This window comes from Pseudomonas sp. GM102 (assembly GCF_000282555.1).
In the GTDB taxonomy this organism is placed as follows: Bacteria; Pseudomonadota; Gammaproteobacteria; order Pseudomonadales; family Pseudomonadaceae; genus Aquipseudomonas.
Window position 1 is genome coordinate 1 of record NZ_AKJB01000051.1, and the last position, 57,671, is coordinate 57,671.

Annotated in this window: 51 protein-coding genes and 1 pseudogene; 29 read left to right on the plus strand and 23 right to left on the minus strand. The window is 59.7% G+C overall.

Annotated elements, in window-relative coordinates; translation table 11 throughout:
- Positions 1–72 precede the first annotated feature (72 nt).
- From PMI18_RS18155 to PMI18_RS18130, 6 genes are read left to right on the plus strand one after another with little or no spacing between them, the layout of a single operon-like run.
- Complete coding sequence (locus PMI18_RS18155; protein ID WP_033036290.1) at positions 73–555, plus strand: DUF3261 domain-containing protein; 483 nt, start codon at positions 73–75, stop codon at positions 553–555.
- Positions 552–1,748, plus strand: coding sequence for a beta-ketoacyl-[acyl-carrier-protein] synthase family protein (locus PMI18_RS18150; protein WP_007899156.1), 1,197 nt, complete (start codon positions 552–554; stop codon positions 1,746–1,748). The genes PMI18_RS18155 and PMI18_RS18150 overlap by 4 nt, the downstream gene beginning before the upstream one ends.
- Positions 1,745–2,203 (plus strand): hotdog family protein, encoded by a 459-nt coding sequence (locus PMI18_RS18145; RefSeq protein ID WP_007899158.1) that lies wholly within the window; start codon positions 1,745–1,747, stop codon positions 2,201–2,203. The genes PMI18_RS18150 and PMI18_RS18145 overlap by 4 nt, the downstream gene beginning before the upstream one ends.
- Positions 2,203–2,931: a 3-oxoacyl-ACP reductase FabG gene (gene fabG / locus PMI18_RS18140; protein ID WP_007899160.1), complete on the plus strand. Its 729-nt coding sequence runs from the start codon at positions 2,203–2,205 to the stop codon at positions 2,929–2,931. Before PMI18_RS18145 ends, fabG begins: the two co-directional genes overlap by 1 nt.
- On the plus strand, positions 2,931–4,157 hold the full coding sequence (locus PMI18_RS18135) for a beta-ketoacyl-ACP synthase (protein WP_007899172.1): 1,227 nt from the start codon (positions 2,931–2,933) through the stop codon (positions 4,155–4,157). Before fabG ends, PMI18_RS18135 begins: the two co-directional genes overlap by 1 nt.
- Before the next feature lie 29 nt (positions 4,158–4,186).
- Positions 4,187–4,633, plus strand: coding sequence for a hypothetical protein (locus PMI18_RS18130; RefSeq protein ID WP_007899174.1), 447 nt, complete (start codon positions 4,187–4,189; stop codon positions 4,631–4,633).
- 499 nt (positions 4,634–5,132) lie between these two features.
- On the opposite strand, the gene darG is transcribed toward PMI18_RS18130, so the two are convergent.
- From darG to PMI18_RS18115, 3 genes are all read right to left on the minus strand, one after another.
- Entirely contained in the window at positions 5,133–6,209 is a 1,077-nt protein-coding gene (gene darG, locus PMI18_RS18125) for a type II toxin-antitoxin system antitoxin DNA ADP-ribosyl glycohydrolase DarG (RefSeq protein ID WP_033036280.1), read from the minus strand.
- A gap of 1 nt (position 6,210) precedes the next feature.
- On the minus strand, positions 6,211–6,831 hold the full coding sequence (gene darT, locus PMI18_RS18120; RefSeq protein ID WP_007899178.1) for a type II toxin-antitoxin system toxin DNA ADP-ribosyl transferase DarT: 621 nt from the start codon (positions 6,829–6,831) through the stop codon (positions 6,211–6,213).
- Positions 6,832–7,287: 456 nt separating this feature from the next.
- Positions 7,288–8,190 (minus strand): LysR family transcriptional regulator, encoded by a 903-nt coding sequence (locus PMI18_RS18115; RefSeq protein WP_007899180.1) that lies wholly within the window; start codon positions 8,188–8,190, stop codon positions 7,288–7,290.
- Positions 8,191–8,342: 152 nt separating this feature from the next.
- Between PMI18_RS18115 and PMI18_RS18110 the strand changes: the two genes are divergently transcribed.
- The gene (locus PMI18_RS18110; protein WP_443200866.1) at positions 8,343–9,584 is read left to right on the plus strand and encodes an MFS transporter; all 1,242 of its coding nucleotides are present in this window, start codon (positions 8,343–8,345) and stop codon (positions 9,582–9,584) included.
- Between the two features lie 172 nt (positions 9,585–9,756).
- Here the strand turns inward: PMI18_RS18110 and hemE are convergent, their stop codons facing one another.
- The 11 genes from hemE to PMI18_RS18055 all read right to left on the minus strand — a co-directional run bounded on the left by hemE (position 9,757) and on the right by PMI18_RS18055 (position 25,659).
- Complete coding sequence (hemE, locus tag PMI18_RS18105) at positions 9,757–10,824, minus strand: uroporphyrinogen decarboxylase (protein ID WP_007899197.1); 1,068 nt, start codon at positions 10,822–10,824, stop codon at positions 9,757–9,759.
- Between the two features lie 243 nt (positions 10,825–11,067).
- On the minus strand, positions 11,068–12,486 hold the full coding sequence (locus PMI18_RS18100; protein ID WP_007899200.1) for an FAD-dependent oxidoreductase: 1,419 nt from the start codon (positions 12,484–12,486) through the stop codon (positions 11,068–11,070).
- 124 nt (positions 12,487–12,610) lie between these two features.
- Entirely contained in the window at positions 12,611–17,056 is a 4,446-nt protein-coding gene (gene gltB, locus PMI18_RS18095; protein ID WP_007899202.1) for a glutamate synthase large subunit, read from the minus strand.
- A 350-nt stretch (positions 17,057–17,406) separates the two neighbouring features.
- Positions 17,407–19,011: an AAA family ATPase gene (locus tag PMI18_RS18090; RefSeq protein WP_007899206.1), complete on the minus strand. Its 1,605-nt coding sequence runs from the start codon at positions 19,009–19,011 to the stop codon at positions 17,407–17,409.
- A 10-nt stretch (positions 19,012–19,021) separates the two neighbouring features.
- Positions 19,022–20,122, minus strand: a complete 1,101-nt coding sequence (gene aroB / locus PMI18_RS18085) for a 3-dehydroquinate synthase (protein ID WP_007899208.1) — start codon at positions 20,120–20,122, stop codon at positions 19,022–19,024.
- A gap of 150 nt (positions 20,123–20,272) precedes the next feature.
- On the minus strand, positions 20,273–20,791 hold the full coding sequence (gene aroK / locus PMI18_RS18080) for a shikimate kinase AroK (protein WP_033036282.1): 519 nt from the start codon (positions 20,789–20,791) through the stop codon (positions 20,273–20,275).
- Positions 20,792–20,795: 4 nt separating this feature from the next.
- Positions 20,796–22,871: a type IV pilus secretin PilQ gene (gene pilQ, locus PMI18_RS18075; protein WP_007899213.1), complete on the minus strand. Its 2,076-nt coding sequence runs from the start codon at positions 22,869–22,871 to the stop codon at positions 20,796–20,798.
- A gap of 13 nt (positions 22,872–22,884) precedes the next feature.
- Positions 22,885–23,412 (minus strand): pilus assembly protein PilP, encoded by a 528-nt coding sequence (locus PMI18_RS18070; RefSeq protein WP_007899215.1) that lies wholly within the window; start codon positions 23,410–23,412, stop codon positions 22,885–22,887.
- Complete coding sequence (gene pilO, locus PMI18_RS18065) at positions 23,409–24,032, minus strand: type 4a pilus biogenesis protein PilO (RefSeq protein ID WP_007899217.1); 624 nt, start codon at positions 24,030–24,032, stop codon at positions 23,409–23,411. The genes PMI18_RS18070 and pilO overlap by 4 nt, the downstream gene beginning before the upstream one ends.
- Positions 24,029–24,595 carry a PilN domain-containing protein gene (locus PMI18_RS18060; protein WP_007899219.1) on the minus strand — a complete coding sequence of 189 codons (567 nt, stop codon included), beginning with the start codon at positions 24,593–24,595 and terminating at the stop codon, positions 24,029–24,031. The genes pilO and PMI18_RS18060 overlap by 4 nt, the downstream gene beginning before the upstream one ends.
- Positions 24,595–25,659, minus strand: coding sequence for a pilus assembly protein PilM (locus PMI18_RS18055; RefSeq protein WP_007899221.1), 1,065 nt, complete (start codon positions 25,657–25,659; stop codon positions 24,595–24,597). The genes PMI18_RS18060 and PMI18_RS18055 overlap by 1 nt, the downstream gene beginning before the upstream one ends.
- Positions 25,660–25,877: 218 nt before the next feature.
- Between PMI18_RS18055 and PMI18_RS18050 the strand changes: the two genes are divergently transcribed.
- On the plus strand, positions 25,878–28,316 hold the full coding sequence (locus PMI18_RS18050) for a penicillin-binding protein 1A (RefSeq protein WP_443200867.1): 2,439 nt from the start codon (positions 25,878–25,880) through the stop codon (positions 28,314–28,316).
- Between the two features lie 257 nt (positions 28,317–28,573).
- Here the strand turns inward: PMI18_RS18050 and PMI18_RS18045 are convergent, their stop codons facing one another.
- The 3 genes from PMI18_RS18045 to rpmE all read right to left on the minus strand — a co-directional run bounded on the left by PMI18_RS18045 (position 28,574) and on the right by rpmE (position 31,071).
- Positions 28,574–29,842 (minus strand): malic enzyme-like NAD(P)-binding protein, encoded by a 1,269-nt coding sequence (locus PMI18_RS18045; RefSeq protein ID WP_007899225.1) that lies wholly within the window; start codon positions 29,840–29,842, stop codon positions 28,574–28,576.
- 183 nt (positions 29,843–30,025) lie between these two features.
- Positions 30,026–30,826, minus strand: a complete 801-nt coding sequence (locus PMI18_RS18040; RefSeq protein WP_007899228.1) for a thermonuclease family protein — start codon at positions 30,824–30,826, stop codon at positions 30,026–30,028.
- Positions 30,827–30,840: 14 nt separating this feature from the next.
- A complete protein-coding gene (rpmE, locus tag PMI18_RS18035) occupies positions 30,841–31,071 on the minus strand; it encodes a 50S ribosomal protein L31 (protein WP_007899231.1) in 231 nt (76 codons plus the stop codon).
- A gap of 287 nt (positions 31,072–31,358) precedes the next feature.
- Here rpmE and PMI18_RS18030 point away from each other — a divergent pair, with 287 nt between their 5' ends.
- The 10 genes from PMI18_RS18030 (at position 31,359) to PMI18_RS17985 (ending at position 44,462) form a co-directional block, all read left to right on the plus strand.
- Entirely contained in the window at positions 31,359–33,578 is a 2,220-nt protein-coding gene (locus PMI18_RS18030; RefSeq protein ID WP_007899233.1) for a primosomal protein N', read from the plus strand.
- Between the two features lie 219 nt (positions 33,579–33,797).
- Positions 33,798–35,534: an arginine--tRNA ligase gene (argS, locus tag PMI18_RS18025; protein WP_033036285.1), complete on the plus strand. Its 1,737-nt coding sequence runs from the start codon at positions 33,798–33,800 to the stop codon at positions 35,532–35,534.
- A gap of 1 nt (position 35,535) precedes the next feature.
- A complete protein-coding gene (locus PMI18_RS18020) occupies positions 35,536–36,243 on the plus strand; it encodes an SPOR domain-containing protein (RefSeq protein WP_007899239.1) in 708 nt (235 codons plus the stop codon).
- A 289-nt stretch (positions 36,244–36,532) separates the two neighbouring features.
- Positions 36,533–37,063: an ATP-dependent protease subunit HslV gene (hslV, locus tag PMI18_RS18015; RefSeq protein WP_007899242.1), complete on the plus strand. Its 531-nt coding sequence runs from the start codon at positions 36,533–36,535 to the stop codon at positions 37,061–37,063.
- A 54-nt stretch (positions 37,064–37,117) separates the two neighbouring features.
- Positions 37,118–38,458 (plus strand): ATP-dependent protease ATPase subunit HslU, encoded by a 1,341-nt coding sequence (hslU, locus tag PMI18_RS18010; RefSeq protein ID WP_007899245.1) that lies wholly within the window; start codon positions 37,118–37,120, stop codon positions 38,456–38,458.
- Positions 38,459–38,664: 206 nt separating this feature from the next.
- Positions 38,665–39,045, plus strand: a complete 381-nt coding sequence (locus PMI18_RS18005) for a gamma-butyrobetaine hydroxylase-like domain-containing protein (RefSeq protein ID WP_007899253.1) — start codon at positions 38,665–38,667, stop codon at positions 39,043–39,045.
- Between the two features lie 256 nt (positions 39,046–39,301).
- Positions 39,302–40,981 (plus strand): class II poly(R)-hydroxyalkanoic acid synthase, encoded by a 1,680-nt coding sequence (gene phaC, locus PMI18_RS18000; protein ID WP_007899254.1) that lies wholly within the window; start codon positions 39,302–39,304, stop codon positions 40,979–40,981.
- Positions 40,982–41,115: 134 nt separating this feature from the next.
- Complete coding sequence (phaZ, locus tag PMI18_RS17995) at positions 41,116–41,970, plus strand: poly(3-hydroxyalkanoate) depolymerase (RefSeq protein WP_007899255.1); 855 nt, start codon at positions 41,116–41,118, stop codon at positions 41,968–41,970.
- Positions 41,971–42,099: 129 nt separating this feature from the next.
- Positions 42,100–43,782, plus strand: coding sequence for a class II poly(R)-hydroxyalkanoic acid synthase (gene phaC / locus PMI18_RS17990; protein WP_007899256.1), 1,683 nt, complete (start codon positions 42,100–42,102; stop codon positions 43,780–43,782).
- 59 nt (positions 43,783–43,841) lie between these two features.
- Positions 43,842–44,462 carry a TetR/AcrR family transcriptional regulator gene (locus tag PMI18_RS17985; protein ID WP_007899257.1) on the plus strand — a complete coding sequence of 207 codons (621 nt, stop codon included), beginning with the start codon at positions 43,842–43,844 and terminating at the stop codon, positions 44,460–44,462.
- Positions 44,463–44,680: 218 nt separating this feature from the next.
- Here the strand turns inward: PMI18_RS17985 and PMI18_RS17980 are convergent, their stop codons facing one another.
- From PMI18_RS17980 to PMI18_RS17970, 3 genes are all read right to left on the minus strand, one after another.
- Positions 44,681–45,481, minus strand: coding sequence for a phasin family protein (locus tag PMI18_RS17980; RefSeq protein ID WP_007899258.1), 801 nt, complete (start codon positions 45,479–45,481; stop codon positions 44,681–44,683).
- A gap of 10 nt (positions 45,482–45,491) precedes the next feature.
- Positions 45,492–45,914, minus strand: coding sequence for a phasin family protein (locus PMI18_RS17975; protein ID WP_007899266.1), 423 nt, complete (start codon positions 45,912–45,914; stop codon positions 45,492–45,494).
- 223 nt (positions 45,915–46,137) lie between these two features.
- Entirely contained in the window at positions 46,138–46,413 is a 276-nt protein-coding gene (locus PMI18_RS17970) for a polyhydroxyalkanoic acid system family protein (RefSeq protein ID WP_007899268.1), read from the minus strand.
- A gap of 155 nt (positions 46,414–46,568) precedes the next feature.
- Here PMI18_RS17970 and ubiE point away from each other — a divergent pair, with 155 nt between their 5' ends.
- The 11 genes and pseudogenes from ubiE (at position 46,569) to PMI18_RS31880 (ending at position 54,807) form a co-directional block, all read left to right on the plus strand.
- Entirely contained in the window at positions 46,569–47,339 is a 771-nt protein-coding gene (gene ubiE, locus PMI18_RS17965; protein WP_007899271.1) for a bifunctional demethylmenaquinone methyltransferase/2-methoxy-6-polyprenyl-1,4-benzoquinol methylase UbiE, read from the plus strand.
- On the plus strand, positions 47,339–47,962 hold the full coding sequence (locus PMI18_RS17960) for a ubiquinone biosynthesis accessory factor UbiJ (protein ID WP_007899273.1): 624 nt from the start codon (positions 47,339–47,341) through the stop codon (positions 47,960–47,962). The genes ubiE and PMI18_RS17960 overlap by 1 nt, the downstream gene beginning before the upstream one ends.
- Entirely contained in the window at positions 47,959–49,563 is a 1,605-nt protein-coding gene (ubiB, locus tag PMI18_RS17955) for a ubiquinone biosynthesis regulatory protein kinase UbiB (RefSeq protein ID WP_007899275.1), read from the plus strand. The genes PMI18_RS17960 and ubiB overlap by 4 nt, the downstream gene beginning before the upstream one ends.
- Before the next feature lie 90 nt (positions 49,564–49,653).
- Positions 49,654–50,055: a phosphoribosyl-AMP cyclohydrolase gene (hisI, locus tag PMI18_RS17950; RefSeq protein ID WP_007899278.1), complete on the plus strand. Its 402-nt coding sequence runs from the start codon at positions 49,654–49,656 to the stop codon at positions 50,053–50,055.
- Positions 50,048–50,380, plus strand: coding sequence for a phosphoribosyl-ATP diphosphatase (locus PMI18_RS17945; RefSeq protein ID WP_007899279.1), 333 nt, complete (start codon positions 50,048–50,050; stop codon positions 50,378–50,380). Before hisI ends, PMI18_RS17945 begins: the two co-directional genes overlap by 8 nt.
- A 24-nt stretch (positions 50,381–50,404) precedes the next feature.
- Positions 50,405–50,683, plus strand: a complete 279-nt coding sequence (locus PMI18_RS17940; RefSeq protein WP_007899280.1) for a twin-arginine translocase TatA/TatE family subunit — start codon at positions 50,405–50,407, stop codon at positions 50,681–50,683.
- Positions 50,684–50,693: 10 nt separating this feature from the next.
- A complete protein-coding gene (tatB, locus tag PMI18_RS17935; RefSeq protein WP_007899281.1) occupies positions 50,694–51,134 on the plus strand; it encodes a Sec-independent protein translocase protein TatB in 441 nt (146 codons plus the stop codon).
- Positions 51,131–51,925, plus strand: coding sequence for a twin-arginine translocase subunit TatC (gene tatC, locus PMI18_RS17930; RefSeq protein ID WP_007899282.1), 795 nt, complete (start codon positions 51,131–51,133; stop codon positions 51,923–51,925). Before tatB ends, tatC begins: the two co-directional genes overlap by 4 nt.
- Entirely contained in the window at positions 51,922–52,629 is a 708-nt protein-coding gene (locus tag PMI18_RS17925) for a 16S rRNA (uracil(1498)-N(3))-methyltransferase (RefSeq protein ID WP_007899283.1), read from the plus strand. The genes tatC and PMI18_RS17925 overlap by 4 nt, the downstream gene beginning before the upstream one ends.
- 261 nt (positions 52,630–52,890) lie before the next feature.
- Positions 52,891–53,949: pseudogene (locus PMI18_RS31875) on the plus strand (methyl-accepting chemotaxis protein); the annotation flags it as partial.
- A gap of 144 nt (positions 53,950–54,093) precedes the next feature.
- Positions 54,094–54,807, plus strand: a complete 714-nt coding sequence (locus tag PMI18_RS31880; RefSeq protein WP_409999800.1) for a methyl-accepting chemotaxis protein — start codon at positions 54,094–54,096, stop codon at positions 54,805–54,807.
- Between the two features lie 156 nt (positions 54,808–54,963).
- Here PMI18_RS31880 and PMI18_RS17915 read toward each other — a convergent pair whose 3' ends face one another.
- From PMI18_RS17915 to PMI18_RS17905, 3 genes are all read right to left on the minus strand, one after another.
- Positions 54,964–55,698 (minus strand): amino acid ABC transporter ATP-binding protein, encoded by a 735-nt coding sequence (locus PMI18_RS17915; RefSeq protein ID WP_007899285.1) that lies wholly within the window; start codon positions 55,696–55,698, stop codon positions 54,964–54,966.
- Positions 55,691–56,650 carry an amino acid ABC transporter permease gene (locus tag PMI18_RS17910; protein ID WP_033036288.1) on the minus strand — a complete coding sequence of 320 codons (960 nt, stop codon included), beginning with the start codon at positions 56,648–56,650 and terminating at the stop codon, positions 55,691–55,693. The genes PMI18_RS17915 and PMI18_RS17910 overlap by 8 nt, the downstream gene beginning before the upstream one ends.
- 170 nt (positions 56,651–56,820) lie before the next feature.
- On the minus strand, positions 56,821–57,618 hold the full coding sequence (locus PMI18_RS17905) for a transporter substrate-binding domain-containing protein (protein WP_007899288.1): 798 nt from the start codon (positions 57,616–57,618) through the stop codon (positions 56,821–56,823).
- Positions 57,619–57,671: the final 53 nt, after the last annotated feature.

A 57,671-nucleotide genomic window follows, 5' to 3' on the forward strand; every position in this document is an offset into this window, starting at 1 on the left:
GCCGAACGGGGCGATGCGGCGTTCCGACAAACCCCCTCGCCACACAGGCTCGCTCCCACAGGGCCTGCGGTGCTGATCCGTTTTTTGCTGTTCAGTTGTGCCCTGTTGCTGAGCGCCTGCGCCAGCCAGGCACCGTTGCCCGAGCAAACCCCGAACCTGGCGTTGCCGCTGCAACTGCACATCGAACGACAGATGGCCGAGCAACGTCAGGACTGGCTGCTGGTAATCCAGCGTGAAGGCCCGGGCATTCGCTGGTCGATGATGGACCCTTTGGGGATTCCCGTGGCACGGCAGAAACTGATCGATGGCCAATGGCAGGCCGACGGCCTGCTGCCGCCCAATCCGGAAGCCCGGGAGTTGTTCGCTGCCTTATTGTTTGCGTTGACCCCTGCGGGCGAGTTGCATCGCAACTATCCCGCCGCCCGGCAGGATGGCGGGCAACGATCCTTGTCACCACGCTGGAACATCCGCTATTCACAACCACTGAGCTTTGAATTGAACGTGTCCCAAGGCCCGCATTATCGCGTCACTCCGTTAGGCGAGCACACGCCATGACGGCCTATCTGAATGCCCTCGGGGTAATCTGCGCCCTGGGCCGAGACAAGCAGGAAGTCGCCCGCAACCTGTTTGCCGGCGATTGCTCGGGCATGCGCAGCGAGGCCGGCTGGGTGGCGGAACGCTCGCTGCCGGTCGCGTCGGTGCGCGGCGAGCTGGCGCCGATTCCGCCTGAGCTGGCGCATCAAAGCAGTCGCAACAATCAATTGCTGCTGGAGGCTGCGCTGCAAATTCGCGAAGACATCGAGCAGGCGATCCAGACCTACGGCCGCGATCGTATCGGCGTCATCCTGGGCACCAGCACCTCGGGCATTCACGAGGCCAGCAACGGTCTGGCCCATTACATCCGAGAGCATGAGTTCCCTGCCGACTATGACTATCAGCAACAGGAACTCGGCGCACCAGCGACGTTTCTCGCCGACTGGCTGCAATTGAGCGGCCCGGCCTATGTGATTTCCACCGCCTGCACCTCCAGCGCCCGCGCGCTGATGAGCGCCCAACGACTGCTCGACCTGGGCATGTGCGACGCCGTTTTGTGCGGCGGTGTCGACAGTTTGTGCAAGCTGACCCTCAACGGTTTCTCGGCCCTGGAAGCGGTGTCCGAACAGCGCTGCAATCCGTTTTCAGCCAACCGCAACGGCATCAATATCGGCGAAGCGGCGGTGCTGTTTCTGATGAGCAAAAACGCCGGCAACGGCCAAGCGATTGCCCTGCTGGGCAGCGGTGCCAGCTCTGATGCACACCATATTTCCGCGCCGGAACCGACCGGCCGTGGCGCCCTGCAAGCGATGCGCAAAGCCTTGAGCCGCGCAGGGCTGCAACCGCAGCAGATCGGTTACCTGAACCTCCACGGCACCGCCACGCAACATAACGACGCCATGGAAAGCCTGGCCGTGACGACGCTATTCCCGCAAGGCGTGCCCTGCTCGTCGACCAAACCGATGACCGGCCATACCCTCGGCGCTGCCGGTGCCCTGGAAGCGGCGTTCTGCTGGTTGAGCCTGAGCGTGGACAACCGCGAGCACGCCCTGCCGCCCCACGTCTGGGATGGCCAGCCCGACCCCGAATTGCCGGCCCTGCACTGGGTGACCCCGACTGACCACCTGACGTCCATTGCACCTCGCTACCTGATGAGCAATTCCTTTGCCTTTGGTGGCAATAACGTCAGCCTGATTATCGGAGACGCTCCATGATTACCTGGCCGCTCGCCGAACTGCTGCCGCATGCCGGCGACATGATCCTCATCGAGCAAATCCTGTCGTTCGATGACGAACAGATTCATACCCGACTCACCGTCAAACCCGGCGGCCTGTTCAATCGCCCCGATGGCAGCCTGCCGGCCTGGGTCGGCATCGAGCTGATGGCCCAGAGCGTTGCCGCGTACGCCGGCTGCCATGCGCGCCAGAAAGGCAATGCGGTGGAGTTGGGTTTCCTGCTCGGCACCCGTAAATTCGAATGCAACGTGGAACACTTCCCCGCCGGTACCGAGTTGACCATCCATGGAATACGCTCGCTGGAAGACGACAACGGCATGGGTGTGTTCGAATGCCACCTCACTGCCCCCGGCATCCACGCCACCGCCCGGCTGAACGTGTTTCGCCCGCCTCAGGCCGCGCAATATCTTCATGAACCCCAAGGAGTCGAGTGATGACTGAATCCGTACTGGTCACCGGCTCCAGCCGTGGTATTGGCCGCGCTATCGCGTTGCGTCTGGCCCGGGCCGGGCATGACATCGTGCTGCACTGCCGCAGCGGTCTGGCGGACGCCGAAGCCGTCAAGGTCGAAGTCGAGACCCTGGGCCGCAACGCTCGCATCCTGCAATTTGACGTGTCCGACCGCGCCAGTTGCAAAGCTATTCTTGAAGCCGACGTCGAAGCCCGCGGCGCCTATTATGGCGTGGTGCTCAACGCCGGCCTGACCCGCGACGGTGCTTTCCCGGCCCTGAGCGAGGAGGATTGGGATCTGGTGATGCGCACCAATCTCGACGGTTTCTACAACGTGCTGCACCCGGTGATGATGCCGATGATCCGTCGTCGCGCCGCCGGACGGATTGTCTGCATCACTTCGGTTTCCGGGTTGATCGGCAATCGCGGGCAAGTCAATTACAGCGCGTCCAAGGCCGGTTTGATCGGCGCAGCCAAGGCGTTGGCGATCGAACTGGGCAAGCGCAAAATCACCGTCAACTGTGTTGCACCCGGCCTGATCGACACGGCGATGCTCGATGAAAACGTGCCGGTGGAAGAACTGATGAAAATGATCCCCGCACAACGCATGGGCACCCCGGAAGAGGTAGCCGGTGCAGTGAATTTCCTGATGTCGGCGGAAGCGTCGTACATCACCCGGCAGGTTCTGGCCGTCAATGGAGGCCTGTGCTGATGAAGCGCGTCGTCGTCACCGGCATGGCCGGCATCACCTCACTGGGCAGCGACTGGGACACCATCGCCGCCAACTTCGCGGCCAACCGCAGCGGCATCCGCCGCATGGACGAGTGGGATCGTTTCACTGAACTCAGCACACGCCTGGCCGGGCCGATCGATGACTTCAAAGTGCCGAGCCACTGGACCCGCAAGCAACTGCGCAGCATGGGCCGCGTCTCGCGGCTCGCTGTTGGTGCCGCTGAGCAAGCGTTGGCGGATGCCGGGCTGCTGGGTGACGAATCGATCAAGGACGGGCGCATGGGCGTTTCCTGCGGCTCGTCCACCGGCAGCACCGACGAGATCAAGGCGTTCGGCAATATGCTACTCAACTCGGTGGCCGAAGGCCTGAACGCCAACTCCTACGTGCGGATGATGCCGCACACCACAGCGGCTAATGTCAGCATCTTCTTCGGCCTCACCGGCAGGCTGATCCCGACCTCCAGCGCCTGCACCAGCGGCAGCCAAGGCATCGGTTATGCCTACGAATCGATCAAGTTCGGCCGCCTGCCGCTGATGCTCGCCGGCGGCGCCGAAGAGCTGTGCCCGACCGAAGCCATGGTGTTCGATGCGCTCTACGCCACCAGCCTGAAAAACGATGCCCCGCAAACCAGCCCTCGCCCTTACGACACCGGCCGCGATGGCCTGGTGATCGGTGAAGGCGGCGGCATGCTGGTGCTCGAAGAGCTCGAACACGCCCTGGCACGCGGTGCCCGCATCCACGCCGAGATCGTCGGTTTCGGCAGCAACGCCGACGGTCAGCACGCCACCCGTCCAGAGCAGCTCACCATGCGCCGAGCCATGGAACTCGCCCTGGAAGACGCCGGGCTGCAGCCATCGGCCATCGGCTATGTGAATGGCCATGGCACCGCTACAGAACAGGGCGACATTGCCGAAACACTGGCCACCAGCGCGTTGTTCGGCGAACACATGCCAATCAGTTCGCAGAAGAGTTTCCTCGGTCACACCCTGGGAGCCTGCGGCGCGCTGGAGTCCTGGTTCAGCATCGAAATGATGAACCGCGACCAGTACGTGCACACCTTCAACCTCGATGAGGTCGATCCGCAGTGCGGCACGCTCGATTACCTGCGCGGTGAATTCCGGCAGATGAGCAATGAGTACGTGATGAACAACAATTTCGCTTTTGGTGGGGTCAACACCTCGTTGATTTTCCGCCGCTGGTCGTAATCGAATAACTCAGGGTCAAGGAGACCTTCATGCACTTCAAGAAACTCGCTGCCGCCGCCACCCTGCTGATCTGCGCATTGCCGAGCATCAGCCAGGCCCGTGACACTGCGGTGTATCTGCCTTTTGACAAAGCCGTCGCCGAAGCAACCCGTGCCGGCAAAATCGATGGCAGCGTGAAGTTCTACCTGGCAGGCAATACACCGACTGGCAACGTCACCGTCCTCAGCGCCGGCGCTGTAACCAACAAGAAAACCAACGCCTTCAACAAGTCTGACGAAGTGGCCTGCGAATGGGTCGCGCAATCGGCAATCATCAGCCTGCACCAGGCCGCGAAGAACGCCGGCGCCAACGCCGTGACCAACATCGTCAGCTTCTACAAAAGCAATGAGCGCAAGGATGCCAAGAATTATGAGTGCCACGCAGGGGCGCTCATGGCGGGTGTCGCGTTGAAAGGGGATTTGGCGAAGGTTCAGTAAGACCTTGAGTTCAATAGGAGGACGAGCCGAACGCTCGTCCTGTGGCGAGCGAGCTTGCTCGCGCTGGGCTGCGCAGCAGCCCCCAAATCCTGACGTCACTGAAGATTTTGTGAGCGCTACGTACTCAAGCGGGAGCAAGCTCCCTCGCCACAATGACAAAGGGCGCCTTTCGGCGCCCTTTTTTCAAACAGGTCGGGTTGTCATCGCCCTTTACCTGTCTGGCTCTGTGATGGCTGGTTGTCCAAGATCCTCAGAGTCTTACAAGCCCCTTTCGGGAACGCGTTCAGCTAACGCTCCTCCTTGCCAAGTGTGTAAAGGACTTCCACCCCCACGTCAGCGTGGCCACCATAGCCAAGCTGATTCCGTTTACGCGCAACGCGTCATTCCTGAAAGCACAACGAACAAAGCCCCTAGATTATTCAGCTACTGGGCTTTCAATGGCTCTGCTTGAGAGCGCAACGTGAAGTAATCTTGAGCTGTTTTGAGAGTTCGACAGGCACTAATTGATATATGCGCTGCTTTTTGATTCTCGGTCCCAGTTCAATTCCTTGAGTCGATTCCATGCGCGTTTTAGATGTTCTGGCTTCATCTGTGACTTTTTGCGAGAACTCCAATCCTGCACCGCTCTGACCGCGACGTCAGCATCATTATTGGCCGATGGCGTATGACACATAACCCAATGAACAGTGCTTAGTAACTCCATACCATACGGATCTTCAAATCCTTCAATAAGCTTAGCAACCCGTTCCATTTTTTTATGTGTATCGACATCGTTCTTCAAAAACTCAACAGCCTCGGACACCGCATCTGCTTTAAGTTCAAGCGGCTTCGTCGGTGCGTCTTTGCCATCGCCATATCCATGAATGAAGTGACCATCAATTTTTATCAGTACTTGTCGTAAATTCTTTGCATAAGGACCAAATGGCTTGGGTTCGAATTGAAGCCGTAATGACTTGCCGCTTTCTTGCAAGAAATACATGAGCTTGTGAACTTCTAATAGGCTGACGCAAGGATCTAGAAATCCTTTCAAGTACTGCTGCATCAGTACAACAAGCGCTGCGCGACCATCGGTCATTTTGGGACGCTCCGTTGCATTCAGCATTTCTTTGGCAGCAGGTGCACCGTGTGGCGAGAACAGCAAAACCTCAACCTCCGGCACAGTGGCAAACGCCTGCTCAATTGCTGGCTTAACTTCACTCCAATCTAGACCGCCCAAACCACAGCCTAGCGGTGGAATAGCGATAGACTTGATATGTAAGTTATTCACTGTCTGCACCAAATCTTCCAGTCCGCGTTGAATGCTTTCAAGCTTACTTTTTGAACGCCAGTGACCCTTCGTTGGGAAATTAATAATCCACCGCGGACCACCAACTAATCCACCTAGATCATAAACATGAACCTTGCCAAGTTTTACTGTCTGATCCTTGCAAGCTTGCTGGTAGCTCTTATACATTTCAGGAAAGGCTTGCTTAAACTGCAATGCTATCCCTTTGCCCATTACGCCTTCGGTGTTGACTGTATTCACCAAAGCTTCCGCAGGCGCAGTGAGAAGATTGCCTTTGCTAAGTTTGATCATGTCAGTAGTACCAGTCATTTTTCACCTTTACTTCGGGCCGGTGGGCAGAACGCTGCAAAATTGCACCTACCCGCTGCGCTACATCTGCATTATGACAACCAATGCCATGGAAGCGGTTCCATTGAAAATGCTCCTCAACCAGAAACTCCGCCTGCTTCTCATGAGTTTTACCTTGCCAAAATCTGGCGTTAATCGCTGACCAATCCAAGTCTACCATCGAGGTCAAATCATCATAAAAAGAGGTATGGCACGCCCCCGCATTTCCATCACTGAAGGCCCAATCACGGTCGTCAGGCAATGCATTTCCGACAGAGCTCACCAGATGGAGAATTTCTGTTTGGCAGCCTGCAACTCTACCTGTGTTACCAAGATTAATAGTGTAGAGCATAGGAGAGCGGGGACAAAAATAGAAAGGGACAAACTCACCTACGTATTTTGAATCGCAGCAATCCACTGTTAAGACTTCAAGCCTACGCTGCTTGATATGGGGGTAGCCGATTATTTCATGCCCACCTCGGGCGGCCATAACAGCATCAGAAAGCAACCCACACTCCATGATAGCTGGGAGGTTTGTGATGTCGGTGATGTGATAAATCAACTTTTCATGTGGTCTGAATGTCATCAACAATCGCCTGTGCCTAGCATCTCAAAGGCCTGACCTTCCCATCGTGAGGCACGACAGACAGGGGTGGCATTGTGAGCGCTGCCGTCCGTGTAGGTACTCAATGATATGCCATACCTGTCAGAGATGCGTCAGGGTATTTAATGGATTCATTGTCGTGCACTACGAACAATGTCGACAACGGAATGGTACTCGACAGATTCCCAGCTCTGTACATAGCTGAGATCAGGGGCCTGCAACAAATCCTTCTGCATGGCAGAGAGTGATTAATGCAAGTGCGGTCCAATGCACGATCATTTTCATCAGATGAACGGCCGTGACCATATGCACAGCACCACCTAAATCCACGACCTACATTCGCTCAAGCAGGCTGCTACCCAGCCCGTTTGAACGACGAGCGCCCAGCAGGTGTGGTGCTGCAGTGCTTTTTATGTCAAGGAGAGACCATGCAAGCCGTCACGGCTTCAGAGGCTCAACCTTACGCGTCAACAACTCCACAAACGCCTTGGCCATCGGCGACTTCTGGTCCTTGCGCTGCACCAGCCACACTGCCGACACCGCTTCCGGATCCAGCAACGGCCGATACACCACGCCATCGATACGCATCCGCTGATAAGACGCCGGCAACACCGACACCCCAAGCCCCGCCGCCACCAAACCAATGATGGTCATCGCCTCGCCAGCCTCTTGGGCAAAGTGCGGGCTGAAACCGGCATCCCGTGCAAGGCTGAGCAATTGTGCGTACAAACCACTGCCATAGCTGCGAGGGAAAAATACGAACGGTTCGAGGGCCAGGGCTGACAGGAACAGGCCTTCTTCGCTGCCATTCACCAGCGGATGCTTGGAACTAAGCACCGCCACCAGAGGCTCACGCATCAGTTCCACTACGCTGAGCGAGTCCGGCAGCCCAAGCGGTCGCATGATCCCGACTTCGATCGACTCATCAACCAGTGCATCGGCCACTTGAGTGCTGCTCATTTCCCGCAGGTTCAGGTGCACCGCCGGGAAGCGCTGGCGAAACGAGAAAATCGCTTGGGGAATGGTCGAGTTGAACGGTGCCGACGAAGTGAAGCCGATCTTCAGTTCACCCAATTCGCCGAGTTGTGCCCGCCGTGCTACATCCGCCGCTTTGTCGACCTGAGCCAGCGCCAGCCGCGCCTCTTCCAGGAACAACCGCCCCGCCTCACTGAGTTCGACCCGACGATTGGTTCGTTCGAACAACCGGGCGCCGACCTCCTGCTCCAGCGCCTGAATCTGCTGGCTCAGCGGTGGTTGCGAGATGCCCAGCACCTGGGCGGCGCGGCCGAAATGCAGTTCTTCGGCGACTGCAATGAAGTAGCGCAGGTGGCGCAATTCCATGAAAACTCCATTAGGTCGTTAAACCTATCAAACAGGTCGAACAATATATTGGATTGAATCATTAGGCAGCTATATGATTTTTCCATTGCCTGACCGGGCTGCGCCCTCCGAGGTCCGAAGTGAAAACTGCTGTCGCCCCACTCGCCCATGAAATTCCGCCCACTGCGCTGGATGATGTCGTCGTCGAGCGAAGCGAGATCTACATCGAAAAAGGCACGCCGATGTTCATGCGCACGGTGCTGGCGCTGTTCTCGGGAGGCTTCGCGACCTTCGCTCTGCTTTATTGCGTGCAGCCGATGATGCCGCTGCTGTCCCACGAATTTTCCATTAATGCTGCGCAGAGCAGCCTGATCCTGTCGGTCGCCACCGGCATGCTCGCCATCGGCTTGCTGATCACCGGCCCCATCTCTGATCGCATCGGGCGTAAACCGGTGATGGTCGCCGCGTTGTTCGCCGCCGCTCTCTGCACCATGGCCAGCGCAATGATCCCGAGCTGGCAAGGCGTGCTGGTGATGCGGGCGCTGGTGGGCCTGTCGTTGAGCGGTCTGGCGGCGGTGGCGATGACTTACCTGAGCGAAGAGATCCACCCGCAGCACCTTGGTCTGGCCATGGGTTTGTACATCGGTGGCAATGCCATCGGCGGCATGTGTGGACGATTGATCGTCGGGGTATTGATCGACTTCGTCAGCTGGCACACGGCGATGCTGGTCATTGGTGGCCTGGCGCTGATTGCCGCAGCGGTGTTCTGGAAGATTCTTCCCGAGTCGCGCAACTTCCGCGCTCGCTCACTGCATCCGCGCAGCTTGCTGGACGGCTTCACCATGCACTTTCGCGACGCCGGCCTGCCCTTGTTGTTTGTCGAAGCATTTGTGCTGATGGGCGCGTTCGTCACGCTGTTCAACTACATCGGTTATCGCTTGCTGGCCGAGCCGTACCACATGGATCAGGCCTTCGTCGGGCTGCTCTCGGTGGTGTACCTGTCGGGCATCTACAGCTCGGCGAAAATCGGCGCCCTGGCCGACCAGCTCGGCCGGCGCAAAGTGCTCTGGGCAACCATCGTGGTCATGCTCGCGGGCATCGCCCTGACCATGTTCACGCCGTTACCGCTGGTGATTCTCGGCATGCTGATTTTTACCTTCGGCTTCTTCGGTGCGCATTCGGTGGCCAGTAGCTGGATTGGTCGTCGTGCGATCAAAGCCAGAGGACAGGCGTCGTCGCTGTACCTGTTCAGCTATTACGCCGGGTCGAGTATCGCGGGTACGGCGGGCGGCGTGGCCTGGCACTTGGGTGGATGGAACGGGATCGGGCTGTTTATCGGCGGGTTGTTGGTGATTGCGCTGTTGGTGGCGTTGAAGCTGGCGAAGTTGCCGCCGTTGGGTGATGTGAAAGCTTGACGCAAAACCATGTGGGAGCGGGCTTGCTCGCGAAAGCGGCGGGTCAGTCGACATCGATGTTGAATGTTCAACCGCTTTCGCGGGCAAGCCCGCTCCCACATTGACCGAGTACTACCTGATGTCTCAAACAAAAACGCCCGGCATAAGCCGGGCGTTTTTTATCGGGCGACGATCACTCGTGATACTGCGCCGACAACTCATGCACCGCTCGCAGGAACGCACCGGCATGTTCTGGATCGACTTCCGGGGTGATGCCATGACCGAGGTTGAACACGTGGCCGCTGCCCTTGCCGTAGCTGGCGAGGATGCGGCCGACTTCGGTGCGAATGGCTTCTGGCTTGGCGTAAAGCACGGTCGGGTCCATGTTGCCTTGCAGGGCGACTTTGCCGCCGACGCGTTGGCGGGCTTCGCCAATGTCGCAAGTCCAGTCCAGGCCCAACGCATCAGCGCCGGCGTCGGCAATGCTTTCCAGCCACAGCCCGCCGTTCTTGGTGAACAGGATGACCGGTACTTTGCGGCCTTCGTGTTCACGGATCAGGCCGCTGACGATTTTGCGCATGTAGGCCAGGGAGAATTCCTGGTAAGCCGCTGCGGAGAGGTTACCGCCCCAGGTGTCGAAGATCTGCACCGCTTGCGCGCCGGCCATGATCTGGCCGTTGAGGTAGCTGGTGACTGACTGCGCGAGTTTATCCAGCAGCAAATGCATGGCTTGCGGGTTGTCGTAGAGCATGGCTTTGGTCTTGCGGAAGTCTTTCGACGAGCCGCCTTCGACCATGTAGGTGGCCAGGGTCCATGGGCTGCCGGAGAAGCCGATCAGCGGCACGCGGCCGTTCAGTTCACGACGGATGGTGCTGACCGCGTCCATGACGTAGCCGAGGTCTTTGTGCGGATCAGGAATCGGCAGGGCTTCGATGTCAGCCATCGTGCTGACGACTTTCTTGAAGCGCGGACCTTCACCGGTTTCGAAGTACAGGCCTTGGCCCATGGCGTCCGGGATGGTGAGGATGTCGGAGAACAGGATCGCCGCGTCCAGTTGCGGATAGCGGTCGAGCGGCTGCATCGTGACTTCGCAAGCGAACGCCGGGTTCATGCACAGGCTCATGAAGTCACCGGCCTTGGCACGGCTGGCGCGGTATTCAGGCAGGTAGCGACCGGCCTGACGCATCATCCACACAGGGGTGACGTCTACGGGTTGCTTGAGCAGGGCGCGAAGGAAACGGTCGTTCTTCAGGGCAGTCATGTCGGCATCCGAAAAAAAAGTGCGGGCATTTTCTCAGAGCGCGACGCAAAAGGCACGGTTGCAGGTCAGCCTTTTGTCTATCGGGTCAATTTGTCGCGGGGGAACTCCTTCTTCGCAACACCCCAAAACCAATGTGGGAGCTGGCCTACCAGCGATGCGGCCACCTCGGTGTGTCAGTCAGACCGAGGTGATGCTATCGCTGACAGGCCAGCTCCCACAGGGTTACTGCATGTCAGGTCGAGGTCAGACGCCCAGGTAATCCAGGATCCCTTCAGCCGCATTGCGGCCTTCGAAGATCGCCGTTACCACCAGGTCGGAACCGCGCACCATGTCGCCACCAGCGAAGATTTTCGGGTTGCTGGTCTGGTGCTTGTATTGGCCTTGTTCCGGCGCCACGACGCGGCCCTGGCTGTCGGTCTGGATGCTGAATTGCTCGAACCACGACGCCGGGCTTGGACGGAAGCCGAAGGCGATGATCACGGCGTCGGCCGGGATGATCTCTTCGGAGCCCGGGATCGGCTCGGGGCTGCGGCGGCCACGGGCGTCCGGCTCGCCGAGACGGGTCTCGACCACCTTCACACCTTCGACACGGTCTTCACCGACGATCGCGATCGGCTGGCGGTTGTAGAGGAATTTCACGCCTTCTTCCTTGGCGTTCTTCACCTCTTTGCGCGAGCCCGGCATGTTCGCTTCGTCACGACGATAGGCACAGGTCACCGACTTGGCGCCCTGGCGAATCGAAGTACGGTTGCAGTCCATCGCGGTGTCGCCGCCACCCAGTACCACGACCTTCTTGCCTTTCATGTCGACGAAATCTTCCGGCGACTTTTCAAAGCCCAGGTTGCGGTTGACGTTGGCGATCAGGAAATCCAGCGCGTCATGCACACCCGGCAGATCCTCACCGGCAAAGCCGCCCTTCATGTAGGTGTAGGTGCCCATGCCCATGAACACGGCATCGTATTCTTCGAGCAGATGCTCGATGGTCACGTCCTTGCCCACTTCAGTGTTCAGACGGAACTCGATACCCATGCCGGTGAAGACTTCGCGGCGATTGCTCAGCACGGTCTTTTCCAGCTTGAACTCGGGGATGCCGAAGGTCAGCAGACCGCCGATTTCCGGGTTCTTGTCGAACACCACCGGGGTCACGCCGCCGCGCACCAGTACGTCGGCACAACCCAGGCCGGCAGGACCTGCGCCGATCACCGCGACACGCTTGCCGGTCGGTTTGACCTTGGACATGTCCGGGCGCCAGCCCATGGCGAACGCGGTATCGGTGATGTACTTCTCGACCGAGCCGATGGTCACCGCACCAAAACCGTCGTTGAGGGTGCAGGCACCCTCGCACAGACGATCCTGAGGACACACCCGGCCACAGACTTCCGGCAGGGTGTTGGTCTGGTGCGACAGCTCGGCGGCCTGCAGGATGTTGCCCTCGGCCACCAGTTTCAGCCAGTTGGGAATGAAGTTGTGCACCGGGCACTTCCATTCGCAATACGGGTTACCGCAACCCAGGCAGCGGTGGGCCTGATCGGCCGACTGCTGGGGTTTGAAGGGTTCGTAGATTTCCACGAACTCTTTCTTGCGTTGACGCAACAGTTTCTTCTTCGGATCTTTGCGCCCGACATCGATGAACTGGAAGTCGTTATTCAGACGTTCAGCCATTGTTAAAACCTCTCAACAGCAGCTCGAAGCTGAAAGCTTCAAGCTGCAAGACAATCACGGTGGCAGGCACATCGCGCACTGCTGTTAACTGGCGGCTTAAAGCTTGCCGCTTGCAGCTGCGTCGTTACTGCGGACTGGCACGAGTACTGGAGAGCAACGTTTTCAGGCTCGCCGCCTTAGGTTTGACGAGCCAGAAACGACGCAAATAGTCATCGAGGTTTTCAGCGAGGTTACGACCCCACTCGCTGTCGGTTTCCTCGACGTATTCGTTCAGCACGCGTTGCAGGTGGCTGCGATAGGCTTCCATCGCCTCACCGCTGATCCGCTGGATTTCCACCAGTTCGTGGTTGACCCGGTCAACGAAGGTGTTGTCCTGGTCGAGCACGTAGGCGAAACCGCCGGTCATGCCGGAGCCGAAGTTGTAACCGGTCTTGCCCAACACGCAGACGAAACCACCGGTCATGTACTCGCAGCAGTGATCGCCAGTGCCTTCCACAACAGTGTGAGCACCGGAGTTACGCACCGCGAAACGCTCGCCCGCGGTACCGGCGGCGAACAGCTTGCCCCCGGTGGCGCCATACAGGCAGGTGTTGCCGATAATGGCACTGTCCTGAGTCTTGTAGATGCTGCCCTTCGGCGGAACGATGACCAGCTTGCCGCCGGTCATGCCCTTGCCGACGTAGTCGTTGGCGTCGCCTTCCAGGTACATGTTCAGACCGCCGGCGTTCCACACACCGAAGCTCTGACCCGCCGTGCCTTTGAAGCGGAAGGTGATCGGCGCGTTGGCCATGCCCTGGTTGCCATGCTTGCGAGCAATTTCACCGGAGATCCGTGCGCCGATGGAACGGTCGCAGTTGCAGATATCCAGGGCGAAATCGGCGCCGCTCATGTCGTTGATGGCCGAGGTGGCCAAATCGACCATCTTCTCGGCCAGCAGGCCTTTGTCGAACGGCGGGTTGCGGTCGACCTGGCAGAACTGAGGCTTGTCTGCCGGGATGTGATCGCTGCCCAGCAACGGGGTCAGGTCCAGGTGGTTCTGCTTGACGGTCTGGCCTTCGAGGATTTCCAGCAGATCGGTACGACCGATCAGCTCTTCGAGGGAGCGCACGCCCAGCTTGGCCAGCCACTCACGGGTTTCTTCGGCGACGTAGGTGAAGAAATTCACCACCATGTCGACGGTACCGATGTAGTGATCCTTGCGCAGCTTCTCGTTTTGAGTCGCAACGCCGGTGGCGCAGTTGTTCAGGTGGCAGATGCGCAGGTATTTGCAGCCCAGGGCGATCATTGGCGCGGTGCCGAAGCCGAAGCTTTCAGCGCCGAGAATCGCCGCCTTGATCACGTCGAGGCCGGTTTTCAGGCCGCCGTCGGTCTGCACCCGGACTTTGCCGCGCAGGTCGTTGCCGCGCAGGGTCTGGTGGGTTTCGGCCAGGCCGAGCTCCCACGGAGCGCCCGCGTATTTGATCGAGGTCAGCGGCGATGCACCGGTGCCGCCGTCGTAGCCGGAGATGGTGATCAAGTCCGCGTAGGCCTTGGCCACACCGGCAGCGATGGTGCCGACGCCCGCTTCTGCAACCAGCTTCACCGAGACCAAAGCCTTCGGGTTGACTTGTTTCAGGTCGAAAATCAGCTGCGACAAGTCTTCGATCGAATAGATGTCGTGGTGCGGCGGAGGCGAGATCAGGGTCACGCCCGGCACTGCGTAACGCAGTTTGGCGATCAGACCGTTGACCTTGCCACCTGGCAGCTGACCGCCTTCGCCGGGCTTGGCGCCCTGAGCGACCTTGATCTGTAGCACTTCAGCGTTGACCAGGTATTCCGGGGTTACACCGAAACGGCCAGTCGCCACTTGCTTGATTTTCGAGCTCTTGATGGTGCCGTAGCGCGCCGGGTCTTCGCCGCCTTCGCCGGAGTTGGAACGCGCACCGAGGCGGTTCATCGCTTCGGCCAGGGCTTCGTGGGCTTCCGGCGACAATGCGCCCAAAGAGATGCCCGCGGAGTCGAAGCGCTTGAGCACCGATTCCAGCGGCTCGATCTCACTGATGTCCAGCGGCGTGTCCAGGGTCTTGACCTTGAACAGATCGCGGATCATCGACACCGGACGGTTGTCCACCAGCGCCGTGTATTCCTTGAACTTGCTGTAGTCGCCCTGCTGCACAGCGGCTTGCAGGGTGCTGACCACGTCCGGGTTGTAGGCGTGATATTCGCCACCGTGGACGAACTTCAGCAGGCCACCTTGCTGGATCGGCTTGCGCGGGCTCCAGGCTTCAGCCGCCAGGGCTTTCTGCTCGGCTTCGATGTCGACGAAACGCGCGCCCTTGATGCGGCTCGGTACGCCACGGAAGCTCAGGTCGCAGACTTCTTCGGACAGGCCGATCGCCTCGAACAGTTGCGCACCGCGGTACGAGGCGATGGTGGAGATGCCCATCTTCGACAGGATTTTCAGCAGGCCTTTGGTGATGCCTTTACGGTAGTTCTTGAACACCTCATAGAGGTCGCCCAGCACTTCACCGGTGCGGATCAGGTCGCCCAGCACTTCGTAAGCCAGGAACGGATAGACCGCCGAAGCGCCGAAACCGATCAGCACCGCGAAGTGATGCGGATCGCGGGCGGTAGCGGTTTCCACCAGGATGTTGGAGTCGCAACGCAGGCCTTTTTCGGTCAGGCGGTGGTGCACCGCACCGGTCGCCAGCGAAGCGTGGATCGGCAACTTGCCCGGGGCGATGTGACGGTCACTCAGCACGATCTGGGTGCGACCGGCGCGAACGGCTTCTTCAGCCTGATCGGCAACATTGCGCACTGCGGCTTCAAGGCCGACGCTCTCGTCGTAGTTGAGGTCGATGATCTGGCGTTCGAAGCCCGGACGATCGAGGTTCATCAGCGAGCGCCACTTGGCCGGGGAAATGACCGGCGAGCTGAGGATCACGCGCGAAGCGTGTTCCGGCGATTCCTGGAAGATGTTGCGCTCGGCACCGAGGCAGATTTCCAACGACATGACGATGGCTTCACGCAGCGGGTCGATCGGCGGGTTGGTGACCTGCGCGAACTGCTGACGGAAATAGTCGTACGGCGTGCGCACGCGCTGGGACAGCACGGCCATCGGCGTATCGTCGCCCATCGAGCCAACGGCTTCGTAGCCTTGTTCGCCGAGCGGACGCAGCACCTGGTCGCGCTCTTCGAACGTAACCTGATACATCTTCATGTACTGCTTGAGCTGATCGACGTCGTAGAACGCCGAACCATGGTCGTTGTCTTCCATGGTCGCCTGGATGCGCAGGGCATTCTTGCGCAGCCATTGCTTGTACGGATGACGGGACTTCAAGCGGTTGTCGATGGCGTCGGTGTCGAGGATCTGACCGGTTTCGGTGTCCACGGCAAAGATCTGGCCAGGGCCAACGCGACCCTTGGCGATCACGTCTTCAGGCTGGTAGTTCCAGACACCGATTTCCGAGGCCAGGGTAATGAAGCCGTTCTTGGTGGTGACCCAACGCGCCGGACGCAGACCGTTACGGTCAAGCAGGCACACCGCGTAACGACCGTCAGTCATTACCACGCCGGCCGGGCCGTCCCACGGTTCCATGTGCATCGAGTTGTATTCGTAGAACGCCCGCAGATCCGGGTCCATGGTTTCGACGTTCTGCCACGCAGGCGGAATGATCATCCGCACGCCACGGAACAGGTCGATGCCACCGGTGACCATCAACTCGAGCATGTTGTCCATGCTGGAGGAGTCGGAACCTACGCGGTTCACCAGCGGGCCGAGTTCTTCCAGATCCATCAGATCGTTGGTGAACTTGGTGCGACGGGCCTGAGCCCAGTTGCGGTTGCCAGTGATGGTGTTGATCTCGCCGTTGTGGGCGAGGAAGCGGAATGGCTGAGCCAGCGGCCATTTCGGCAAGGTGTTGGTGGAGAAGCGCTGGTGGAACACGCAGATCGAGGTTTGCAGGCGCTGGTCGCTCAGGTCTGGATAGAAGGCGGTCAAATCCGCCGGCATCATCAGGCCTTTATAAATGATGGTCTTGTGGGAAAAGCTGCAGATGTAGTGATCGACGTCGGCGGCGTTGGCCACGGACGAACGACGACGGGAGCTGAACAGCTTGATCGCCATATCCTGATCGCTCAAGCCTTCACCACCGATGAACACTTGTTCGATCTGCGGCAGGCGCTCGAGGGCCAGACGGCCGAGGACGCTGGTGTCGATCGGCACTTTGCGCCAGCCGACCAGAGTCAGACCTTCGGCAAGGATCTCGCGATTCATGTGCTCGCGAGCGGCTTCGGCTTTCACCGGGTCCTGGTTGAAGAAGACCATGCCCACAGCGTATTGCTTGGGCAGTTCGACGCCGAAGGTTTCCTGGGCGATGGCACGCAGGAATACATCCGGCTTTTGAATCAGCAGACCGCAACCGTCACCGGTCTTGCCGTCGGCGTTGATCCCACCGCGGTGGGTCATGCAGGTCAGGGCCTCAATGGCCGTTTGCAAAAGGGTATGACTGGGCTCGCCCTGCATATGGGCTATCAGGCCGAAACCGCAGTTATCCTTGAATTCATCTGGTTGGTACAGACCTGCTTTCATAGACACTTTCTCACCAGGCTGCCTCTTATCGAGGCAAATTTCTTTTCAATTCAACCAGTTACCATCCACGCCGAACGTACGTCAGCTTTGTGGGGGCAAAAGGGAGGTCATTGTACACACCGACACGGAGGCTCACAAATTTGACGACGAAATGTCGCAAATCTATGTCGCATTTGTGAAAGGTTTAAAGCGATATGCTGTGCTAGTCAAAACTTTTTTAATTTTGACCGCAGCGACTCAAAGACTACTGTGACGCAGACACCACAAGGCACGCGGTCTGTAGAGACGGCATGCACTTGCAGAAATTTTGAGGTGCCGGGAGAGGCGGCCTGGGTAAGGCCGCCGAATCTTCAGCGAGTTGTTGCCAGTTCCTGTTGGACGCTGGCGACAGTGCGAGGCCAAGGTTTACCAGCCTGAACCTTCGCTGGCAAGGCCTTGATGGCGGTAACGGCCGCATCGCGGTTGGCGAAGCTACCGTAGGTGATGACGTAAAGCGGCTTGCCGTTGAGTACTTTCTTGAAATAACGGTACTCGCCGCCCTGCTCTTTGACGAAGCTTTGCGCGGCCGATTCGGAGCTGGTGCCGAGGATTTGCACCACGTAGTTACCCGGTGCCTGACCTGCGTACCAGCTGCCACCGGCGGCTTTGGCCACGGTGGCTGGCTTCTCGGCAGGTTTGACCGCGGCGACCGGCTTGGCAGGCGCTGGAGCCGGCTTGGCAACAGGTGCAGGCGCTGGCTTGGCTGTCGCGACCTGAGTCGGCGCAGGCGTTGGCTTGGGGGTCGGTATTGAAGTCGGCGCTGGCGTTGGCGCAGGGCCCGGCTGGATGCCGGCAGGCGGCGCAGTCGTGGTCACGGTTGGCGGTGTAGCGCTGGAACCTTCGACCGGCACGCCGTCATCGCCTTCGGTGATACCACCGGCCGCTTCGGCCAACGGACCACGCATCACCGGCTGCGAGTTGCCGACCAACGGCAACGGCATCGGTTGCGTATTACCGGCGAACTCGACGGAGGGAGCGCCACCGCTGTCAGGTTGTGGCGTGCCCTGGCCCAGCGGCAGTTGTGCCTGTTCGTTGGCAGGTGCGCCGGTGGTCGGCGCTTTGCTACGGCCCGGCATCAACCAGGCGGCGGCTACCGCGACCACGACAACGGCGGAAATCGCCAATACGTGTTTCTTCGGCATGTTGAACCCCATACTTGGACGCTTCACCGCTGAGCGGCTGGCAATCATGGCTTCGATCATTGCATCGCGGGCGACCTGGTTGATGGTGCCAGGCCAACCGTCGGAGCTTTCGTGAATATCAGAGATCTGATCCGCGGTGAAAAGTTCGATACCCCGGCCAGCGCCTTCAAGACGCTGATCCAGATATTCGCGGGTTTCTTCTTCGGCGTAGGGCTGCAATTCGATGACGTGGAAACGCTCTTCCTCAAGGGTCAGCGCTTCAAGCTGGGCAATCAGCGAAGACTCACCGAACAGGAACACGTGTGGGCGACCTTCCGGTGCGCCCGCGGCCAAGGCCAGCAAGGCTTCCAGCGCGGACTCGTCGAGCTGCTCGGCGTCATCCACCAGCAAATAGACTTCCTGCCCCGTGAGGGCAAGCTGTACCACTTGGGCCAGAATGGCGCCGATTTCGGCCTGCTCGACGTTCAGCGCCTGAGCCACCTGACGCAGCATACCGGCTGCATCGCCGGCACCACGGGCGGAAACCACCACGCTCTGCACTGACTGTTTGTTGGTGCTAGCCACCAGAGCCTGACGCAACAGGGTTTTGCCGCTGCCTTGAGGGCCAGTGACTACCAGCAACAACTGGCTGTAACGGGCCAGATGATGCAGTTGCCCCAGCACCGGTTTGCGCTGGGCCGGGAAAAATTTGAAGCCAGGCACCCGTGGAGCGAAAGGGTCATGACTTAACTGGTAATGGCCGAGGAAAGCCTCGTCGGCATGCAAACTAGTCATCGGGATCTTATTAACCTTTAAGCTGAGCCAGGGCGCGGTAATCCGCTCCCAGCGTGGCCTGTAAAACCTCTTTCGGATAATCGTCGGTCACCACTGCTTCGCCCATGTGGCGCAGCAGCACCAGGCGCAAACGACCGTCGATCACTTTCTTGTCAATTGCCATGTGCTCGAGAAAATCGGCTTCGGTCATCTCTTCCGGCGGAATGACCGGCAAGCCGGCACGCTGGAACAGACGAATACCGCGATCACGCTCCTGTTCGCTGATCCAGCCCAGGCGCGCGGACATCTCCAAAGCCATTACGGTGCCAGCAGCCACTGCTTCACCATGAAGCCAGACACCATAGCCCATATGGGTTTCGATCGCGTGGCCAAAGGTGTGGCCCAGGTTCAACGTGGCACGTACGCCCGTCTCTTTCTCGTCGGCACCCACCACCGCAGCCTTGGCCGCGCAGGAGCGTTCGATGGCATAAGTCAGGGCGGTCTGATCGAGCGCTCGCAGGCGATCGACGTTTTCTTCGAGCCAGGTCAGGAATGGCTCGTCGCAGATCAGCCCGTATTTGATGACTTCCGCCAGCCCGGCAGACAGTTCGCGGGGCGGCAGAGTATTGAGGGTGGCGGTATCGATCAGCACCACGTTGGGCTGATAGAAGGCGCCGACCATGTTCTTGCCCAGCGGGTGATTGATCCCGGTTTTGCCGCCCACCGAGGAGTCGACTTGCGACAACAACGTGGTCGGTATCTGGATGAAATCGACGCCTCGCTGGTAGCAGGCGGCCGCAAAACCGGCCATGTCACCGATTACACCGCCACCGAGGGCGATCACCGTGGTACGGCGATCGTGCCGGGCAGTCAGCAGGCCGTCGAAAATCAGTTGCAGGGTTTCCCAGGTCTTGAAGGCTTCGCCGTCGGGCAGCACCACGGAAATCACCGAGAACTGCGCGAGGCTGCGGGTCAGACGCTCCAGGTAGAGCGGCGCGACGGTCTCGTTGGAGATGATCGCTACCTGCCGCCCGCGGATATGCGGGGCCAGCAGCTCAGGCTGATCCAACAAACCTTCGCCAATATGAATCGGGTAGCTGCGCTCGCCTAGATCGACCTTGAGTGTCTGCATGTGTCCCCACAGTGAAGATGGAATCAGGCGTCCTGCCTTGAGTTTACGAATTCCATGGCGTCTGCTGGTGTGACGCCATTCGGTAGCCAGCCGCCACAACCTTGAGCGGTTGCGACAGGACGCCGAGGATAGCGCATTTCGCGCCGCGCATTAACGGGGCGGTAGCTGTTGCAAGCGTTCGAGGATATCGAGCACCACCATCCGCGGCGGCCGCTCATCGGTTTCAACCACCAGGTCGGCGATTTCCCGATACAGCGGATCACGGATCGCCAGCAAGTCGCGCAGGGTTTTCGCCGGGTCGGCGGTGCGCAGCAGTGGCCGATTGCGGTCCCGAGCTGTTCGGCCGACCTGCTGCTCGACAGACGCATGCAGATACACCACCCGACCACCAGCGCGCAGCGCTCGACGATTGGCTTCGCGCATCACCGCGCCGCCACCGGTCGCCAACACCACGCCGTCGAACTCGCACAGCTCGGCAATCATCGCCTGCTCGCGGTCACGAAAGCCCGGTTCGCCTTCCTTATCGAAAATCCACGGGATATTGGCGCCCGTGCGCAATTCAATTTCCTTATCGGAATCTTTGAATGGCAGGCGCAGCTCTTTGGCCAGCAACCGGCCGATGGTGCTTTTTCCAGCCCCCATCGGTCCAACAAGAATCAAATTTCGCACAGAATCAATGACTCACAGCAATCGCCTGATTGTTCATGATACGCGGAGTGAGAAATACCAGCAGCTCGGATTTTTTCTCCGAAACCACGTCACGCCGGAAAAGGCGGCCAAGATACGGCACATCACCGAGAAATGGCACCTTATCTACAACCTTGCTCTGAGTATTTGAGAAAACCCCACCAATGACGATGGTCTCGCCGTCGTTAACCAACACCTTGGCGTTGACCTCGTTTTTCTTGATCGGCGGTACATCCTGCACTTTGTTCAAGTAATCCGGTTCATCCTTGGTGACTTTGACCTCCATGATGATGCGGTTGTCCGGCGTGATCTGCGGGGTCACTTCCAGGGACAGCGAAGCTTCCTTGAACGACACCGAGGTGGCGCCGCTGGAGCTGGCTTCCTGATAGGGAATCTCGGTGCCTTTGAGGATTTTCGCGGTTTCCTTGTCGGACGTGACCACTTTGGGTTGCGAGACGATTTCGCCGTTGCCGGTTTTCTCCATGGCCGAAAGCTCAAGGTCCAGCAGCACGTTGTCGGTAATGAAGGCGATGCCGATCCCCGAAGTATTGCCAGAGGTCCCCAAGTCGACGAACGGCGAGTTGGTACTGGTGCTGCCCGGCGTACCAATGGTGGTCGAAGAGCCGTTGACCCCGGAGGTGTTCCAGTTACCCTTCTGCACCGAACCACCCCAGCGCACGCCAAGGCTTTTGTCATAGTCGACGTTGGCTTCCACGATGCGAGCCTCGATCATCACCTGACGCACCGGAATATCCAGTTGCGCAACGATACGGCGCAGTTCGTCGAGGCGATCCTGGGTCTGGTAGGCAATGATGTTGTTGGTTCGCTCATCAACCGTGATCGAACCTCGCTCGTCGACTTTCGCTTCGGCGCTGGTCACTGACTGGAACAGCTTGGCGATATCGGCGGCCTTGGCGTAATTGACCTGTAACAGCTCGCGACGTAGAGGCGCCAGTTCGGCGATCTGCTTCTGCGACTCCAGCTCCTGACGCTCTCGGGCAGCGATTTCATCAGCCGGCGCCACCAGCAGCACGTTACCAATCTTGCGTTTATCCAGGCCTTTGGTTTTCAACACCAGATCCAGCGCCTGATCCCACGGCACATTCTGCAGGCGCAACGTGATGCCGCCCTGCACCGTGTCGCTGGCCACCAGATTGAGGTTGGTAAAATCGGCGATCAGTTGCAGCACCGAGCGCACATCGATGTCCTGAAAATTCAGCGAGAGTTTTTCGCCGGTGTAGGCAAAGCGTTCGGCGTTGCGCTTCTGCAAGTCATCGACAGTCATCGGCCGGATGCTGATGGTCAGTTTGTTGTCGGTCTGATAGGTCGAATAATCGAAGGCGCCACTGGGCTCGATACTGATAATGGCCCGGTCGCCCGTGGCACTGGCGTTGACGAACTGCACCGGCGTGGCGAAATCCTTGACGTCGAGGCGTACACGCAACCGTTCAGGCAGTTGGATCTTGGTGAACCCGACGATGATTTTGCCATCGCGCTCCTGGATGTTCGGGGCGATGGACGGATCCGACAGATCGATGACCACATTCCCCTCACCCTGGGTGCCGCGCTGGAAATCCACGCCCCGGATGGCTTTGCCCACGGGAGCACTGGCTCTGGCGGGCGCAGGTGCTGCAGTGGCCGCGCGCGGTGCGCTGGTGGCCGGTTTGGGCGCCTTATTACCGGCCGCCTGCCCGACGACCACAAACAGATTGTTGCCTTCGACGCGGGCGTTGTATGGCGTTAATTGAGTCAGGCTGATGATCAGCCGTGTGCGGTCCTTGGCCTCCACTACCGTAGCGCTGCGGGCATTGCCACCGCCCAGGTCGCGATTCTTGTTCGCCAGCTGACTGGTGACCCCCGGCAGGTCCAGCGCAATCCGCGCAGGCTGCTCTGTCGTGTAACCGTGGGGCTGCGGCGGTGGCCCATCGAACGACAACTTCAACTCGACACGGTCACCGGGCAGCGCAGCGACATCCAGCGCTTTGAGGTTGGCCGCCACTACCATCGGCGACAGAAACGCTATCCATAGCGAAATACCGAAGGTTGAGAAAATCCTGTTCATTATTCGAGTTCCACTATGAGTGCTCTTTCAAAGGGATGGTTCGCGGCCGTTCCAGCCAGGCACCTTCGCCATCGGGAACGATTTCGACCACGTCGACTTGCGAACCGCTGATGGCGACGATCCGTCCATCGTTACGCCCCAGGTAATCGCCGACTTTCAGCCGATGCACGCCGCCCGCCCCGCGCAGCAGCGCAAAGGATCCGGCGGCATTGGAGATAGTGCCGACCATTTCAAATTGCTCGATGTTGAAACCTTCGAGGTACTGCTTGACCCGGTTGGGGTCGGGTTTGACGTTGCGCGAGCCGTGCTTCTGCCCGGCCAGATCGACTCTGACCTGCCGGGAGAACGGGCTACGCAGGTTGGCAGCGTTGTAGGCGAATGTCGGGTAAGACCGGAATGTAGGCGTTGGTTCAATCTTGCCGGGTGCACGCAGGCGCACTTCGTTCAGGTAGGCGTCCAGGTCGCTGAAATCATTGTCGCCGCCACAACCGGCGAGGAGAACCAGACACATAACCATCGACAGGCAACGAATAGGGCTCATTTCTGCAACCCCTTGTCGTTGTAGCGATAGGTCTTGGCAAGGATGCTCATGCGCAACTTCGGACCGCCATCGGGATTGGCCGGTGCCAGGTCGAAGTCATGCAGGGTGACGATCCGCGGCAGCCCGGCCACGCCGCTGACGAAAGTGGCCAGGTCGTGATATGCGCCGGTGACGGTGATCCGGATAGGTAGCTCGATGTAGAACTGCTGGGTGACTTCCGGGAGCAGCTTGATCTCTTCGAACTCCAGGCCGCTGCCCAGGCCGGTGCGGGTGATGTCCTCCAGCAGGCCGGGCACTTCGGTGTCGCTGGGCAACTGCCGTAATAGCATGCCGAAGGAGTTCTCCATTTCCTTCATCTGCTGGGTATACAGCTCCAGATTCGCCGCCATGTGGGCCTTGGTCGCGAATTGCTCCTTGAGCGTCGACTCTTCCTCGCGCCTGAGTTCCAGGTGGTTTTGCAGATCGCTGATCAAGAAGCTGTAGCCCAGGGCCAGCACCAGAACCATCAGCAGGACACTCGCCAGGACCTTGATCGGCGCAGGCCAGGAGCCCATGTTGTTGGTGTCCAGATCGCTGATGTCGATCTGGCGCAACCCTTCGAACCATTCGGACGGCTTCATTTAGCGCCCCCCACAACTGCGGGCTGAGTCTGACGGACGGTCAACTGAAAGACATTGGCCTGATCCAGCTGACCAGCGGTGGTCGCTTTGACCTCCGTAAGGTTGGGCGCATCGAACCAGTCGGAGGCATCCAGATTGCGCATCAGATCCGAAACACGATTATTGGACTCCGCCGCGCCGGTGATGGACAACGTCTTGCCGACCATTTTCACTTCAGTGAAATAAACTCCGTCCGGCAAAGTACGCGCCAATTGATCGAAAATCCTCCCGCTGATCGGTCGGTTGCCTTGCAGGTCCTGGATGATGCGCATGCGCTCGACGAGTTGCTGGCGACGGGCCTTCAGGTCGCTGATTTGCTTGATCCGCTCGTCGACCACGGCAATTTGCTTGCTGATGTAATCGTTACGGGCGACTTGCCGATTAATGGCGCTGTTAATGACCTGGTCCGCGATCAGCAACGCCGCCACAGACCCCACCAGCACACCGATCAACGCCAGTAAAAAGCGTTTGCGACGCCCTTCGCGCAACTCTTCACGCCAGGGTAAAAGATTAATCCGCGCCATCAGTCGAAACTCCTGAGGGCCAGACCGCAGGCGATCATCAGTGCCGGGGCATCACTCGCCAAGGCACCGGCGTTGACCTTGCTGCTCAGGGTCATGTCGGAGAATGGATTGGCGACCTGGGTCGGTGTACCCAGCCGCTGCTCGATCAATCGCTCCAGCCCGGGGACCGAGGCAGTGCCGCCGGCCAGGAGGATGTGATCGACCGAGTTGTATTGGCCGGAGGCGAAGAAAAACTGTAACGAACGCGACACCTGCTGCACCAGCGCATCACGAAACGGCTGCAAGACCTCGCTGACGTAATCGTCCGGCAAACCGCCCTGCTTCTTCGCCAGCCCCGCCTGCTCGACCGTCAGGCCATAACGACGCTGGATCTCTTCCGTCAGTTGACGGCCGCCGAACAATTGTTCGCGGGTGTAGATGATCCGCCCGTTGTGCAGCACGCTCAGGGTGGTCATGGTAGCGCCGATATCGACCACCGCCACGGTCAGACGCTCCTGAGAAGCGGCCAACTGGGTTGCCAGCAGTCCGAACGATCGCTCCAGGGCATAGGCTTCGACATCGACCACACGCGCGGTCAATCCGGCCAGAGCCAGGGCCGCTTCACGGACTTCGACGTTTTCCTTGCGACACGCCGCCAGCAGCACATTGACCCGCTCGGGGTTGCGCGCCGACACGCCCTGCACTTCGAAGTCGATCGCCACTTCGTCCAGTGGATAAGGGATGTACTGATCGGCCTCGATCTTCAGCTGGTTTTCCATCTCGTCGTCGGAAAGACCGGCGTCCATCTCGATGGTCTTGGTGATCACCGCCGAACCGGCCACCGCCACAGCGACGTTTCTGAGGCTGGTTTTGGCCTTGGCCAGCACGCGCGCAAGGGCCTGCCCCACGCCTTCGAGCTCGGCAATATTTTTCTCGACCACGGCACTGGCGGGCAGCGGTTCGACCGCATAGGCCTCGACCCGATAGCGGTCGCCCTGGCGACTTAGCTCCAGTAGCTTCACCGACGTGGAGCTGATGTCGATCCCCAAAAGCGTATTGGCTTTTTTATTGAAGAGTCCTAGCACTACCAATTCCCTATGACTATCCGTGAGTTACGGACTCTGTAATATCCATTGCGTTCAATACCCCCCGTCTTGACAGAAGCGCAAATGACGCCCCCTACGGAAAAATGCTTATAATGCCGAGCGTTTTTTCCGCTTTCACTGCAAGCGCGGGTCATTCTCTGTATAGCCTGAACCCTGATGCCTAATTCATTCTTTGCCCTGGATATCCAAAAGCCTTGATTCGTCTGCTGAAATTTTTCGGTTGGTCCATCGTCGCCGTTTTCTGCGGACTGCTCCTGAGTCTGAGCGGCGCTTTTCTTTACCTTAGCCCCGGATTGCCGTCCGTGGAGGCGCTGAGAAGTATTCAGTTGCAGATTCCTTTGCGGGTGTATAGCAGCGACAACAAATTGATCGCAGAATTTGGCGAAATGCGCCGTACGCCAATCCGTTTCGCCGACATTCCCCCCAATTTCATTAATGCGTTACTAAGTGCTGAAGACGACAATTTCGCCAACCACTACGGCGTCGATCCCAGCAGCCTGATGCGGGCCGCCACCCAGTTGGTAAAAAGCGGACACATTCAGTCCGGCGGCAGCACCATCACCATGCAGGTGGCGAAGAACTTCTTCCTGACCAGCGAACGCAGCTTCTCGCGCAAAACCACCGAAATCCTCCTGGCCCTGCAGATCGAACGGCAGCTGACCAAGGATGAAATCCTCGAGCTGTACGTCAACAAGATCTATCTGGGCAACCGCGCCTATGGCATCGAGGCGGCGGCGCAGGTCTATTACGGCAAGTCGATTCGTGACGTCAGCCTGGCGCAGATGGCGATGATCGCCGGCCTGCCAAAAGCCCCCTCACGCTTCAACCCGCTGGCCAACCCGGCCCGCAGCAAGGAGCGCCGCGACTGGATCCTGGGGCGCATGTACAAGCTCGGCAAGATCACCGAAGCCGACTACACCACCGCGATCAATGAACCGCTGAACGCCAGCTACCACGTGCCGACTCCGGAAGTGAACGCACCGTACGTCGCCGAAATGGCCCGTGCCGAAATGGTCGGCCGCTATGGCAGCGATGCGTACACCGAAGGCTTCCGTGTCACCACCACGGTGCCGAGCGATTTGCAGGAGATGGCCAACACTGCGGTTCACGAAGGCTTGATGACCTACGACCAACGGCACGGTTATCGCGGCCCCGAGTCACGCCTGCCGGGTAAAACCCGAGAGGCCTGGGCTCTGGAGTTGACCAAACAGCGGACCATCAGCAGCCTGGAACCGGCGATCGTGACCCAGGTCGACAAGAACGGCGTGCAGGTGCTGACCCGCTCCGGCGAAGAACACGTTGCCTGGGACACCATGAAGTGGGCTCGCCCCTTCCTGAATACCAACAGCATGGGCGCCAATCCGAAGCAGCCGTCGGATGTCGCGCAGGTCGGTGATCTGATTCGCGTGCAGCGTCAGCCTGACAATTCGCTCAAGTTCAGCCAGATTCCGCAGGCTCAGGGCGCACTGGTTTCCCTCGACCCGCAGAACGGCGCCATTCGTTCGCTGGTCGGCGGTTTCGCCTTCGAGCAGAGCAACTACAACCGCGCCATGCAGGCCAAGCGTCAGCCGGGTTCGAGCTTCAAGCCGTTCGTCTACAGCGCCGCCCTGGACAACGGTTATACCGCCGCCAGCCTGGTGAACGACGCACCGATCGTGTTCGTCGACGAGTACCTGGACAAGGTCTGGCGCCCGAAGAACGACACCAATACCTTCCTCGGCCCGATCCGCATGCGTGAAGCGCTCTACAAGTCGCGCAACCTGGTATCGATCCGCCTGCTGCAAGCGCTGGGTGTCGACCGTACCATCGACTACATCAGCAAATTCGGCTTCAACAAGCAGGACCTGCCGCGCAACCTGTCCCTGGCCCTGGGTACCGCGACCCTGACGCCAATGGAAATCGCCACCGGCTGGAGCACCTTCGCCAACGGCGGCTACAAGATCACTCCGTACATCATCGACAAGATTGAAAGCCGCAACGGCGACACGCTATTCGTCGCCAACCCGCCGAGCGTTCCGAAAGGCGTCGTAGCAAGCGATGGCATCGCCATGCCAGCCTCCGACACCTTCACGGTCAACGTCACTCCAGGCGCAGTGCCGAGCGCCCAGCCAGCGCCACAAACGCCAGCCGTGGCCGAGCGTATCGTCGATGGGCGCACCACTTACATCCTCAACAGCATGCTGGAGGACGTGATCAAGCTCGGCACCGGTCGCCGTGCACTGGCCTTGGGCCGCAGCGACATCGCGGGCAAGACCGGCACCACCAACGAATCCAAGGACGCCTGGTTCTCCGGCTACAACGCCGATTACGTGACCACCGTCTGGACTGGCTTCGACCAACCGGAAAGCCTGGGCAAACGCGAGTTCGGCGGCACCGTTGCCTTGCCGATCTGGATGAACTACATGGCGGCGGCCCTTAAAGACAAGCCACCGCACACCCAGGCGGAGCCGGAAGGCATCCTCAGCCTGCGGGTTGACCCGATCAGCGGCCGTGCAGCCAGCCCTGGCACGCCAGGCGCCTACTTCGAACTGTTCAAGGCCGAGGACACGCCACCATCGGTGAACGAACTGGGTAACGGCAATGTGCCGGGCAGCCCGCTGCCAGCGGATGAGGCAGCACCGATCGATTTGTTCTGATCGCGCAGCGCAACGCAAAAGCCCCGCCTTCGAAAGAAGAGCGGGGTTTTTTATATCGGTGTTTCCCGTGCTGGCCCCTTCGCGGGCAAGCCTCGCTCCTACAGGGGTCCTGCCATACCTGATATCGCGAGCAACGCATATCCGTAGGAGCGAGGCTTGCCCGCGAAGAGGCCCTCAAAGACACCACAAATACCGCAGGCATTAAAAAAGCCCCGACTCGCGAGAGCCGGGGCTTTTGGTTGAAGCGCTACAACGGCTTAGCCGTTGAACACGTCATCCACGCTTTTCAGCGGGTAGTTCTTCGGATACGGCAGGGTCGCCACACCGGTCTCGATCGCAGCCTTGGCCACGGCATCGGAGATCAGGGTGATCAGACGGGCATCCATTGGTTTCGGAATGATGTACTCACGACCGAATTCCAGCTTGATGCCGCCGTAGGCGTCGCACACTTCCTGAGGCACTGGCAGCTTGGCCAGTTCACGCAGGGCGTTGGCGGCAGCCACTTTCATTTCTTCGTTGATGCGCTTGGCGCGAACGTCCAGGGCACCACGGAAGATGAACGGGAAGCCCAGTACGTTGTTGACCTGGTTCGGGTAGTCCGAACGGCCGGTGGCCATGATCACGTCGTTACGGGTGGCGTGCGCCAGTTCCGGGGAGATTTCCGGATCCGGGTTCGAGCACGCGAACACGATCGGGTTGGCCGCCATGGATTTCAGGCCTTCAGCACTCAGCAGGTTCGGACCGGACAGGCCAACGAACACGTCAGCGCCTTCCAGCGCGTCAGCCAGGGTGCGTTTCTCGGTCGCGTGAGCGAACACGGCCTTGTACTGGTTCAGGTCGTCACGGCCGGAGTGGATCACGCCGGTACGGTCAACCATGTAGATGTTTTCGATGTTGGCGCCCATGCTCACCAGCAATTTCATGCAGGAGATGGCGGCAGCACCGGCGCCCAGGCAGACGATCTTGGCGTCAGCCAGGGTTTTGCCAGCGATTTCCAGGGCGTTGATCATGCCGGCCGCAGTCACGATTGCGGTGCCGTGCTGGTCATCGTGGAATACCGGAATATCGCACTGCTCGATCAGAGCGCGTTCGATCTCAAAGCACTCAGGTGCCTTGATGTCTTCCAGGTTGATGCCACCGAAGGTGATGGAGATACGCTTGACGGTGTCGATGAAGGCTTGCGGGCTTTCGGAGTCGACTTCGATGTCGAACACGTCGATGCCGGCGAAGCGCTTGAACAGCACACCCTTACCTTCCATAACCGGCTTGGAAGCCAATGGGCCGAGGTTACCCAGGCCGAGAATCGCGGTGCCATCGGAAATGACTGCAACCAGGTTGCCCTTGCCGGTGTATTTGTAGGCCAGTTCAGGATCGCGGGCGATTTCGCGTACTGGTTCGGCTACGCCGGGGCTGTAGGCCAGCGACAGATCGCGGGCGGTAGCGGTGGCCTTGGTGAGCTCGACACTCAGCTTCCCTGGACGGGGATGGGCGTGATATTCGAGAGCGGCAGTTTTCAGATCAGACATAAGGGCATTCCGCTTTTTACTGTTGGACAGACGGACCGCCGAGGATACTCGCCTCGCAAAGTCCTCACAAGACTGACCAGTCACCCCTGTCAAGCGCCCGGCCCTACGACTTTGGGCCAAGAGCCACGAAACACAAGGGATAGACTGTTCACAATCAATAGAAAAAATGTCTACAATTTTTTCTTACGGTGCTGCCTGCAACATCGCCGGATCGGTCAGCGGCAGCAGCCAGCGCGCCTGCCCCGGCTTCAACCCGCCGCGACGTGAACGATCCACCACCCAGCCACGAGCCTCGATTTGCTTGCCTTTGAGATTTTCAAGCAATGCGACATCGAATTGGTCCAGCATATTGGGTGCAACCCGCAATACAACCGAATCCTGCAACTCGATCCAAACGCCGCCGCGATTGCGCTGAACCTTGCTCACACGACCACTGAGCATGGCGAAGCCGGATGCACTGATCTGCTCCGCTTTCAGTACAGGTGATTGTCGCCACAGCCCGAGACCCGCCCGACGAGCACTGCGTTCGGCCACTTGCTGGCAGGCGACCAAATCGACATTCGGTGCCACCGCCACCTGAAAACCGAGGCCCTCGGCGAGCATCTGCGCTTCGAGGTTGGCCCCATCGACACTGTAGACATGAGCCAGGGTGCGGCCGTAATGGTCCTTGCTTTCCTTACCCGGCAACAAACCGACCCGCCCGTCGCTGGCGGCCACCAGAGCCTCAAGGCGTTTGCGCGCGGCCACGGCGAACGGTTCGTCGGAGCGACCCTGCTTGCCTAGCTCCGGCGTATTCAAACCGATCATGCGCACGCTGCGGCCATCGCTCAGACGCAAGGTGTCGCCATCCACTACGCGCTGCACCGTGACTGGCGTGAGCCCGCTCGGTGCCGGGCAGAAGGCCTGGGCACCGGAAAGCCAAATCGCGGACACAAAAAAGGCGCCCGCGAGGGACGCCTTTTTCATCAGCAAGGAAAAGCCCATCGGGCCTTTCAACCTTACTCTGCAGCAGCAGGAGCTTTCTTGCCGAAAGCGCCGAAACGGTCTGCGAAGCGCTGTACACGACCGCCAGTATCCAGAGTCTTCTGCTTACCGGTGTAGAACGGGTGGCATTCGTTGCATACGTCGATCGCCAGAGGCTTGGCCAGGTTCGAACGAGTTTCGAACTTGTTGCCACAGCTGCAGGTAACTGCGGTGATTTCGTATGTTGGATGGATATCGGCTTTCATGATGTATTCCTCAGGCTAGCGTGCCGCCACTCAACACCATTGTTGAATACCGCACGTAATTAGGCCGCGGATTCTACCAGACAATGCCATTCACGCAAGCTGTCGCTTAAACCAGTCGTCTGCTAGGCTCCCGGCCTCAAGCGCAATCCCTGTGGGAGCGGGCTTGCTCGCGAAGAGTCCGTAACATTCAACATCTCAGGTGGCTGTTGCACCGCTTTCGCGAGCAAGCCCGCTCCCACAGGTCGCGCCCTGCTTTCTTTTTTGCCCGCTTATCGAGATTCCCCCGCGTGCCCAACGCCATTTTGCGCCTCGCCCTGCCTTCGCCCCTGCGCCGCCTGTTCGACTACCGCGCACCGGCCGGAGTCCTGCGCGCCCAGTTGCACCCGGGCATGCGCTTTCGGGTGCCGTTTGGTCGGCGGGAGATGATCGGGATTCTGGTGGAGGTCACCGACACCAGCGAAGTACCGGCAGAAAAACTCAAGCCGGCCCTGGCGCTGCTCGATGCCGTACCACCGCTGCCACCCGCGTTGTTCAAGCTGTGCTTATGGACTTCCCAGTATTACCAGCACAGCCTCGGCGACACGTTGAGCTGGGCGCTGCCAGTGTTGCTGCGTCAGGGTGAACTGGCCGAAGCGCGGCAGGAGCGTTTTTGGTCCGCCGCACCCGGCGCCAGCCTCGATGATCCGCGCATCGCCCGCGCACCGCGACAGCGCGAAGCCCTGGCGACCCTGGCCCAGCACCCCCATGGTGTCGCTCATCAGTTGCTGAGCAAATTGATGCTGAGCAAGGACAGCCTCGATCTGTTGCTGGCCAAGGATCTGGTGCAGGTAGACATCCGCAAGCACGCGCCCGGTGTGCGCCACGAACACTGGCTGGCCCAACCGGAACTGCCGCTCAACCCGGAGCAGCGCGCCGCTTACGAGGCGATTCGAGCCGGATTCGACAGTTATCACGCGTTCCTGCTGGCTGGCGTCACCGGCAGCGGCAAGACCGAAGTCTATTTGCAGCTGATCCGCGAAACCCTCGAGGCCGGCAAGCAAGCCCTGGTGCTGATCCCGGAGATCAACCTCGGCCCGCAAACCCTGGCGCGCTTCGAGCAGCGCTTCAATGCGCGCATCGCGCTGATCCACTCCGCAGTCAATGACCGCGAACGCCTGGAAGCCTGGCTGGCGGCACGGGATGGCGAGGCCGACATTATTATCGGTACCCGTTCGGCACTGTTCACGCCGATGAAGAACCCCGGCCTGATCATCATTGATGAAGAGCACGACGGCTCTTATAAACAGCAGGAAGGCCTGCGCTACCACGCCCGCGACTTGGCACTGGTCCGCGCCCGGCAGGAAAACATCCCGATTGTCCTCGGATCCGCCACGCCTTCACTGGAAAGCCTGCAAAACGCCTACACCGGTCGTTACGGTCTCTTACGCCTGAATGAGCGGGCCGGTGGCGCCAAGCAACCGCGTTTCCTGCGCCTGGACGTGAAAAGTCGTCCGCTGGACAGCGGCATTTCCGGGCCGATGCAACAAGCTATCGGTCAGACCCTGGCCGCCGGCCAGCAGGTGCTGGTGTTCCTCAACCGCCGAGGGTTCGCCCCGACGCTGCTCTGCCACGACTGCGGCTGGATGTCTGAATGCCAGCGCTGCGACGCGCGAATGACCGTGCACCAGCGCTCCGGCGAACTGCGTTGCCACCATTGTGGCTACGTCGAACGCGTGCCCCGCCATTGCCCGAAGTGCGGCAAGGTCGATCTGCGGCCTGTGGGCGCCGGTACCGAGCGCGCCGAAGAACGCCTGGGGATTTTGTTTCCGCACGTCCCGGTGCTGCGGGTCGACCGCGACAGCACTTCACGCAAAGACGCGATGAATCAACTGTTCGCCACCATTCAAAAAGGCCAGCCGTGCATTCTGGTCGGCACACAAATGCTTGCCAAAGGGCACCACTTTCCACGGGTGACCCTGGTGTCGATTCTGGATGCCGACGGCGGACTGTTCTCCGGCGATTTCCGCGCCAGCGAACGCATGGCGCAGTTGATCGTCCAGGTCGCCGGGCGCGCGGGGCGGGCCGAAGAGCCGGGCAAAGTGATTATCCAGACGCACCTGGCGGACCATCCGCTGCTGGTGCAACTGACCGAGCAAGGCTATTTCGCCTTTGCCGAACAGGCGTTGAGCGAACGCCGCTCCGCAGGACTTCCACCGTTTGCGCATCTCGCGCTGCTGCGGGCCGAAGCGCATAAACCGGGGCAGGCCGAAGGCTTCCTCGATGAAGCGTGCAGCGAGGCCGAGCGTTTGCTGGCCGAGCAGAACCTGAGCGGGATTGAGTTGCTGGGGCCGGTGCCTGCGCCGATGGAGCGCCGGGCCGGGCGTTATCGCGCGCAGTTGTTGCTGCAAGCCACGGCCCGGGCACCGCTGCATCGATTGCTGAGCAGTTGGTTGCTGGTTTTGGAGCAGATGCCGAGTGGGCGGGCGGTGCGCTGGTCGCTGGATGTGGATCCGGTCGATTTGTATTGATTGGAAGACGGCCTTCGCGGGCAAGCCTCGCTCCTACAGGGCAGTGCGCCGATCAAAAGATTGTAGGAGCGAGGCTTGCCCGCGAAGGCGGTCGATTTGTCACCACATATCCATAACCTGCCCGCTATAGTTGGCAAGCCCGTCTTCGCAACGGATAATGCCCAGTTTTTCCACCAGCGCATCGAAGCGCCGCCGCGCTTGCGGTCGAAAGAGCAGACCATGAAAGACACCATTCGCCAGCTGATCCAACAAGCCATCACCCAACTCGTCAACGAAGGTGTGTTGCCTGAAGGCCTGTCGCCGGCGATCCAGGTGGAAAACTCCCGTGACAAGAAAAACGGCGACTTCGCCAGCAACATCGCCATGATGCTGGCCAAACCAGCCGGTATGAAACCTCGTGACCTGGCCGAGAAAATCATCGCCGCGCTGCCGGCTGACGAGAACGTCACCAAGGCCGAAATCGCCGGTCCTGGCTTCCTGAACTTCTTCCAGAACACTCAAGCCCTGGCGACCCGCCTGGACGCGGCGCTGGCCGACGACCACATCGGCGTACGCAAGGCCGGCCCGGTGCAGCGCACCGTGGTTGACCTGTCGGCACCGAACCTGGCCAAAGAGATGCACGTCGGCCACTTGCGCTCGACCATCATCGGCGACGGCGTGGCCCGGGTTCTGGAATTCCTCGGCGACGAAGTGATCCGCCAGAACCACGTTGGCGACTGGGGCACCCAGTTTGGCATGCTGATGGCTTATCTGCAGGAAAACCCGATCACCAGCGACGAGCTGTCGGACCTGGAAAACTTCTACCGCGCCGCCAAGCAACGCTTCGACGAGTCCGCCGAGTTCGCTGATCGCGCCCGAGGCCTGGTGGTCAAGCTGCAAGCCGGCGACCCGGACTGCCTGGCGCTGTGGACCAAGTTCAAAGACATCTCGTTGTCGCACTGCCAGAAAATCTACGAACTGCTGAACGTCAAACTGACCATGGCCGACGTAATGGGCGAAAGCGCCTATAACGACGACCTGATCAACGTGGTCAACGACCTCAAGGCCGCCGGCCTGCTGGTCGAGAGCAACGGCGCTCAATGCGTGTTCCTCGACGAGTTCAAGAACGCCGATGGCGACCCGCTGCCAGTGATCATCGTCAAGGCCGACGGCGGTTACCTCTACGCCACCACCGACCTGGCAGCCGTGCGTTATCGCAGCGGCGTGCTGAAGGCCGATCGTGCGCTGTATTTCGTCGACCAGCGCCAGGCCCTGCACTTCCAGCAAGTGTTCCAGGTCGCGCGCCTGGCCGGCTTCGTGACGCACCCGATGGAAATGGAACACATGGGCTTCGGCACCATGAACGGCGCCGACGGCCGTCCGTTCAAGACCCGTGATGGCGGCACCGTGAAGCTGATCGACCTGCTGACCGAAGCCCAGGAACGCGCCTACACACTGGTGAAAGAGAAGAACCCGGAGCTTGCCGAAGACGAGTTGCGCAACATCGCCAAGGTCGTGGGCATTGGCGCCGTGAAATACGCCGACCTGTCCAAGCACCGCACCAGCGATTACAGCTTCAACTTCGACCTGATGCTGAACTTCGAAGGCAACACCGCGCCATACCTGCTGTACGCCTACACCCGGGTGGCCGGCGTGTTCCGCAAGCTTGGCAAGGATTTCAGCGAAGTCGAAGGGCAGATCGTCCTCGAAGCCGCACACGAACATGAGCTGGCGGCGAAACTGGCGCAGTTCGGCGAGATCCTGAATAACGTGTCCGACAAAGGCACGCCGCACATCCTCTGCACCTACCTGTACGATGTTGCCGGCCTGTTCTCCAGCTTCTACGAGAACTGCCCGATCCTCGGCGCCGACACCCCGGCGCAAATGCAGAGCCGCCTGCGCCTCGCCGCGCTGACCGGCCGCACTCTCAAGCAAGGCCTGGAACTCTTGGGTCTGGAAACTCTGGAGCGTATGTAAGTTGGCTGCCAAGAAAAAACCTGCACCCAAGCGTGGCGCCAGCCGTTACCAAGCTCCTGCAAAGCAACCGATCCCGGGCTGGCTGTGGATGGCCATCGGCCTGACGGTCGGCGCGTTCATTGTGTTCCTGATGAAGCTGGAGCCGGGCAAGGGCAGCGATACCGTCAAGCGCGAGAAGATCGAGCAGCAGAAAGCCAGCAAGATCGCCGAGGCCAACAAGACCCCGCCAAGCCCGACGCAACCGGTGAAGCCGAAGTACGACTTCTACACCTTGCTGCCGGAATCGGAAGTCATTGTGCCGCCGGACGCGGTACCGGAAAAAACCCTACCGACACCACAAGTGCCGGCCATTCCGACCACGCCGGTGACGCCAGAGCAAGCGGCGAAAATCGACACCGCCCGGGCTCAAGCGGCATTGGCTGGCATCACCCCGCCGCCAGCGCCACCGGTGGCGAAAGCTGCGCCGGTGACCAAGTTCTTCCTGCAGGCGGGTTCGTTCCGCAAGGAAGCCGATGCCGACAAGGTGCGTGCGCAGATCATCCTGCTGGGTCAGGCGGTGGCGGTTGAATCCGGCACGGTGAAGGACGAGACCTGGTATCGGGTGCTGGTCGGTCCGTTCAGCAACCGCGAACAGCTGACCACCGCTCAGAAGCAACTGGCGGGCAGCGGCTTCAGCAACCTGTTGTTACAACAACGTCAGAGTCGCTGACCTAGCAGAAACAACCTGCTTTTGTGGCGAGGGAGCTTGCTCCCGCTGGAGTGCGCAGCACTCCCTAACCCGGGCACCGCGGTCCATCAGACAGACTTCGGTAGCTGGGTTTACGACTGCTGCGCAGCCGAACGGGAGCAAGCTCCCTCGCCACAGGGATTCACTTGCATCCTCCTTTACCAATGACAAACCGCTCGTCCCCTCTCCCGCTCCGCAGTTGAAAAACGCTCCACCACCCCCATATGAGTTGGCATAAGGCATTTTCGCCCCGCTGCGTGGAGACTCTCCCTTGACCACCATCGTTTCAGTTCGCCGCCACGGCAAAGTCGTCATGGGCGGCGACGGCCAGGTTTCGCTCGGCAATACCGTGATGAAAGGCAACGCGAAAAAAGTTCGCCGCCTCTACCACGGCCAGGTTATCGCCGGTTTTGCCGGGGCCACCGCTGACGCCTTCACCCTCTTCGAGCGTTTCGAAGGCCAGCTGGAGAAACATCAGGGCCACCTGGTTCGCGCCGCCGTCGAACTCGCCAAAGAATGGCGCACCGACCGCTCCCTGAGCCGCCTCGAAGCCATGCTCGCGGTCGCCAACAAAGATGCCTCCCTGATCATCACCGGCAACGGTGACGTGGTTGAGCCCGAAGAAGGCCTGATCGCCATGGGTTCCGGCGGTGGTTACGCCCAGGCTGCCGCGAGTGCCCTGTTGAAGAAAACCGATTTGTCGGCGCGGGAAATCGTCGAAACAGCGCTCGGCATCGCCGGCGACATCTGCGTATTCACCAACCACACCTTCACCATTGAGGAGCAGGACCTCGCTGAGTAAGCCTGTTTTGGCCTAGCGCCACGGCTCACTTATGCTTGAGGACCGCCAATTACTATGCCCATGACCCCCCGTGAAATCGTCCACGAACTCAATCGCCATATCATCGGCCAGGACGATGCCAAACGCGCCGTCGCCATCGCCTTGCGTAACCGCTGGCGCCGGATGCAGCTGCCTGAAGAGCTGCGCGTCGAAGTCACCCCCAAGAACATCCTGATGATCGGCCCGACCGGTGTCGGTAAAACCGAGATCGCCCGTCGCCTGGCCAAGCTCGCCAACGCGCCGTTCATCAAGGTCGAAGCGACCAAGTTCACCGAAGTGGGCTACGTCGGCCGCGACGTCGAATCGATCATTCGTGATCTGGCCGACGCCGCGATCAAACTGCTGCGCGAACAGGAAATGACCAAGGTTCGCCACCGCGCCGAAGACGCTGCCGAAGAACGCATCCTCGACGCCTTGCTGCCACCGGCACGCATGGGCTTCAGCAACGAGGACGCTGCACCGTCGGCCGATTCCAACACCCGTCAGCTGTTCCGCAAGCGCCTGCGTGAAGGTCAGCTGGATGACAAGGAGATCGAAATCGAAGTGGCCGAAGTGTCCGGCGTCGATATCTCCGCGCCACCGGGCATGGAAGAAATGACCAACCAGCTGCAGAGCCTGTTCGCCAACATGGGCAAGGGCAAGCGCAAAAACCGCAAGCTCAAGGTCAAGGAAGCGCTGAAACTGGTTCGCGACGAAGAAGCCGGTCGCCTCGTCAACGAAGAAGAATTGAAGGCCAAGGCCCTGGAAGCCGTCGAGCAGCACGGCATCGTGTTCATCGACGAAATCGACAAGGTTGCCAAGCGCGGCAATTCCGGGGGCGTCGACGTGTCCCGTGAGGGCGTACAGCGCGACTTGCTGCCGCTGATTGAAGGCTGCACCGTCAACACCAAACTGGGGATGGTCAAGACTGACCACATCCTGTTCATCGCTTCCGGTGCGTTCCACCTGAGCAAGCCGAGCGATCTGGTGCCTGAGCTGCAAGGTCGCCTGCCGATTCGGGTCGAACTCAAGGCCCTGAGCCCGGAAGATTTCGAGCGCATCCTCAGCGAGCCGCATGCATCGCTCACCGAGCAATATTGTGCACTGCTGAAAACCGAAGGTCTGCTCATCGAATTCCTCCCGGACGGCATCAAGCGTCTCGCCGAGATCGCCTGGCAGGTCAACGAGAAAACCGAAAACATCGGTGCCCGTCGCCTGCACACCCTGCTCGAGCGCCTGCTCGAAGAGGTCTCGTTCAGCGCCGGTGATCTGGCCAGTACCCACGAGGACAAGCCGATCCTGATCGATGCCGATTACGTCAACAGCCACTTGGGCGAATTGGCGCAGAACGAAGACCTGTCCCGTTATATCCTGTAGGTCTCAATCTGTGTGAGCGGGCTTCTGTGGCGAGGGAGCTTGCTCCCGCTGGGTCGCGAAGCGGCCCCAAAAGTCAGTGAATGCGGTCTACCAGACAGACCACATTCACCGAATTTACGGCTGCTGCGCAGCCGAGCGGGAGCAAGCTCCCTCGCCACAGGTCACCCGTCGACACAGGGCCTCCATACAGACGGAAGATCGGCCCCATGACGACCCAACTCCCCACCGACATCAAACTCCACAAAGCCTCAAAAACCCTGTCGCTCAAATACGCGTCCGGCGAGGAATATCACCTGCCCGCCGAGTTCCTTCGCGTGCATTCTCCTTCCGCCGAAGTCCAAGGCCACGGCAAACCTATCCTGCAATTTGGCAAGATCGGCGTAGGCCTGAGCAAGGTCGAACCGGCCGGTCAGTACGCACTGAAATTGACCTTCGACGACGGCCACGACAGCGGCCTGTTCACCTGGGAATATCTGTACCAGCTGGCAGTGCGCCAGGAAGATCTCTGGAACGATTATCTTGCTGAACTCAAAGCGGCTGGAAAGACCCGTGATCCGAATGAGTCCGTCGTCAAGCTGATGCTCTAGCTCAGGCCTCTGGCTGTTTAGAGGGCATTTTCTAATTCCATCTGTTTGAATGCTTCGCTGCGGTGGCAACGATTGGCCCGCTTGCGAAAAAAATTAAACTCGGGTAACCAATGGAGCTGGCAAGTTCCGTGCAGTGCTCTCTGAACTAAAAAGCAGCGATGCGCAATTTACAGTCACCCGAGCAGTAGTACCTGGCGTGCTGTGTGATTACATAGCTGGACTCAGGTACTCGTCTCAGGACAATGGAGCGTCGTAGATGAGTAACAAGCTTAACGATGACTTGAAATTTCAGGCTTCGGAAAATACCTTGGGGCTGAATCCTGTTGTTGGACTACGTAGAAAGGATCTCTTGGGCTCTGCCCGAATGGTGCTGACCCAGGCCATCAGACAACCCATCCACAGTGCCAGGCATGTCGCCCATTTCGGCATCGAACTCAAGAACGTGCTGTTCGGAAAATCCGAGCTTCAACCGCAAAGTGATGACCGTCGCTTCCTTGATCCGGCGTGGAGTCAGAACCCGCTCTACAAACGTTATTTGCAAACTTATCTGGCGTGGCGCAAGGAGCTTCATGCCTGGATCGATGACAGCAACCTCTCGCCCAAGGACGTCGCTCGCGGGCATTTCGTGATCAACCTCATGACCGAAGCCATGGCCCCGACCAACACGGCGGCCAACCCGGCGGCGGTCAAACGCTTCTTCGAAACCGGTGGCAAGAGCCTGCTCGACGGCCTCTCCCATCTGGCCAAGGATCTGGTGCACAACGGTGGCATGCCGAGCCAGGTCAACATGGGTGCATTCGAAGTCGGCAAGAGCCTGGGCGTAACCGAAGGTGCAGTGGTGTTTCGCAACGATGTGCTGGAGCTGATCCAGTACCGACCGATCACCGAGCAAGTGCATGAACGCCCGCTGCTGGTGGTGCCGCCACAGATCAACAAGTTCTACGTTTTCGACCTGAGCCCGGACAAGAGCCTGGCGCGCTTTTGCCTGCGCAACAACGTGCAGACGTTTATCGTCAGCTGGCGCAACCCGACCAAGGAGCAGCGCGAGTGGGGGCTGTCGACCTACATCGAAGCGCTCAAGGAAGCGGTCGACGTGGTCACCGCGATTACCGGCAGCAAAGACGTGAACATGCTCGGCGCCTGCTCCGGCGGTATCACCTGCACCGCCCTGTTGGGTCACTACGCAGCGATCGGCGAGAAGAAGGTCAACGCCCTCACCCTGTTGGTCAGCGTGCTGGACACCACCCTGGACAGCGATGTGGCCCTGTTTGTCGACGAGCAGACCCTCGAAGCCGCCAAGCGCCATTCCTACCAGGCCGGTGTGCTGGAAGGTCGCGACATGGCGAAAGTTTTCGCCTGGATGCGCCCCAACGACCTGATCTGGAACTACTGGGTCAACAACTACTTGCTGGGTAATGAGCCGCCGGTTTTCGACATTCTGTTCTGGAACAACGACACCACCCGGTTGCCGGCAGCGTTCCATGGCGACCTGATCGAGATGTTCAAAAACAACCCATTGATCCGTCCCGATGCCCTGGAAGTGTGCGGCACAGCGATCGACCTCAAGCAGGTAACCGCCGACATCTTTTCCCTGGCTGGCACCAACGATCACATCACCCCGTGGAAGTCCTGCTACAAATCCGCGCAGCTGTTCGGCGGCAAGGTCGAGTTCGTGCTGTCCAGCAGCGGGCATATCCAGAGCATTCTGAACCCTCCGGGCAATCCGAAAGCGCGCTACATGACCAGCACCGACATGCCGGTCAAAGCCGAAGAATGGATGGAAAACTCCACCAAGCACACCGATTCCTGGTGGCTGCATTGGCAGGCGTGGCAGGCCGAGCGTTCGGGCAAGCTGAAAAAATCCCCCGCCAACCTTGGCAACAAGGCCTATCCAGCGGGTGAAGCTTCGCCGGGTACTTACGTGCATGAACGTTGAGTTTCAAATAACTCGCAGTCCGCGGCACTGGGAGGTGCCGCGATCTCTATCGATTACTCTCGAGGCCAGCCTCGAACATTCTGCGACGGCCCGGGACGGCTCGATCAGCGTTTAAAACCTACAGGGCTCTGTGCATGCCGCAACCGTTCGTCTTTCGTACCGTCAACCTGGATGGCCAGACCCTCCGCACTGCGGTACGCCCCGGCAAGCCTCACTTGACGCCCTTGCTGATTTTCAACGGCATCGGCGCCAACCTGGAGCTGATATTCCCGTTCGTCCAGGCTCTGGATCCGGACCTGGAAGTCATCGCCTTCGACGTACCCGGCGTCGGCGGTTCATCGACCCCCAATCGCCCGTATCGCTTTGCGGGCCTGGCGAAACTCACGGCGCGAATGCTCGACTATCTCGATTACGGGCAAGTCAACGTGATTGGCGTTTCGTGGGGTGGCGCTCTGGCGCAGCAATTCGCCCATGACTATCCCGAGCGCTGCAAGAAGCTGGTGCTGGCGGCCACAGCGGCTGGCGCCGTGATGGTTCCGGGCAAGCCGAAAGTGCTGTGGATGATGGCCAGCCCACGGCGCTACATCCAGCCATCGCATGTGATCCGTATCGCACCAATGATCTATGGCGGCTCGTTCCGTCGTGATCCGACCCTGGCTGCCAGTCACGCCGCCAGGGTTCGTTCGGCAGGCAAACTCGGTTATTACTGGCAACTGTTCGCCGGCCTTGGCTGGACCAGCATTCATTGGCTGCACAAAATCCACCAACCAACCCTGGTGCTGGCCGGCGACGACGATCCACTGATCCCGCTGATCAACATGCGCATGCTGGCTTGGCGAATTCCCAATGCCCAATTGCACATCATCGACGACGGCCATCTGTTTTTGATTACCCGGGCCGAAGCGGTGGCACCGATCATCATGAAGTTTCTTGAGGAGGAACGTCAGCGCGCAGTCATGCATCCGCATCCGGCGCCATCGGGCGGTTAACCGATCCCGACTTTTGTTTATGAAAAGGAGTCGGCAGGAGGCCGTGCCGCGCAACAACCCGTAACACCGTCTATGGTGTTTTGTTCGGGTGTGTTTGTTTTTGGCCTGATGACGAAGGAGTGTTAACCCATGCGCGACAAACCAGCGAAGGGCTCTTTGCCCACTCCCGCTGCATTCATCAATGCACAAAGTGCGGTTACCGGTCTGCGCGGCCGGGACCTGCTTTCGACCTTGCGCAGCCTGGCCACCCACGGCCTGCGCAATCCGGTGTATACGGCCCGGCATGCCTTGAAGCTGGGCGGTCAGCTGGGCCGCGTGTTGTTGGGTGAAACCCTGCACCCGACCAATCCGCAGGACAGTCGCTTTGCCGATCCGACGTGGAGCCTCAATCCTTTTTATCGCCGCAGCCTGCAGGCCTATCTGAGCTGGCAGAAAGAAGTCAAAAACTGGATCGACGAAAGCAACATGAGCCCGGACGATCGTGCCCGCGCCCACTTTGCCTTTGCCTTGATCAACGACGCTGTGGCGCCGTCCAACACGCTGCTCAATCCGCTGGCGATCAAGGAGTTTTTCAACTCCGGCGGCAACAGTCTCGTGCGGGGTATAGGCCATTTGCTCGACGACCTGATGCACAACCACGGTCTGCCAAGACAAGTCACCAAACAAGCATTCGAGGTGGGCAAAACGGTCGCTACCACCACCGGCTCCGTGGTGTTTCGCAATGAGCTGCTGGAGCTGATCCAGTACAAGCCGATGAGCGAAAAACAGTATTCAAAACCGTTGTTGATCGTGCCGCCGCAGATCAACAAGTTCTACATTTTCGACTTGAGCCCGAGCAACAGCTTCGTCCAGTTCGCCCTTAAAAACGGTTTGCAGACCTTCATTATCAGCTGGCGCAATCCCGATGTGCGTCATCGCGAATGGGGGTTGTCGTCTTACGTCGAAGCCGTCGAAGAAGCGATGAACGTGTGCCGGGCGATCACCGGCGCTCGCGAGGTCAACCTGATGGGGGCCTGTGCCGGCGGGCTGACCATCGCCGCGCTGCAAGGGCATTTGCAGGCCAAGCGGCAGCTACGACGGGTGTCCAGTGCGACCTACCTGGTCAGCATGCTCGACAGCCAGATAGACAGCCCGGCCACCCTCTTCGCCGACGAACAGACGCTGGAAGCGGCCAAGCGCCGCTCGTATCAGAAGGGCGTTCTTGAAGGTCGTGACATGGCCAGGGTGTTTGCCTGGATGCGCCCCAACGATTTGATCTGGAATTACTTCGTCAATAACTACCTGCTCGGCAAGGAGCCGCCGGCGTTCGACATCCTCTACTGGAACAATGACAACACGCGGCTGCCGGCAGCATTTCATGGCGACCTGCTGGACTTCTTCAAGCACAACCCGCTGAGTCATCCTGGCGGGCTGGAAGTGTGCGGCACGCCGATCGACCTGCAGAAAGTCACCGTCGACAGTTTCAGCGTGGCGGGCATGAATGATCACATCACCCCATGGGATGCGGTGTATCGCTCGACATTGCTGCTGGGTGGCGAGCGGCGCTTCGTACTGTCCAATAGCGGTCATGTGCAGAGCATTCTCAACCCGCCCCACAATCCGAAAGCCAACTACGTCGAGAATCCAAAACTGAGCAGCGACCCGCGGGCCTGGTATTACGACGCCAAGCGCGTCGACGGTAGCTGGTGGACGCAATGGCTGGGCTGGATTCAGGAACGCTCCGGCGCACAACGTGAAACCCAGATGGCCCTCGGCAACCAGAACTATCCACCGATGGAGGCGGCACCCGGTACTTACGTGCGCGTGCGCTGACGTTCAACGAACCACGGCCGCCAATGGCCGTGGCATGACTCGACCATTAAGAAGACTGGATGAAAACCCGCGACCGGATTCTCGAATGTGCCCTGCAGTTGTTCAATCAGAAGGGCGAACCGAATGTGTCCACCATGGAAGTGGCCAACGAAATGGGCATCAGCCCGGGCAACCTCTACTACCATTTCCACGGCAAGGAACCGCTGATTCTAGGGTTGTTCGAGCGTTTCCAGGCCGAATTGACGCCCTTGCTCGATCCGCCGTCCGATGTGGAATTGGCGCCCGAGGATTACTGGCTGTTCCTGCACCTGATCATCGAACGCCTGGCCCATTACCGGTTTCTGTTCCAGGACCTGTCGAACCTTGCCGGCCGCCTGCCGAAACTGGCCAAGGGGATACGCAACCTGCTCAATGCGTTGAAGCGCACACTGGCTTCATTGCTGGCACAGTTGAAAGCTCAAGGTCAGTTGGTCAGTGACACCCAGGCGCTGGGGCAGTTGGTGGAACAAATCACCATGACGTTGCTGTTCTCGCTGGACTATCAGCGGATTCTCGACCGTGAAGGTGAAGTGCGACTGGTGGTGTATCAAATCATGATGCTGGTGGCGCCGCACTTGCTGCCGCAAGTCAAGGTTGCGACCGAGCGGTTGGCATTGCAGTACCTCGAAGAGCACGACTAACCCTGTGGGAGCGGGCTGTGGCGAGGGGGCTTGCCCCCGTTGGGTCGCGAAGCGCCCCCAGAATTTCCAAAGTTAAGCCGCATGTAATGGATTTACGACTGCTTCGCAGCCGAACGGGGTGATGCGGCATTCCGACAGGATTTGTGGTGCTTTCCAGAATCCATGCACAAACAAAAACGCCCGACCTTCGCAGGCCGGGCGTTTTTTTAGTCCTGAAATCAGGACTGACTGGTTGGCGTCGATGGAGCCGGCGCAGCAGTCGGGGTTACAGCAGGTGTCGGAGCAGTGGCGGAGTTCGCCGTGCTGACCGGTGTTACCGGCTTGGCGGCAGCCACTACTGGTTTCGGTGCAGCCGCTTTCGGGGCGGCCGGTTTTTTCACTACAGGCTTCTTGGCTGCTGGCTTTTTCGCAACGGCGGGTTTGGCTGCTGCGGTTTTAGCTGCAGGTTTGGCCGCCGGTTTTGCGGCTGGTTTTGCGGCCGCTTTGGCTGCAGGTTTCGCCGCGGCAGTTTTGGTTGCCGGTTTAGCGGCAGCCTTGGCCAATGGTTTGGCTACGCTTTTAGCCGCTGGTTTGGCCGCCGCGGTTTTCGCCGCAACAGGCGCAACCTTGGCACCGGTGAGTTTTTCGATTTGCTTGGTCAGGGTATCGACCTTGCTGTGCAGTGCCTTGACCTCATTGCGGCTCGGTACACCCAGGCGCGAAATGGCGCTGTTCAGACGCTTGTCGAAAGCCCCTTCCAGCTCATCCCATTTGCCCAGTGCACGATCTTTCACGCCGCTGATGCGCGACTTGGCCGACGAAGCGGAGTCCTTGGCGGCATCGACTTTCTTGCCGACAGCGCTCTTGGTGAGCTTCTCGGCTTTCTCGCCGTCCTTAACCAATGTATCGAAGAGCTTGCTGCCGTCAGTGTCAATCTTCGAGTACACGCCTAAACCAGCCAGCCAGATCTTGCGGGAGTAGTCTTCAACCTTCCCGATCCACGAGCTGCCTTCTTTTTCAGTATTCTTTTTACCAGCCATCCCGTTCTCCTTAAGATTTACGCGCGACACGTTCGAGCAATGCCGTCAGCTCATCGAGCTTAGCAGAGAGTGTCTCAACGTCATGTTTAGACGGAATGCCGATACGATTCAAGGCACTTGCGATACGTGTATCGAAAGCCCTTTCGACTTTGTCGAGTTGAAGTTCAACTTTGCCTTTGAAAGTGCTCACTTCACTCTTGGCTTCATCGATCTCGGCATTGGCCGCTTCAAGTTTTTCAGTGACTACTTTTTTGCCTTTCTTTTCAACAGCTTGACCAGCCTTGATCAGCTCTTGAACGTACTCGCTACCCTCTTGGCCGACCTTGGTGTAAGCACCCAGGCCAGCGAGCCAGATCTTGCGGGCATACGATTTGACGTCGCCCAGGGCGTTAGTCTCAACGTCGACTTTTTTCTTCAAAATAACTTTGGCCATGGTGCACCTCACGCGCAGAAGGGTCGAGGAACTGCCCGCAGAGAGTCGGGCTCAGGCACAAAGTAGTGAGAATAATTAGAAACGGCACCCTAACAAGTGACATGAATCGGTGGTGCCTTTTGGAAAAGATCGCAGCCTCGTTTCACTCGACAGCTCCTACAGAGGATGGCGGTGTTCACCTGTAGGAGCTGTCGAGTGAAACGAGGCTGCGATCTTTTCGGTATCACGCCAAGGCTTTATCCAGGGCCCTTTCGATTTCCGATTTGATGGTGCCGCTCATGGCAGACATCAACAGGCCCAGTTCGACATCGACCTTGATCGAGTCCTCCCCCACATACACCGCCCCTTTTACACCCGAGCGTCTCAAGTTCAGGGTGTCGCCGGACCACTGCGGCTCCAGGCCATATTGTTCGGACAGTTTCTGCGCCAACTTGTCGGCCTTCTCGCGGGCCGCTTCCTTACCCAGGCCGTGGGCACGCTCAACACTAATACGGGCCATCGAATGACTCCTGCTTTATCGTGACTTGCTCAAGACATCTTGACCCTGCATGCGTCAAAACGTCCCGGTAGTTGCCTATCTTACCTTCAGCCTTGCCAAGACAAAGCAGGCCACCGGGATTAGAATGTCCCGCATTCTCTTTTGGTGACAGCGATATGACTGATCAGCGCAAAGGCAGCGATGCCGAACCCACCACTCACTTCGGCTTCAAAAACGTTCCGGAAAGCCAGAAAGCGGAAAAAGTCGCTGAGGTTTTCCACTCGGTAGCCGCCAAGTATGACCTGATGAACGACCTCCTGTCGGGCGGCATGCACCGTCTGTGGAAGCGTTTCGCGATCGAGCTGTCGGGCGTGCGCACCGGTAATCGCGTGCTGGACATCGCCGGCGGCACGGGCGACCTGACCCGCAAGTTCTCGCATCTTGTGGGACCGACGGGTCAGGTCGTGTTGGCCGACATAAACGAATCCATGCTCAAGGTCGGTCGTGACCGCCTGCTGGATCTGGGTGTGTCCGGCAACGTCGAATTCGTCCAGGCCGATGCTGAAAAGCTGCCGTTCCCGGACAACCATTTCGATTGCGTGACCATCGCCTTCGGCCTGCGCAACGTGACGCATAAAGAAGAGGCCTTGCGCTCGATGTTGCGCGTGCTGAAACCGGGCGGCCGTTTGCTGGTGCTGGAATTCTCCAAACCGACCAACGCGCTGATGTCCAAAGCCTACGACGCCTACTCGTTCGCCTTCATGCCGTTGATGGGCAAGCTGATCACCAATGATTCGGAAAGCTATCGCTACCTGGCCGAATCGATCCGCATGCACCCGAACCAGGAAACCCTGAAGTCGATGATGGTCGAGGCCGGTTTCGACCGCGTGACCTATCACAACATGACCGCAGGCATCGTCGCCCTGCACCGCGGCATCAAGCCCTGATGTTGCTGGCCGGCCTGCTCGCCAGCGTTGAGCTCGGCCTGAACCGGGTGCTGCGTCTCGACAGCACGGCCCTGCCGCGGCTGGCGCATTTGAGTGGCAAGGTGATTGCCGTCGACTGCCGCAGCCCGGCGCTGCAAGTGTTCATCCTGCCCAGCGATGAAGGCCTGATGCTCGCCTCCCAGTGGGAAACCGGTGCCGACTGCACCTTGCGCGCACCGGCCTCAAGCCTGCTGAAACTGGCGACGAGCAAGGACAAGACTTCGATTCTGCATGCGCCAGAAGTCGAACTCGACGGCGACAGCGGCGTGCTGCTGGAACTGGCGGCGATCCTTCAGGACCTCGAACTGGACTGGGAGTACGAACTCTCACGCTGGCTGGGACCTGTGGCCACGCAACTGGTCGGTGGTCACCTGCGCAGTCGCGCACGCTGGTATCAGCAAGGGTTCGCCAGTCTGAACCAGAACCTGGGCGAATACCTGGCCGAAGAATCGCGCGCCCTCGTCGGTCAGCGCGAGGCTGACGCCCGTTTTAATGAACTGGACCAGATCAAGCTCGATCTGGAACGTCTCGAGGCGCGTTTCGAGCGCCTTTCCCGATCCCTCGACCCAAGCGATAACGCATGAAGCTGCTTGCCGTCCGCCGTTTGTTGCGCATCCAGCGCGTTGTGATTCGCTACCGCCTCGATGACCTGCTGTTCGCCCTGCCATTGCCTTGGTTTCTGCTGGCGCTGCGCTATGCCTTGCCGTGGCGCTGGTTTCCGCGCAAGACGCTGGACCTGAGCCGTGGCGCGCGACTGCGCCTGGCGTTGCAGGACCTGGGGCCGATTTTCATCAAGTTCGGTCAAATCCTGTCCACACGCCGCGACCTGCTGCCCGAAGACATCGCCGATGAACTGATGATGCTGCAGGACCGCGTGCCACCGTTCGACTCGCAAGTGTCGATCAGGCTGATCGAAGAGCAGCTTGGCAAAAAAATCAGTGAAGTCTTCAGCCGTTTCGACGTCGAACCGCTGGCCTCGGCTTCGGTGGCGCAAGTGCATGCCGCGCAGCTGAAAACCGGCGAAGAAGTCGTCGTCAAAGTGATCCGCCCGGGCCTGAAACCGATCATCGCGCAGGACCTGGCGTGGCTGTTCATCCTCGCCCGCGCCGCAGAAAAGCTCTCGGCCGACGCCCGCTTGCTGCACCCGGTGGACGTGGTCAGCGACTACGAAAAAACCATCTACGACGAACTCGACCTGCTGCGCGAGGCGGCTAACGCCAGCCAGCTGAAGCGCAATTTCGAAGGCTCGCCACTGCTCTATGTGCCGCAAGTCTATTGGGACTGGTGCCGGCCGAAAGTGCTGGTGATGGAGCGCATCTACGGGATTCAGGTCACCGACCTCGCGACCCTGGCCGACCAGCGCACCGACATGAAAATGCTCGCCGAGCGTGGCGTGGAGATTTTCTTCACCCAGGTGTTCCGCGACAGCTTCTTCCACGCCGACATGCACCCCGGCAACATCTTCGTCAGCACCGTGCAACCGTGGAGCCCGCAGTACATTGCGATCGACTGCGGCATCGTCGGCAGCCTGACCCCGGAAGACCAGGACTATCTGGCGCGCAACCTGTTCGCGTTCTTCAAGCGTGATTACCGGCGTGTCGCGCAGTTGCACATCGATTCGGGCTGGGTGCCGGCGGAAACCAAACTCAACGAATTCGAAGCAGCGATCCGTACCGTGTGCGAGCCGATCTTCGAAAAACCGTTAAAAGACATTTCCTTCGGCCAGGTGCTGATGCGCCTGTTCCAGACCGCTCGACGTTTCAACATGGAAGTCCAGCCGCAGTTGGTCTTGCTGCAAAAAACCCTGTTGAACATCGAAGGCCTGGGCCGTCAGCTGTACCCGGACCTCGATCTGTGGAACACCGCCCAGCCGTTCCTCGAACGCTGGATGCGCGAGCGCGTCAGCCCCAAAGCCTTGTTAGGCAACGTGCAGAGCCAGTTCGAGCAGATCCCGCACCTGGCCAACATGGCCCGCGACCTGCTCGAGCGCATGTCCCAGCCCCATGCCAACGACCCGCCGCCCCCTTGGCACAAGCGCAAGAACGACTGGTTCCTGCGGTTGCTCGGCACCGCTCACCTGGCGGGTGGCACGATACTCGCCGCCGGAGGCCCGTTGAACGAACTGGGGCACTGGCCCGCCGGGATCATGGTGGCGGTCGGCTTGTATCTGGTCGTTCGCCGATAGCCAGTTGGATGATCGGCTGGCACACTGTTTGAACGCTGAATTTGAACATTGGCCTCAACTATTGAAGTAGAGCCCGCGTCGGAGTCGAAGATGAAAAACTGGCTGGACGAGATCAAGTGGGACGCCGATGGCCTGGTGCCGGCGATTGCCCAGGATCACAAGACCGGACGCGTCCTGATGATGGCCTGGATGAACCGCGAAGCACTGGAATTGACCGCCGCCGAGAACCGTGCCATTTACTGGTCACGTTCCCGTGGCAAGCTATGGCGCAAGGGCGAAGAGTCCGGCCACGTGCAAACCCTGCATGAGATGCGCCTGGACTGCGACGCTGACGTGATCATCCTGATGGTTGAGCAGATCGGCGACATCGCCTGCCATACCGGCCGTCAGAGCTGCTTCTACCGCGTCTTCGAGAACGGCGACTGGAAAACAGTCGACCCGGTGCTTAAAGACCCGCACGCTATCTACTCGGCAGGACATACCCATGAGTGACACCCTGACCCGTCTGGCCCAGGTGCTGGAAGAGCGCAAAGGCGCCGCCGCCGACAGCTCGTATGTTGCCAGCCTGTACCACAAGGGCTTGAACAAGATTCTGGAAAAAGTCGGCGAAGAGTCGGTCGAAACCATCATTGCCGCCAAGGATGCCGCCATCAGCGGTGACTGCAGCGATGTGATCTACGAAACCGCCGATTTGTGGTTCCACAGCATGGTCATGCTCGCCCAGCTGGGGCAGCATCCACAGGCTGTGCTCGATGAACTGGACCGTCGCTTCGGTCTGTCCGGACACGCCGAGAAAGCCTCTCGCCCGTCCGCCTGAACAACTATTGGAGAGGAACGCAACATGGGCATTTTTGACTGGAAACACTGGGTCGTCATCCTGGTTGTCGTGGTGCTGGTGTTCGGCACCAAGAAGCTGAAAAACCTCGGCACTGACGTGGGCGAGTCGATCAAGGGCTTTCGTAAAGCCATGAACGACGACGAAAAACCGGCCGACCCGACAGCGACCCCGGCCCAACCGGTTCCACCTGTTCAGCCACAGACCACACAGTCCGTGAACCCGCCGCACACCATCGACGTGCAGGCGCAAAAAGTCGAAGAGCCGATCCGCAAAGACGTGTGAGCACAGACTAATGTTTGGTATCAGCTTCTCTGAACTGCTGCTCGTCGGCCTCGTCGCCCTGCTGGTGCTGGGTCCCGAGCGTCTGCCGGGTGCCGCGCGCACCGCCGGCCTGTGGGTCGGGCGGCTGAAGCGCAGCTTCAACGCGATCAAACAGGAAGTTGAACGTGAAATCGGTGCCGACGAGATTCGCCGGCAACTGCACAACGAGCACATTCTGTCCCTGGAGCAGGAGGCGCGGAAGATCTTCACGCCGACTCAACAGGAGCCGACGCCGGTGGAACCTGTAGCGACGCAGACGATTCATGCGCCAACCGCCGAGGTTATGCCGACTGAAACGGTGAAATTCGTTGAAACCGTACCGGTTGTTGCGCCTGTAGAGCCTGCTCCTCCCGTGGCTACGCCTGTTGCGCCAGCCCCTCATGACCCAACATTGCCACCGCGAGCCACATGAGCGATCTCCCCGAAAACGACCAGCATATGCCGCTGGTTTCGCACCTCACCGAGTTGCGCACTCGCCTGCTGCGTTGTGTCGTGGCGGTGTTCATCATTTTTGCCGGGCTGTTCGCCTTCACCCAGCAGATCTACACCTTCGTCTCCACGCCGCTGCGCCAGTACCTGCCGGCTGGCGCGACGATGATCGCCACCGACGTGTCGTCGCCGTTCCTGACGCCGCTGAAGCTGACGATGATGGTCTCGCTGTTCCTGGCGATCCCGGTGATCCTGCACCAGATCTGGGGCTTCATCGCGCCGGGCCTGTACAAACATGAGAAGCGCATCGCGGTGCCATTGCTGGTGTCCAGCATTCTGCTGTTCTACACCGGCATGGCCTTCGCCTATTTCCTGGTGTTCCCGCTAATCTTCAAGTTCTTCGCCGCCGCCACCCCGGCCGGCGTGGAAATGATGACTGACATCACCAGCTACCTCGATTTCGTCATGACGCTGTTCTTCGCCTTCGGCGTGGCGTTCGAGATTCCGGTAGCAGTGGTGCTGCTGGTGTGGATCGGCGTGGTCAACGTCGCCTACCTGAAGAAAATTCGCCCGTACGTGATCATCGGCTGCTTCGTGGTCGGCATGATCCTGACGCCGCCGGACATCTTCTCGCAGACGCTGCTGGCTGTTCCGATGTGGTTGCTGTTCGAAATCGGCATCCTGTTCGGCAGCCTGATCAGCAAGCGTGGCGAGCATCCGGACGACCAGCCGGCTGACGATCACAACGACCAGCCGCCAGCGACCCAAGCGTGAACCTGCTGCTTCTAGAAGAGGCCGACTTCATTGCGGCCGACCGAGCGATCCTGCGCGATCGCCGGTTGACCCACATGCAGGAAGTCCATCGCTCGGTGGTTGGCGACAGCCTGCGGGTCGGGCGTATCGGTGGCTTGATGGGCTCGGCCGAGTTACTGCGCCTGGACGCCGATGAGGCCGAGTTGCGCGTCACCCTCGACCAGCCGCCACCGGCCAAGCTGCCACTGACTTTGGTGCTGGCGCTGCCGCGACCGAAAATGCTCCGCCGAGTGTTTCAGACCGTGGCCGCCATGGGTGTGCCGCGCATCGTGCTGGTGAACAGCTATCGCGTCGAGAAGAGCTTCTGGCAAACCCCGTTCCTGGAACCCGAGGCGATTCGCGAGCAGTTGATCCTGGGCCTTGAACAGGCGCGGGACAGCGTGTTGCCGGAGATCGTCATCGAGAAGCGCTTCAAGCCTTTTGTCGAAGACCGTCTACCGGCCATTACCGAAGGCACCCTCGGGCTGGTCGGCCATCCCGGTAACTACCCGCCCTGCCCTCGTGGCCTGGACGAACCCGTGACTTTGGCCATCGGCCCCGAAGGCGGCTGGATTCCCTACGAAATCGACTTGCTGGCCAAGGCCGGCCTGCAACCGGTGCAACTTGGCGACCGCATCCTGCGAGTCGAAACCGCCGTCACCGCGCTGCTCTCGCGCCTGTTCTAACGTCAAACACCCTACCTGTGGCGACGGGGCAACCTGTAGGAGCGAGGCTTGCCCGCGAAGAACGATGACGCGTCATGCCTGAAAAACCGCGGTGCATTCTTCGCGGGCAAGCCTCGCTCCTACAGGATATTCGTCGCTCAAATTTCTTAACATTAGGGCAAACCCCCTCGCCGCCCGAGCATTGCGCCGCGCCTACAGAATCTCGTCTGCCGGCCGATACAGTCTCCATAAAACCGATTAATGGTCCGAGGGAGTAGCAGCATGTACCGATGGCTGGCCGAGAAACTGGGAAATGTAAGCGTCAATCGCAAACTGGGTGTCGGCTTCGGTCTGGTGCTGCTCCTGACCTTGTTGATCACCTTCACCGGCTGGACCGGTCTGAGCGGTGTGATCAGCCGTGGCGATACGCTTGGGTTTATTTCCAGCCTCAATGAGTTGACCAAAGACCTGCGCCTTGCCCGCCTGGATTACGAAATGCGCCGTGGCGAACAAGGCCCGGGCGCCGTCAACGAACTGATCGGCCAACTTGATACCGGCCTGAAAACCGCCCGTACGCTGATCGAACAGCCTGCCGACGTGGCCATGATCGACCAGCAATTGGCCGCGGTCAGCGAGTACAAACGCGCCTTCGCTGATATGACTCAGGCCACCGCCACCCGTGAAGATGCTCGCAGCAAACTGGGCGCCACCGCCGATAACGCCGTGGCCCGGGTCGCTGAAGTCGAAAAATCCCTGCTGCAAGGGGACAGCGTCGCTCAGTTCAACAGCGTGATCGACCTGAGCAAACTGATCCAGCAAGCGCGTTTCCAGGTCCGCGGTTACACCTACAGCGGCAAGCCCGAGGCTGAGCAGCCGGCGCTGGACGCCATCGGCAACGCCCTGAAATACCTCGAAAACCTGCCGTCTCAACTGCCGGAACAACACATCGCCAACCTGCAACAAGCGACCGACTCGCTCAAAGCTTATCGCGCGGCCGTCAGCCAATTCCGCGACTCCCAGGTCGCCAGCGCTGCCGCCCTCAAACGCATGAGCGCGCAAGGCGACATCCTGTTAGACACCAGCAAAAAGCTCACCGTCTCGCAAACTGTCGTACGTGACACCGACACAGCGCATGCCAAAAACTTGCTGCTGATGGCTACGGTCCTGGCATCGGCCTTTGGTTTGTTCGCGGCCTGGGCCATCACTCGCCAGATCGTCATCCCCCTGAGCCAGACCCTCAAAGTGGCCGAGCGTGTCGCCGCGGGCGACCTGACTCACAATCTCATCTCCGAACGTCAGGACGAACTGGGTCAGCTACAGCGCGCCATGCAGAGCATGACCCTGGGCCTGCGAGAATTGATCGGTGGCATCAGCGATGGCGTGACCCAAATCGCCAGCGCCGCTGAAGAGCTGTCCGCCGTCACCGAGCAGACCAGCGCCGGGGTCAACAGCCAGAAGGTCGAGACCGATCAGGTGGCCACCGCCATGCACGAAATGACTGCCACCGTGCAGGAAGTCGCGCGCAACGCCGAAGAAGCGTCCGAAGCCGCCGTTGCCGCCGACCAGCAGGCCCGCGAGGGTGACAAGGTGGTTGGCGAAGCCATCGCCCAGATCGAACGCCTGGCGACCGAAGTCGGTAACTCCACCGAAGCCATGGGGCATCTGAAACGCGAAAGCGACAAGATCGGCAGCGTGCTCGACGTGATCAAGTCCGTGGCCCAGCAAACCAACCTGCTGGCGCTCAACGCCGCCATCGAAGCCGCCCGCGCCGGTGAAGCCGGGCGCGGTTTTGCGGTGGTCGCTGACGAAGTCCGCAGCCTGGCCCAGCGCACCCAGAAGTCCACCGAAGAAATCGAAGAGTTGATCGTCGGCCTGCAAACCGGCACTCAGCAAGTCGCGACCATCATGGACAACAGCCGCAGCCTGACCGACAGCAGCGTCGAACTGACCCGCCGCGCCGGCAGCTCGCTGGAAAGCATCACCCGCACCGTGTCGGCAATCCAGTCGATGAACCAGCAGATCGCCGCCGCTGCCGAGCAACAGAGCGCGGTGGCCGAAGAGATCAACCGCAGCGTACTGAACGTGCGTGATGTGTCCGAGCAGACCTCGGCCGCCAGCGAAGAAACCGCGGCCTCCAGCGTCGAGCTGGCGCGGTTGGGGACGCATTTGCAGATGCTGGTGGGGCGGTTCAAGGTTTAAGGCGATTCAATGACCTCAGTCGCTTGGGACCGAGGTGATGCCATCGCGGGCAAGCCCGCTCCCACAAGGATCTCTGTTGTTCACAGGTAATGTGTTCAACACGCTACTCCTGTGGGAGCGGGCTTGCCCGCGATGGCGGTAGTAAGGTCGCCGCCGTCAGAGAACCTGCCGCAAAAATGCCTGCGCCCGCGGATCCTTCGGCGCATCGAAGAATTCGGCCGGTGAGGCGTCTTCCAGCAGTTTGCCGTGATCGAAGAACAGCACCCGATCCGCCACTTCCCGAGCGAAGCCCATTTCATGGGTGACGCAGACCATGGTCATGCCTTCCACGGCCAGGGTTTTCATCACATCCAGCACTTCACCGACCATTTCCGGGTCGAGCGCCGAAGTCGGCTCATCGAACAGCATGACCTTCGGCTCCATCGCCAATGCCCGGGCGATAGCCACACGCTGTTGCTGACCACCGGACAGGCGTGACGGAAATTCGTTGGCCTTCTGCGCGATACCGACCTTTTCCAACAACGCCAGCGCCTTGGCCTCGCGCTCCTTCTTGCCACGCTTGCGCACGACTTTCTGCGCCAGGCAGAGGTTTTCCAGCACGGTCATGTGCGGGAACAGGTTGAAATGCTGGAACACCATGCCGACTTCGCGGCGATAGGCGTTGACGTCGGTTTTCGGGTCGGCCAATTGCAAACCGTCAATGCTCACCGAGCCCGAGTCGAACTCTTCCAGGCCATTCAGGCAACGGAGGAAGGTCGACTTGCCGGAACCGGACGGGCCGATCACCACCAGCACTTCGCCCTTGGCCACCTGGGTGGTGACGTTATCCACCGCGCGAACCACTTGGCCACGGGTGTCGAAGACTTTTACCAGGTCGCGGACTTCAATCACTTTGCGCGAGCCTCCGCTCAAGCCGGCTGGCGATTTTCGACAGCGGCAGGTTGATCAACAGGTACAGCCCGGCCACGCAGAACAGGATTTCGAACGGCGAGAACGAGGTGGTGATAACTTCACGACCGCTTTTCAGCAGCTCGGTAATCGCAATCACCGACACCAGTGAGGTGTCCTTGACCAGACTGATGAATTGCCCGGCCAGCGGCGGCAGAACGCGTTTGAACGCTTGCGGCAGCACCACGTGGCGCATCGACTGGCCGGCACTCAGACCCAGCGAACGTGCGGCTTCGTTCTGGCCGCGTGCAATCGATTGCACGCCGGAACGGATGATCTCCGCCACATAGGCACCGGTGAACAGCGACAGCGCGGCGATCCCGGCGAACTCCCGGGAGAGGTTCATCACGGTGCCGATGAAGAAGTAGAAAATGAAAATCTGTACCAGCAGCGGCGTACCGCGCACCAGTTCGACGTAGATCGTCGAGAGGTCACGAAGGGTCGGGTTGTTCGACAGACGGCAGAGGCCGGTGACAAGGCCGATCAGCAGGCCAAGCACACCAGACACCATGGACAACCACAAGGTGGTCCAGAGCCCCCACATCAGTGGTCCTGCGGCCCAATGGCGAGTTACACCAATCACGTCGCCTTCGGCCACATCATCGCCTTGAGCGACTTGCAGGCTGTTGTCGTCGACCGTCAGGTGCTGCTCGTCCCCGGCATCATTGCGCAGGGTGACTTCGGCTTTATCGCCCTTGTGCACCAGTTCGCTGACAGTGGATATGTCTGCCGCACGCTGGGATTCTTCGGCGTGGTAGGCGAAGTACTGCGGCACGCGATTCCAGCGCCATTCGTAGGACATCAGCGAGGTGGCGTAATACAACGCGCCAGCCAGGCCGATCAGCACCAGCACGGTCAACACGTGCCACGGCCATTGGGCTTTTTTATGTTTCATTGCAAGTTCCGGGATTTGTATTGCCTGGGAGGCCGTCATCGCGGGCAAGCCCGCTCCCACAGTTGATCTGACTGAACACAACTTTTGTGTTCGGCGCCTACCCTGTGGGAGCGGGCTTGCCCGCGATTGGGGGCGACGCGGTTTATCTGACCGGCCGCCAACAGTCAGCCTTACTCCATATCCTTAAGCCAAGCGGTGTCTTTGAACCACTTGTCATGGATGCGATCGTAGGTGCCGTCTTCGTGGATCTGGTGCAGGAAGTTGTTGATGAAGTTGATGCTGTCGTAATCACCCTTCTTCAGGCCGAAAGCCAGCGGCTCGTAGGTGAACGGCTTGTCGAGGAACACCAGTTTGCCGTTACCGACCTTGTTCACCGCCACAACGTTGTAAGGCGCGTCGTAGATGAAGGCGTCGGCCTTGCCGTTGACCACGTCGAGCACCGCTTCCTGCTCGTTGTCGTAGCCGTGGTACTTGGCTTTGGAAATGAGTTTTTTGGCGACCATCTCGCCGGTGGTGCCGAGCTTGGAGGTGATGCGGTAATCGGCGGTATTCAAGTCTTTATAGGACTTGATGGTGCCTTCCAGCTCTTTGCGGATCAGCAGCGTCTGGCCGACCACGATGAAAGGTTCGCTGAAGTTCAGGCGCAGGTTGCGCTCCTGGGTCAGGGTCATACCGCTGCCGATCATGTCGAACTTGTCGGTCAGCAGGGCCGGGATGATGCCATCGTAGCCGGTGGACACCAGCTCCAGCTTGACGCCCATGGCTTTGGTCATGGCTTTGAGGATGTCGACTTCGAAGCCGATGATCTCGCCGCGCTTGTTGGTCATTTCGAACGGCATGTAGGTCGGGTCCATGCCGACCTTCAGCGTGCCGCGCTTGACCGCGTCATCGATGGCACCGGCCTGCGCCGCGTTGACTGCAACCAATGCCGTGACGCCGACCAGCAGCATCGAGAGATACTTCTTCATCATCAAGTCCCCAAAACCATCGCGTTGTGAGGCACGCAAACTGCCGGTTTCCC

Excerpts from the sequence above, each read along its gene's own strand:
- PMI18_RS17905 (WP_007899288.1), bottom strand. The coding sequence starts at position 57,618 with ATGAAGAAGTATCTCTCGATGCTGCTGGTCGGCGTCACGGCATTGGTT.
- darG (WP_033036280.1), bottom strand. The coding sequence starts at position 6,209 with ATGATCAAACTTAGCAAAGGCAATCTTCTCACTGCGCCTGCGGAAGCT.
- PMI18_RS17910 (WP_033036288.1), bottom strand. The coding sequence starts at position 56,650 with ATGAAACATAAAAAAGCCCAATGGCCGTGGCACGTGTTGACCGTGCTG.
- PMI18_RS18130 (WP_007899174.1), top strand. The coding sequence starts at position 4,187 with ATGCACTTCAAGAAACTCGCTGCCGCCGCCACCCTGCTGATCTGCGCA.
- gltB (WP_007899202.1), bottom strand. The coding sequence starts at position 17,056 with ATGAAAGCAGGTCTGTACCAACCAGATGAATTCAAGGATAACTGCGGT.
- aroB (WP_007899208.1), bottom strand. The coding sequence starts at position 20,122 with ATGCAGACACTCAAGGTCGATCTAGGCGAGCGCAGCTACCCGATTCAT.
- PMI18_RS17985 (WP_007899257.1), top strand. The coding sequence starts at position 43,842 with ATGAAAACCCGCGACCGGATTCTCGAATGTGCCCTGCAGTTGTTCAAT.
- PMI18_RS18005 (WP_007899253.1), top strand. The coding sequence starts at position 38,665 with ATGACGACCCAACTCCCCACCGACATCAAACTCCACAAAGCCTCAAAA.
- ubiE (WP_007899271.1), top strand. The coding sequence starts at position 46,569 with ATGACTGATCAGCGCAAAGGCAGCGATGCCGAACCCACCACTCACTTC.
- PMI18_RS18145 (WP_007899158.1), top strand. The coding sequence starts at position 1,745 with ATGATTACCTGGCCGCTCGCCGAACTGCTGCCGCATGCCGGCGACATG.
- PMI18_RS17945 (WP_007899279.1), top strand. The coding sequence starts at position 50,048 with ATGAGTGACACCCTGACCCGTCTGGCCCAGGTGCTGGAAGAGCGCAAA.
- argS (WP_033036285.1), top strand. The coding sequence starts at position 33,798 with ATGAAAGACACCATTCGCCAGCTGATCCAACAAGCCATCACCCAACTC.
- hisI (WP_007899278.1), top strand. The coding sequence starts at position 49,654 with ATGAAAAACTGGCTGGACGAGATCAAGTGGGACGCCGATGGCCTGGTG.
- PMI18_RS18060 (WP_007899219.1), bottom strand. The coding sequence starts at position 24,595 with ATGGCGCGGATTAATCTTTTACCCTGGCGTGAAGAGTTGCGCGAAGGG.
- PMI18_RS18070 (WP_007899215.1), bottom strand. The coding sequence starts at position 23,412 with ATGAGCCCTATTCGTTGCCTGTCGATGGTTATGTGTCTGGTTCTCCTC.
- PMI18_RS18135 (WP_007899172.1), top strand. The coding sequence starts at position 2,931 with ATGAAGCGCGTCGTCGTCACCGGCATGGCCGGCATCACCTCACTGGGC.
- phaZ (WP_007899255.1), top strand. The coding sequence starts at position 41,116 with ATGCCGCAACCGTTCGTCTTTCGTACCGTCAACCTGGATGGCCAGACC.
- PMI18_RS18115 (WP_007899180.1), bottom strand. The coding sequence starts at position 8,190 with ATGGAATTGCGCCACCTGCGCTACTTCATTGCAGTCGCCGAAGAACTG.
- tatB (WP_007899281.1), top strand. The coding sequence starts at position 50,694 with ATGTTTGGTATCAGCTTCTCTGAACTGCTGCTCGTCGGCCTCGTCGCC.
- PMI18_RS18090 (WP_007899206.1), bottom strand. The coding sequence starts at position 19,011 with ATGACTAGTTTGCATGCCGACGAGGCTTTCCTCGGCCATTACCAGTTA.
- PMI18_RS31880 (WP_409999800.1), top strand. The coding sequence starts at position 54,094 with ATGCACGAAATGACTGCCACCGTGCAGGAAGTCGCGCGCAACGCCGAA.
- phaC (WP_007899254.1), top strand. The coding sequence starts at position 39,302 with ATGAGTAACAAGCTTAACGATGACTTGAAATTTCAGGCTTCGGAAAAT.
- tatC (WP_007899282.1), top strand. The coding sequence starts at position 51,131 with ATGAGCGATCTCCCCGAAAACGACCAGCATATGCCGCTGGTTTCGCAC.
- rpmE (WP_007899231.1), bottom strand. The coding sequence starts at position 31,071 with ATGAAAGCCGATATCCATCCAACATACGAAATCACCGCAGTTACCTGC.
- PMI18_RS17980 (WP_007899258.1), bottom strand. The coding sequence starts at position 45,481 with ATGGCTGGTAAAAAGAATACTGAAAAAGAAGGCAGCTCGTGGATCGGG.
- phaC (WP_007899256.1), top strand. The coding sequence starts at position 42,100 with ATGCGCGACAAACCAGCGAAGGGCTCTTTGCCCACTCCCGCTGCATTC.
- ubiB (WP_007899275.1), top strand. The coding sequence starts at position 47,959 with ATGAAGCTGCTTGCCGTCCGCCGTTTGTTGCGCATCCAGCGCGTTGTG.
- fabG (WP_007899160.1), top strand. The coding sequence starts at position 2,203 with ATGACTGAATCCGTACTGGTCACCGGCTCCAGCCGTGGTATTGGCCGC.
- hslU (WP_007899245.1), top strand. The coding sequence starts at position 37,118 with ATGCCCATGACCCCCCGTGAAATCGTCCACGAACTCAATCGCCATATC.
- PMI18_RS17975 (WP_007899266.1), bottom strand. The coding sequence starts at position 45,914 with ATGGCCAAAGTTATTTTGAAGAAAAAAGTCGACGTTGAGACTAACGCC.
- PMI18_RS17960 (WP_007899273.1), top strand. The coding sequence starts at position 47,339 with ATGTTGCTGGCCGGCCTGCTCGCCAGCGTTGAGCTCGGCCTGAACCGG.
- hemE (WP_007899197.1), bottom strand. The coding sequence starts at position 10,824 with ATGACTGCCCTGAAGAACGACCGTTTCCTTCGCGCCCTGCTCAAGCAA.
- pilO (WP_007899217.1), bottom strand. The coding sequence starts at position 24,032 with ATGAAGCCGTCCGAATGGTTCGAAGGGTTGCGCCAGATCGACATCAGC.
- PMI18_RS18150 (WP_007899156.1), top strand. The coding sequence starts at position 552 with ATGACGGCCTATCTGAATGCCCTCGGGGTAATCTGCGCCCTGGGCCGA.
- PMI18_RS17970 (WP_007899268.1), bottom strand. The coding sequence starts at position 46,413 with ATGGCCCGTATTAGTGTTGAGCGTGCCCACGGCCTGGGTAAGGAAGCG.
- darT (WP_007899178.1), bottom strand. The coding sequence starts at position 6,831 with ATGACATTCAGACCACATGAAAAGTTGATTTATCACATCACCGACATC.
- PMI18_RS18045 (WP_007899225.1), bottom strand. The coding sequence starts at position 29,842 with ATGTCTGATCTGAAAACTGCCGCTCTCGAATATCACGCCCATCCCCGT.
- PMI18_RS18100 (WP_007899200.1), bottom strand. The coding sequence starts at position 12,486 with ATGGCTGAACGTCTGAATAACGACTTCCAGTTCATCGATGTCGGGCGC.
- PMI18_RS17940 (WP_007899280.1), top strand. The coding sequence starts at position 50,405 with ATGGGCATTTTTGACTGGAAACACTGGGTCGTCATCCTGGTTGTCGTG.
- pilQ (WP_007899213.1), bottom strand. The coding sequence starts at position 22,871 with ATGAACAGGATTTTCTCAACCTTCGGTATTTCGCTATGGATAGCGTTT.
- PMI18_RS18040 (WP_007899228.1), bottom strand. The coding sequence starts at position 30,826 with ATGGGCTTTTCCTTGCTGATGAAAAAGGCGTCCCTCGCGGGCGCCTTT.